This is a genomic window from Streptomyces sp. NPDC024687, assembly GCF_055559055.1.
The window spans coordinates 561053-617750 of the sequence record NZ_JBVHLJ010000003.1; the positions used below are offsets into that span (position 1 = coordinate 561053).

Annotated in this window: 51 protein-coding genes, 1 tRNA gene and 2 pseudogenes (2 of these 54 cut by a window edge); 35 read left to right on the top strand and 19 right to left on the bottom strand. The window is 71.6% G+C overall.

The window, feature by feature from the left end; all coding sequences use genetic code 11:
* A protein-coding gene (locus tag ACZ39I_RS14450; protein WP_467244762.1) for a lysozyme crosses the window boundary here: on the bottom strand, positions 1-213 show its 5' portion. The gene continues 621 nt to the left of window position 1, outside the view; the window shows 213 of its 834 coding nt (coding positions 1-213); it begins with the start codon at positions 211-213; its stop codon lies beyond the left edge, outside the window.
* A gap of 231 nt (positions 214-444) precedes the next feature.
* Here ACZ39I_RS14450 and ACZ39I_RS14455 point away from each other — a divergent pair, with 231 nt between their 5' ends.
* Positions 445-939, top strand: a complete 495-nt coding sequence (locus ACZ39I_RS14455) for a MarR family winged helix-turn-helix transcriptional regulator (protein ID WP_352390190.1) — start codon at positions 445-447, stop codon at positions 937-939.
* Positions 940-2083: 1144 nt separating this feature from the next.
* Here the strand turns inward: ACZ39I_RS14455 and ACZ39I_RS14460 are convergent.
* The gene (locus tag ACZ39I_RS14460) at positions 2084-2872 is read right to left on the bottom strand and encodes a hypothetical protein (RefSeq protein ID WP_467244763.1); all 789 of its coding nucleotides are present in this window, start codon (positions 2870-2872) and stop codon (positions 2084-2086) included.
* Positions 2873-3244: 372 nt separating this feature from the next.
* Here ACZ39I_RS14460 and ACZ39I_RS14465 point away from each other — a divergent pair, with 372 nt between their 5' ends.
* Genes ACZ39I_RS14465 through ACZ39I_RS14485 form a run of 5 tightly spaced genes read left to right on the top strand, consistent with a single transcriptional unit; the run spans position 3245 to position 8796 of the window.
* Positions 3245-5980: a sensor histidine kinase gene (locus tag ACZ39I_RS14465; protein WP_467244764.1), complete on the top strand. Its 2736-nt coding sequence runs from the start codon at positions 3245-3247 to the stop codon at positions 5978-5980.
* Positions 5977-6480, top strand: coding sequence for a roadblock/LC7 domain-containing protein (locus tag ACZ39I_RS14470; protein ID WP_467244765.1), 504 nt, complete (start codon positions 5977-5979; stop codon positions 6478-6480). Before ACZ39I_RS14465 ends, ACZ39I_RS14470 begins: the two co-directional genes overlap by 4 nt.
* The gene (locus ACZ39I_RS14475; RefSeq protein WP_352390186.1) at positions 6477-6890 is read left to right on the top strand and encodes a DUF742 domain-containing protein; all 414 of its coding nucleotides are present in this window, start codon (positions 6477-6479) and stop codon (positions 6888-6890) included. Before ACZ39I_RS14470 ends, ACZ39I_RS14475 begins: the two co-directional genes overlap by 4 nt.
* Complete coding sequence (locus ACZ39I_RS14480) at positions 6871-7527, top strand: GTP-binding protein (protein WP_393600620.1); 657 nt, start codon at positions 6871-6873, stop codon at positions 7525-7527. Before ACZ39I_RS14475 ends, ACZ39I_RS14480 begins: the two co-directional genes overlap by 20 nt.
* A gap of 15 nt (positions 7528-7542) precedes the next feature.
* Entirely contained in the window at positions 7543-8796 is a 1254-nt protein-coding gene (locus ACZ39I_RS14485) for a styrene monooxygenase/indole monooxygenase family protein (protein ID WP_467244766.1), read from the top strand.
* On the opposite strand, the gene ACZ39I_RS14490 is transcribed toward ACZ39I_RS14485, so the two are convergent.
* The 4 genes from ACZ39I_RS14490 to ACZ39I_RS14505 form a co-directional block, all read right to left on the bottom strand.
* The gene (locus ACZ39I_RS14490) at positions 8769-9839 is read right to left on the bottom strand and encodes a C40 family peptidase (protein WP_467244767.1); all 1071 of its coding nucleotides are present in this window, start codon (positions 9837-9839) and stop codon (positions 8769-8771) included. The genes ACZ39I_RS14485 and ACZ39I_RS14490 overlap by 28 nt on opposite strands.
* A gap of 100 nt (positions 9840-9939) precedes the next feature.
* Positions 9940-10257, bottom strand: coding sequence for a hypothetical protein (locus ACZ39I_RS14495; RefSeq protein WP_467244768.1), 318 nt, complete (start codon positions 10255-10257; stop codon positions 9940-9942).
* Complete coding sequence (locus tag ACZ39I_RS14500) at positions 10250-10897, bottom strand: TetR/AcrR family transcriptional regulator (protein ID WP_467244769.1); 648 nt, start codon at positions 10895-10897, stop codon at positions 10250-10252. Before ACZ39I_RS14500 ends, ACZ39I_RS14495 begins: the two co-directional genes overlap by 8 nt.
* Positions 10898-11045: 148 nt before the next feature.
* The gene (locus ACZ39I_RS14505) at positions 11046-11984 is read right to left on the bottom strand and encodes an AurF N-oxygenase family protein (protein ID WP_393600621.1); all 939 of its coding nucleotides are present in this window, start codon (positions 11982-11984) and stop codon (positions 11046-11048) included.
* A gap of 90 nt (positions 11985-12074) precedes the next feature.
* On the opposite strand from ACZ39I_RS14505, the gene ACZ39I_RS14510 reads away from it, so the two are divergent.
* Complete coding sequence (locus tag ACZ39I_RS14510; protein ID WP_467244770.1) at positions 12075-13187, top strand: ferritin-like domain-containing protein; 1113 nt, start codon at positions 12075-12077, stop codon at positions 13185-13187.
* A 253-nt stretch (positions 13188-13440) separates the two neighbouring features.
* Here ACZ39I_RS14510 and ACZ39I_RS14515 read toward each other — a convergent pair whose 3' ends face one another.
* From ACZ39I_RS14515 to ACZ39I_RS14545, 7 genes are all read right to left on the bottom strand, one after another.
* Positions 13441-13950 (bottom strand): DUF3291 domain-containing protein, encoded by a 510-nt coding sequence (locus tag ACZ39I_RS14515; protein WP_467244771.1) that lies wholly within the window; start codon positions 13948-13950, stop codon positions 13441-13443.
* Positions 13951-13995: 45 nt separating this feature from the next.
* Positions 13996-15459: a peptidoglycan D,D-transpeptidase FtsI family protein gene (locus ACZ39I_RS14520; RefSeq protein WP_467245116.1), complete on the bottom strand. Its 1464-nt coding sequence runs from the start codon at positions 15457-15459 to the stop codon at positions 13996-13998.
* 17 nt (positions 15460-15476) lie between these two features.
* Positions 15477-16838, bottom strand: a complete 1362-nt coding sequence (locus ACZ39I_RS14525) for an FtsW/RodA/SpoVE family cell cycle protein (protein WP_467244772.1) — start codon at positions 16836-16838, stop codon at positions 15477-15479.
* A 52-nt stretch (positions 16839-16890) separates the two neighbouring features.
* Positions 16891-17379, bottom strand: coding sequence for an SH3 domain-containing protein (locus ACZ39I_RS14530; RefSeq protein ID WP_467244773.1), 489 nt, complete (start codon positions 17377-17379; stop codon positions 16891-16893).
* 115 nt (positions 17380-17494) lie between these two features.
* Positions 17495-18730 carry an ATP-binding protein gene (locus ACZ39I_RS14535; RefSeq protein ID WP_467244774.1) on the bottom strand — a complete coding sequence of 412 codons (1236 nt, stop codon included), beginning with the start codon at positions 18728-18730 and terminating at the stop codon, positions 17495-17497.
* A complete protein-coding gene (locus ACZ39I_RS14540; protein WP_451473353.1) occupies positions 18727-19458 on the bottom strand; it encodes a hypothetical protein in 732 nt (243 codons plus the stop codon). Before ACZ39I_RS14540 ends, ACZ39I_RS14535 begins: the two co-directional genes overlap by 4 nt.
* 93 nt (positions 19459-19551) lie before the next feature.
* The gene (locus ACZ39I_RS14545; RefSeq protein WP_467244775.1) at positions 19552-20058 is read right to left on the bottom strand and encodes a protein-tyrosine phosphatase family protein; all 507 of its coding nucleotides are present in this window, start codon (positions 20056-20058) and stop codon (positions 19552-19554) included.
* Between the two features lie 98 nt (positions 20059-20156).
* Here ACZ39I_RS14545 and ACZ39I_RS14550 point away from each other — a divergent pair, with 98 nt between their 5' ends.
* Positions 20157-20960 carry a nuclease-related domain-containing protein gene (locus ACZ39I_RS14550; protein WP_467244776.1) on the top strand — a complete coding sequence of 268 codons (804 nt, stop codon included), beginning with the start codon at positions 20157-20159 and terminating at the stop codon, positions 20958-20960.
* Positions 20961-21259: 299 nt separating this feature from the next.
* Here ACZ39I_RS14550 and ligD read toward each other — a convergent pair whose 3' ends face one another.
* Positions 21260-22141, bottom strand: coding sequence for a non-homologous end-joining DNA ligase (ligD, locus tag ACZ39I_RS14555; RefSeq protein WP_451473350.1), 882 nt, complete (start codon positions 22139-22141; stop codon positions 21260-21262).
* A 62-nt stretch (positions 22142-22203) separates the two neighbouring features.
* Between ligD and ku the strand changes: the two genes are divergently transcribed.
* Complete coding sequence (gene ku / locus ACZ39I_RS14560) at positions 22204-23208, top strand: non-homologous end joining protein Ku (protein ID WP_467244777.1); 1005 nt, start codon at positions 22204-22206, stop codon at positions 23206-23208.
* Between the two features lie 51 nt (positions 23209-23259).
* On the opposite strand, the gene ACZ39I_RS14565 is transcribed toward ku, so the two are convergent.
* From ACZ39I_RS14565 to ACZ39I_RS14575, 3 genes are all read right to left on the bottom strand, one after another.
* Positions 23260-23760 carry a peptidylprolyl isomerase gene (locus tag ACZ39I_RS14565; protein ID WP_403660462.1) on the bottom strand — a complete coding sequence of 167 codons (501 nt, stop codon included), beginning with the start codon at positions 23758-23760 and terminating at the stop codon, positions 23260-23262.
* 172 nt (positions 23761-23932) lie between these two features.
* Entirely contained in the window at positions 23933-24982 is a 1050-nt protein-coding gene (locus ACZ39I_RS14570) for an acyltransferase family protein (RefSeq protein WP_467244778.1), read from the bottom strand.
* Between the two features lie 82 nt (positions 24983-25064).
* On the bottom strand, positions 25065-26312 hold the full coding sequence (locus ACZ39I_RS14575) for an MFS transporter (protein WP_467244779.1): 1248 nt from the start codon (positions 26310-26312) through the stop codon (positions 25065-25067).
* Positions 26313-26861: 549 nt separating this feature from the next.
* Here ACZ39I_RS14575 and ACZ39I_RS14580 point away from each other — a divergent pair.
* The 11 genes and pseudogenes from ACZ39I_RS14580 to ACZ39I_RS14630 all read left to right on the top strand — a co-directional run bounded on the left by ACZ39I_RS14580 (position 26862) and on the right by ACZ39I_RS14630 (position 38358).
* Positions 26862-27857 (top strand): NAD-dependent epimerase/dehydratase family protein, encoded by a 996-nt coding sequence (locus tag ACZ39I_RS14580; protein ID WP_467244780.1) that lies wholly within the window; start codon positions 26862-26864, stop codon positions 27855-27857.
* Positions 27858-27904: 47 nt separating this feature from the next.
* Complete coding sequence (locus tag ACZ39I_RS14585) at positions 27905-29539, top strand: carbamoyltransferase family protein (protein ID WP_467244781.1); 1635 nt, start codon at positions 27905-27907, stop codon at positions 29537-29539.
* Positions 29536-30546 carry a glycosyltransferase family 2 protein gene (locus ACZ39I_RS14590; RefSeq protein ID WP_467244782.1) on the top strand — a complete coding sequence of 337 codons (1011 nt, stop codon included), beginning with the start codon at positions 29536-29538 and terminating at the stop codon, positions 30544-30546. The genes ACZ39I_RS14585 and ACZ39I_RS14590 overlap by 4 nt, the downstream gene beginning before the upstream one ends.
* 35 nt (positions 30547-30581) lie before the next feature.
* Positions 30582-31034 (top strand): annotated as a pseudogene (locus ACZ39I_RS14595) (D-glycero-alpha-D-manno-heptose-1,7-bisphosphate 7-phosphatase); the annotation flags it as partial.
* A 159-nt stretch (positions 31035-31193) separates the two neighbouring features.
* Entirely contained in the window at positions 31194-32105 is a 912-nt protein-coding gene (locus tag ACZ39I_RS14600) for a glycosyltransferase family 9 protein (RefSeq protein WP_467245117.1), read from the top strand.
* Positions 32102-33064: a glycosyltransferase gene (locus ACZ39I_RS14605; RefSeq protein WP_467244783.1), complete on the top strand. Its 963-nt coding sequence runs from the start codon at positions 32102-32104 to the stop codon at positions 33062-33064. Before ACZ39I_RS14600 ends, ACZ39I_RS14605 begins: the two co-directional genes overlap by 4 nt.
* The gene (locus tag ACZ39I_RS14610; protein ID WP_467244784.1) at positions 33061-34296 is read left to right on the top strand and encodes a glycosyltransferase; all 1236 of its coding nucleotides are present in this window, start codon (positions 33061-33063) and stop codon (positions 34294-34296) included. The genes ACZ39I_RS14605 and ACZ39I_RS14610 overlap by 4 nt, the downstream gene beginning before the upstream one ends.
* On the top strand, positions 34293-34916 hold the full coding sequence (locus tag ACZ39I_RS14615) for a D-sedoheptulose-7-phosphate isomerase (protein WP_467244785.1): 624 nt from the start codon (positions 34293-34295) through the stop codon (positions 34914-34916). The genes ACZ39I_RS14610 and ACZ39I_RS14615 overlap by 4 nt, the downstream gene beginning before the upstream one ends.
* Entirely contained in the window at positions 34913-36397 is a 1485-nt protein-coding gene (rfaE2, locus tag ACZ39I_RS14620; RefSeq protein WP_467244786.1) for a D-glycero-beta-D-manno-heptose 1-phosphate adenylyltransferase, read from the top strand. The genes ACZ39I_RS14615 and rfaE2 overlap by 4 nt, the downstream gene beginning before the upstream one ends.
* A complete protein-coding gene (locus tag ACZ39I_RS14625; RefSeq protein ID WP_467244787.1) occupies positions 36394-37413 on the top strand; it encodes a glycosyltransferase family 9 protein in 1020 nt (339 codons plus the stop codon). Before rfaE2 ends, ACZ39I_RS14625 begins: the two co-directional genes overlap by 4 nt.
* 127 nt (positions 37414-37540) lie before the next feature.
* Positions 37541-38358 (top strand): annotated as a pseudogene (locus ACZ39I_RS14630) (glycosyltransferase family 2 protein).
* A 25-nt stretch (positions 38359-38383) separates the two neighbouring features.
* Here the strand turns inward: ACZ39I_RS14630 and ACZ39I_RS14635 are convergent.
* Complete coding sequence (locus ACZ39I_RS14635) at positions 38384-39274, bottom strand: SDR family oxidoreductase (RefSeq protein ID WP_467244788.1); 891 nt, start codon at positions 39272-39274, stop codon at positions 38384-38386.
* A 433-nt stretch (positions 39275-39707) separates the two neighbouring features.
* On the opposite strand from ACZ39I_RS14635, the gene ACZ39I_RS14640 reads away from it, so the two are divergent.
* From ACZ39I_RS14640 to ACZ39I_RS14650, 3 genes are all read left to right on the top strand, one after another.
* Positions 39708-40145, top strand: a complete 438-nt coding sequence (locus ACZ39I_RS14640; protein WP_467244789.1) for a glutaredoxin domain-containing protein — start codon at positions 39708-39710, stop codon at positions 40143-40145.
* A 107-nt stretch (positions 40146-40252) separates the two neighbouring features.
* On the top strand, positions 40253-41191 hold the full coding sequence (locus ACZ39I_RS14645) for a MerR family transcriptional regulator (RefSeq protein ID WP_467244790.1): 939 nt from the start codon (positions 40253-40255) through the stop codon (positions 41189-41191).
* A 287-nt stretch (positions 41192-41478) separates the two neighbouring features.
* Positions 41479-41901 (top strand): hypothetical protein, encoded by a 423-nt coding sequence (locus tag ACZ39I_RS14650; protein ID WP_467244791.1) that lies wholly within the window; start codon positions 41479-41481, stop codon positions 41899-41901.
* A gap of 194 nt (positions 41902-42095) precedes the next feature.
* On the opposite strand, the gene ACZ39I_RS14655 is transcribed toward ACZ39I_RS14650, so the two are convergent.
* A tRNA-Arg gene (locus ACZ39I_RS14655) sits at positions 42096-42167 on the bottom strand.
* Between the two features lie 197 nt (positions 42168-42364).
* On the opposite strand from ACZ39I_RS14655, the gene ACZ39I_RS14660 reads away from it, so the two are divergent.
* From ACZ39I_RS14660 to prmC, 12 genes are all read left to right on the top strand, one after another.
* Positions 42365-42805, top strand: coding sequence for a response regulator (locus tag ACZ39I_RS14660; protein WP_467244792.1), 441 nt, complete (start codon positions 42365-42367; stop codon positions 42803-42805).
* A gap of 147 nt (positions 42806-42952) precedes the next feature.
* Complete coding sequence (nrtL, locus tag ACZ39I_RS14665) at positions 42953-44074, top strand: ArgS-related anticodon-binding protein NrtL (RefSeq protein WP_467244793.1); 1122 nt, start codon at positions 42953-42955, stop codon at positions 44072-44074.
* A gap of 25 nt (positions 44075-44099) precedes the next feature.
* Positions 44100-45491 (top strand): diaminopimelate decarboxylase, encoded by a 1392-nt coding sequence (gene lysA / locus ACZ39I_RS14670; RefSeq protein WP_467244794.1) that lies wholly within the window; start codon positions 44100-44102, stop codon positions 45489-45491.
* A gap of 147 nt (positions 45492-45638) precedes the next feature.
* A complete protein-coding gene (locus ACZ39I_RS14675) occupies positions 45639-46931 on the top strand; it encodes a homoserine dehydrogenase (RefSeq protein WP_352391214.1) in 1293 nt (430 codons plus the stop codon).
* Positions 46932-46937: 6 nt separating this feature from the next.
* Positions 46938-47996 carry a threonine synthase gene (gene thrC, locus ACZ39I_RS14680; protein ID WP_280862558.1) on the top strand — a complete coding sequence of 353 codons (1059 nt, stop codon included), beginning with the start codon at positions 46938-46940 and terminating at the stop codon, positions 47994-47996.
* A 239-nt stretch (positions 47997-48235) separates the two neighbouring features.
* Entirely contained in the window at positions 48236-49165 is a 930-nt protein-coding gene (gene thrB / locus ACZ39I_RS14685; protein ID WP_467244795.1) for a homoserine kinase, read from the top strand.
* A gap of 408 nt (positions 49166-49573) precedes the next feature.
* Complete coding sequence (gene rho, locus ACZ39I_RS14690; protein ID WP_467244796.1) at positions 49574-51634, top strand: transcription termination factor Rho; 2061 nt, start codon at positions 49574-49576, stop codon at positions 51632-51634.
* Between the two features lie 141 nt (positions 51635-51775).
* Positions 51776-53575, top strand: a complete 1800-nt coding sequence (locus ACZ39I_RS14695; protein ID WP_467244797.1) for a trypsin-like serine protease — start codon at positions 51776-51778, stop codon at positions 53573-53575.
* A 207-nt stretch (positions 53576-53782) separates the two neighbouring features.
* Positions 53783-54889 carry an LCP family protein gene (locus ACZ39I_RS14700; RefSeq protein ID WP_467244798.1) on the top strand — a complete coding sequence of 369 codons (1107 nt, stop codon included), beginning with the start codon at positions 53783-53785 and terminating at the stop codon, positions 54887-54889.
* Positions 54890-55052: 163 nt separating this feature from the next.
* Positions 55053-55271, top strand: coding sequence for a 50S ribosomal protein L31 (gene rpmE, locus ACZ39I_RS14705; RefSeq protein WP_037721438.1), 219 nt, complete (start codon positions 55053-55055; stop codon positions 55269-55271).
* A 103-nt stretch (positions 55272-55374) separates the two neighbouring features.
* The gene (gene prfA / locus ACZ39I_RS14710; RefSeq protein WP_393600720.1) at positions 55375-56451 is read left to right on the top strand and encodes a peptide chain release factor 1; all 1077 of its coding nucleotides are present in this window, start codon (positions 55375-55377) and stop codon (positions 56449-56451) included.
* Between the two features lie 39 nt (positions 56452-56490).
* On the top strand, positions 56491-56698 hold the start of the coding sequence (gene prmC, locus ACZ39I_RS14715) for a peptide chain release factor N(5)-glutamine methyltransferase (protein ID WP_007384714.1). It continues 638 nt past the right edge of the window; 208 of the gene's 846 nt are visible here — the first part of the coding sequence; the start codon lies at positions 56491-56493; the stop codon falls past the right edge of the window.

Consider the following 56698-nt stretch of genomic DNA (forward strand, 5'->3'; position numbering starts at 1 on the left):
GGTGGCACGAGTGTCGGCGGGCAGACCGTCCTGGCCGTCGTGCGCTACGACGCCCATGCCCATGTGGGCGTCGCCGCGGGCCGGGGTGGCGGTGGCGTCGGGGGCTTCCGCGGCCGGGGCGGGGGCCGCGAGGAGCAGGGAGAACGCGGTGAGCAGGAGACCTATGAGGAAGAGGCGTCGGGGACGTATCTGTTCGGGTCTGCGCACGGGCATGGCGTGCCTCCGGGGGCTCGATGACGCTCGGTGGGACATGACTGAGTGACCTCTGGGGATGACGTGGGCATGCCAGTCACCTCTCTGAAGACGCTCCGCACGAGGACGACGGGTCGGGAAGTGGGACCGGCGGCTGCCATTGGTCCAGCCCTGCGAAATACTTACGGGGCTGCGGTGATGTCGCAATCTGGCGGAACATTCACGGCCGGGAAATTCAAGGCAGGGGCTGACGTGCACGAAGAGGAAAACGGCGGCGGTGTCCCGGGCGGGGCCGACGTGGCGCCGAGCGGTGTGGACAAGCCCGGATTCCTGGCGCTGGAACGTGAGTTGACCGTCCTGCTGCGCCGCGCCCGGGCCAACCAGGGGGAGATGGCCCGCGAGGTCCACCCCGACCTGGAGTCGGCGGCTTACGGGCTGCTCGTCCGTCTGGATGAATGCGGCCGTCAGCGCGCCACCGAACTGGCCGCCTACATCGGAGTCGGCAAGGCCACGATGTCCCGTCAGCTGCGCGCCCTGGAGGACCTGGGCCTGGTCGCCCGCGCCCCGGACCCGGCGGACGGCCGGGCCTGGCTGGTCGACCTCACGCCGGAGGGCCGCTCCCGTGTCCAACGGGTCCGCGACGCACGCCGGGCCCGGTACGCGGGCCGCCTGGCGCACTGGGACTCGAGAGAGGTGACGGAACTGGCGCGACTGCTGCACCAGCTGAACCGGGGCATGGAGAAGTAGGCGGGGGTGGCGTTCGACCATGTGAGGTAGCGGGGCGTCCGTTGGTGGTGCCGTTGAGCAGGCCGTGCGGTGGTCTGCTCCGAGCGGGTGCCGTTGCCCTCCGCTGGTCTGGTCCGGCTGGGTGTCCGTGGTGGTGGTGCCGGGTGGGTGCCGTCGAGTGCGTGTGGTGGTCTCGTCCGGCCGGGTGTTCCGTCGAGGTGGTGCCCGGTTGGCACCGAGGGCGCCGCACGGCGGTCTGTTCCGCCGTGCCGGTCACCGGTCGACGCAGTCGAGGACGCCGTGCAGGGTCCGCTCCGACTCGGCGTCCGCGGTATCGCTGCCCAGCCGACGCACGCGCGTCCGCTCCGCCGGGCCGTGCCCCGGCCGCCAGGGTTCAAGGTGACCGGTTTCGGGCCGGTCGGCGACCGCCCGTGCGGGCCGACGGGTCGGGGCTTCTCACACCGCTCGGCGGGACGCAGTCCTGGGCCCGTGTCCTCGCCATCGTCCAGCGTTCGGGGTGCCCCCGCTCACGGGCCGGCCGGTGACCGCGCCGGTGCGGGCGACGCGGCTGGGGGTTGCCCACCGCTCCGCTGGACGCAGTCCTGTCCGTGCCGCCAGCCCCGTCGGGGCTCGGGGTGACCAGTTCGCGGGCTGGCGGCAACCGCCCGTACGGGTCGACGCGGCAGGGCTCTCCGTACTGCTCGCCGGGACGCAACCCTGGTCCCGCCTTCGCTCGCCCATGGCCCGGAGCTACCAGTGACTGCCCGTACCGACCGACGTGGCCGGGGTTCCCCCACCGCTCGCCGGGACGCACTCCTGGTTGTGCCCCCGACTTCTCAGGGACCGAGGCGCCGTGCGGGCCCGTGCGGTCACGGGTCCCGGGCTCTCCGTACCGCTCACCGGGACGCATCCCTGGTCCTGCCTCCGATTGCCCAGGGCCCGGAGCTACCAGTGACTGCCCGTACCGACCGACGTGGCCGGGGTTCCCGCACCCCCCCGGCGGGACGCAACCGTGGCCGTGTTTCCGCCATCCAGGGCTCGGGCTCACCCGTAACCGCCCGTACCGACCGAGACGGCCGGGCTTGTCGTGTCGCTCGGCGGGACGCAGTCCTGGCCGTGCCCCCCGACCTTCCAGGGCGGGCCGGTGCGGACACCGTTCCCGGGCTCAGAGTTCCGCGTACACCACCGTCGCGTCGTCGTGGGTCTTGCTGCGGCCCAGGTGCGTCCGGGGCTTCGCGTCCGCCCGCTCCAGCTCCCGGACGCGGTCCACCAGGGACTGTGCCCCCTCCTTACGGACGAAGGTGAAGCAGTCGCCCCAGCCGCCCTCGTGGAACTTCTCCACCCACCGCGCCGCCCCGTCCGTCAGCGCCAGCAGGGTGCGTACCGAGGACCGCGGCAGCACCCCCGTCACCGCGCGCCCCGACACCGACGGATCCGCCGCCGCCGTGAAGAAGCCGCCCTCCTTGTTGCGCAGGTGGGCGTCGATCAGCGCGTCCGTGGCCAGGGAGGCGCGGGGGAGACGGGAGAGACGGTCGTCCAGCACCGCGGTGACCCTGCCGTCCGGCGCCTCCACCAGCAGTGCCGAGTCCGACAGGACCAGGTACTCGACCGACTCCGGGGACCATCGCGCCATCACCACCGTCGCCTGCGGCGTACGCGGGTGAGAAAGGTCACAACCTTCACCATGTGTTTCCGCTGTGCGCGCGATGGCGCGGGACAGCACCTCGGCCGGCGGAACATCCATGAGCGAAACGGCCAGTTCGGTCAGCGCCCCGCCGAGCCGGGCCGTGAACCAGGGGACGGAATGCAGACAGCCGGTCGGACCGGCGGGCGGCGTGACACCGTCAAGGGCGATCAGTACGCCGCCCCGTCCGGACGCGGGGAGCGCGACGCTCGCGAAGTCCTCGTTGGGCCGCTGGACATCGCCGGGTTCCGAGACAAGTTCCGTACGCATTCGGCCAGTCTGCACGAGCCCTTCACAAGCTTCGCCAAAGCGTGGCAACGAACCCGGAATTGACGCAGTCGCGCAGGTCAGCCGCCAGGTTTGAGGTGGAATGGCTGCCGCCGGGCACGCGTGGTGGCGAATCCTGCCATCGGTCTTCGCCGGCGTCCAACCGGCCCGCCGCCCCGGGTCCGTGCGTGTGCCGCGGGAACTTGCCCGCCAACTCCCCTCCGGGGTTCACTCCTTCGGGTGGCGGCTCAGGCGATGGGCGACCACCGCCCACCGGCGCTGGGAGGGTCGGGAACCGTACCCCGGTGTGCACACCAGTTGACGGAGCGTCACCCCGGGCCCATGGGTATCACGAGTTCAGGAATGCGAGCAGCGGTGCAGAAGACGCGGCCTCGTCGCACAGGCAAGCAGACGGCCTCCGGCAACGGCGCGGAGCACACATCCGCCACGCCGGGCGCCCCCGGGACTCCTGTCGGCAAGGGCCGCCCCACCCACGTCCGCACCCGGCTGATTCTCGCCGCCGCCGTCGTGGCCGCCGCGATCGCCGGAGCCGGCGCCCCCTCCGTCGTCACCGCCTCCGGGGAACTGCACGACTCCCAGGACCTGGTGACGCTCGCCGAGCAGACCCAGGACGCCCTCGACCTCGCCCACGCGCTCGCCGACGAACGCGACGAGGTCACCCCCTACATCGCGGCCGGACGGCCCAGGACGAAGGCGCCCGGCGAGCAGTCGAGCGCCCGCGTCGACCGCCAGGCCGAGGAACTGCGCGCCGACAGCGACCTGTCCACGACCCTGCGCGCCGACCTCGACGACATCGCCGCCGTACGACGCTCCGCGCTCACCGGCAGGACCACCGCGCTCGAGACGCACAACGCCTACTCCGCCGCCATCACCGAACTGCACCGCCTCGCCGAGGAACTGGCCGAGAAGATGCCGGCCCGCGCCGGCTCCGGCGCCTACTCCCTCGCCGAGCTGGACTCCGCCGTACAGCAGGCCGCCGCCACCCGCGGACTGCTGCTCGCGGCGCTCGGCGTGCCGACGTCGACCGAGAGCGACTACGACCCGATCACCGGCCTGACCACCACCAGGAAGGTCTCCTCGGCCGCCGACGCCAAGCAGCGTGACGCGCTCAGCGCCGCCGCCCAGCAGGCCCGGCTGCGCTCCGACGCGGCCCTCGCCGACTTCCGGGAGTCCGCGCCCGCCGCCGCCAAGGCGAGCTACGACTCCACGGTCACCGGCCCCGAGGTCAACTCGGCCGACAAGTACCTCGCCGCCCTCACCGACCAGCCCACCCTCACCGACGGCGAACTCGACACGAGTGCCGGCAAGGTCGACGCCGCCCTGTCCGCCCGCGTCGACCTCATGCGCGGCGCCGAGTCCGCGCTCTTCGACCGCCGGGTCAAGGCGCTGGAGCAACTGCGCGACGACGACGTCACCGCGTTGGAGCTGCGGGTCGCGGTCCTCGGCGCCCTGATGCTGCTGGCCGTCGGTATCACCACCGCCATGGCCCGCACCCTCACCCGGCCCCTGTCCGTGCTGCGCCGCGGCTCCGCCCGGCTCGCCGGGGCCGAGGACCCCACGAGCGAGGAAGCGGTCTCCTTCACCGGCCGCAACGACGAGTTCGCCCAGGTCGTCCGCTCCGTCAACACCCTGCACGCGCACGCCGTCGCGCTCGCCGAGCGGATCGCCACCCTGGAATCCGACCGCAAGCACCTGGTCGGCCAGCGCCAGAAGATGGCGGACGCCCGCGAGCAGCTGAAGGAGGAACTCGCCGAATCCTCCGCCCAGTTGGAGCGGCTGCGCACCACCATCGGCGCCACCTTCGTCAGCCTGGCGCTGCGCACCCTCGGCCTCGTCGAGCGGCAACTGGCCGTCATCGAGAGCCTGGAGGAGCGCGAGCAGGACCCGGAGCGCCTGGCGACCCTCTTCAAGCTCGACCACTTCGCCACGGTCATGCGCCGCCACAGCGAGAACCTCCTCGTCCTGGCCGGCACGGAACACGTGCAGCAGAGCGCCGGGCCGGTCCCGCTCGTCGACGTGGTCCGCGCCGCCGTCAGCGAGATCGAGCGCTACGAGCGCGTCCGCATCGCCGCCCTGCCGCCGCACGCCCACGTGGCCGGCTTCGCCGCGGACGACCTCTCGCACCTGCTGGCCGAACTGATGGAGAACGCCACCTCGTTCTCCCCGCCCGACCTGCCCGTCGAGGTCTCCGGCTGGCTCCTGGAGAGCGGCGAGGTCATGCTCTCCGTGCAGGACGAGGGCATCGGCATGACCGCCGAGCGGATGACCACCCTCAACTCCCGCCTCGCCGACTTCGATCCCGAGGCCGCCTACGAGTCGCGCGAAGAGGGCGACGAGGGGCTGGGCCTCGGCCTGTACGTGGTGGCCCGCCTGGCCCACCGGCACGGCGTCCGCGTGCAGTTGCGCGAGCAGAAGCAGGGGGGTGTGGCCGCGGTGGTGGTCCTCCCCAAGCCGCTGCTCACCGCCGCGCCCGCGTCCGCCGTACCGGCCTCCGGCACCGGACCGGTCACCGGCGCGACCCACTCCTTCTCCCTCCCCGGCGCGGACGCGGAGGCCAACTCCAACGTCCTCAGCGGCCGTTCGGAGGGCGGCGACCCCCTGGTGGCGCTGGCCGAGAACGCCGTACGCGACGCAGAGGCGGAAGCGGAGCCGGAGTCGAAGCCGGAGTTGGAGTCCCCCGCCGAGACGACGATGGAACTCCTGGCCCCGGTACCGGCACAGGGAGAGCCGCACCCCGTACCGGAAGAGCCGTCGGCACCGGAACCCGCGGCCGCCGCAGTCGAGACCGAGACCGAACACACCCGCGCCGACGAAGAGCCCCTCACCGACAAGGGCCTCCCCAAGCGCACCCCCAGGATCACCGCACCCACCACCCCGGCCCCGCGCCGGCGCAACGCGTCCGTGGACGCCGACGCACTCCGCCGCAGGCTCGGCGGCTTCCACCGGGGGGCGGAAGCCGGCCACCGCGACGTGGCGGCGGAGATCAAGGAACAGACCGGCGAGACCCAGCTGCCGGCCGCAGAACACCGCACACAACGCACCGCATCCGAAGAAGCCACGGGGGGCACAGCCGAGGAGGCAAGCAGTTGACCGCGCCCAGTACCTTCGGACTGAGTCGTGAAGCCCGCAATCTCCACTTCCTGCTGACCAACCTCGTCGAGGAGGTCCCCGGCGTCCAGTCCGTCGCCGTGGTCTCCTCCGACGGCCTGCTCCTGCTCTCCTCCGACGCCGAGCGCAACGCGGAGGCACGCGAGGGGCGGGACGGCAAACCCTCCGGCCCGCGAGGCTCCTCCGCCGACCTCGCGACCATCGTCTCCGGCATCGGCAGCCTCACCCTCGGCGCCGCGAAGCTCATGGACTTCGGCGCCACGAAACACACCATGATCGCGATGGACGAGGGCAGTCTGTTCGTGATGTCGATCAGCGACGGCTCGCTGCTCGGTGTGCACGGCTCCGCGGACTGCGACATGAGCGTCGTGGCGTACCACATGGCCCTGTTCGTCGGCCGTGCCGGACACGTCCTGACCCCCGAACTCCGCAGCGAGCTACGGCAGTCGCTGGAGCACGACGCGACAGGGAGCGCCCGATGACGAACAGGCCCGAGCTCCCGGTCCGCGGCGGCGACCGCAAGGCCGCCCGGGTCCGCCCGTACTCGCTCACCGGCGGCCGGACCCGCTTCGGCCACGTCCTCCTCGTGGAGACGTTCGTGGCGAGCACAGCGGCCCTCGAAGCCGCCGAGGAGCGCAAGGAGCTCACCAACGGCGGGCTGCGGTCGGTCATGCCGGAGCTGCGGGCCATCGTCGAACTGTGCCGCCGGATGCGCACGGTGGCCGAGATCGCCGCGCTGCTGAAGATGCCGCTCGGCGTGGTCCGGGTGCTCCTCAGCGACCTCGCGGACCAGGGAAAGATCCGTGTGTACGGCACCGGGACCGGTCACGGTACGGGCCGTCCCGACCGCGCTCTGCTGGAAAGGGTGCTGAGTGGACTCCGTCGTCTCTGACGCCGCCGCCTCCCAGGCGTTCGGCGTCACCCCGTTCGTCGATGTCGAGACCGACGACAACCTCAGGTCCTGGCAGACGGACCGCACCCGCGCCCCCATCGCCACGAAGATAGTCGTGGCCGGCGGCTTCGGCGTCGGCAAGACCACCCTCGTCGGCACCGTCTCGGAGATCGAGCCCCTCCAGACGGAGGCGCTGATGACCGAGGCCAGCGAGCAGGTCGACGACCTCACCGGCACCCCGGAGAAGGTCACCACCACCGTGGCCATGGACTACGGCCGCATCACGCTCGACGACGACCTGGTCCTGTACCTGTTCGGCACGCCGGGCCAGGAGCGGTTCTGGTTCATGTGGGACGACCTGGTGCGCGGCGCGATCGGCGCGGTGGTCCTAGCGGACACCAGGCGGTTGAAGGACTGCTTCCCGGCGCTGGACTACTTCGACGGCTGTGGGATGCCCTACGTCGTCGCGGTAAACCACTTCGACGGCAGCGATCGCTTCGAACCGGAGGACGTGCGGGAGGCCTTGACCATCCCCGCCCACATACCTGTCATGATCATGGACGCGCGGCGGAAGATCTCGGTGATCGAGACGCTCCTGTCCCTGGTCGGCCACGCACTGGACGTCACCCCCGAGTAGGAGAACAGCACCCGCATGCGGAAGATACTCGTCGTCGGAGCCGGCCAGTCCGGCCTCCAGCTCGCCCTCGGCCTCCAGTCGCACGGGTACGAGGTCACCCTGATGTCCAACCGGACGGCGGACGAGATCCGCGCCGGCCGGGTCATGTCGACGCAGTGCATGTTCCACACGGCACTCCAGCACGAGCGCGATCTCCAGCTGAACTTCTGGGAGTCCCAGGCCCCGAAGATCGAAGGACTCGGCGTCTCGGTGGCGGCTCCCGGCTCGTTCGACCCGGGGCCCTCGCAGCGCGCGATCGACTGGCTGGGACACCTCGACGGGTACGCGCAGTCGGTCGACCAGCGGGTGAAGATGGCCGGCTGGATGGAGACGTTCGCGCAGCGCGGCGGCCAGCTCGTCATCCACGGCGCCGCGGTCGGCGACCTCGACTACTTCTCCCGTACGTACGACCTCGTGCTGGTCTCGGCCGGCAAGGGCGAGCTGGTCTCCATGTTCGCGAGGGACCCGGAGCGCTCCCCGTACCGCGAGCCGCAGCGCGCGCTCGCCGTCTCCTACGTCCACGGCCTGGGCCCGCGCCCGGAGCACCCGAACACCGAGGCCGTGCGCTGCAACCTGGTCCCCGGTGTCGGCGAACTGTTCGTCATGCCGACTCTCACCACCTCCGGGCGTGCCGACATCCTCTTCTGGGAGGGCATACCCGGCGGCCCGCTCGACGTCTTCAACGGCGTGAAGGACCCGGCGGAACACCTCTCCCTGACCCTGGAACTCATGGAGACGTTCCTGCCCTGGGAGTACGCGCGTGCCACGAACGTCGAACTCACGGACGCCGGTGGCACGCTGGCCGGCCGCTACGCGCCCACCGTGCGCAATCCGATAGGCCGCCTGCCCGGTGGGGGACTGGTCCTGGGCGTGGCCGACGTCGTCGTCGCCAACGACCCGATCACCGGGCAGGGCTCCAACTCCGCGTCCAAGTGCGCGGCCGCCTATCTCGCGTCGATCCTCGACCAGGGGGAGAAGGAGTTCGACGAGGAGTGGATGCGGGCGACGTTCGAGCGGTACTGGGCCACCGCCCAGCACGTTACCAAGTGGACGAACGCGATGCTCGCGCCGCCGCCGGAGCACATCCTGAACCTGATCGGCGCGGCCGGACAGCTGCAGCCGGTCGCCGACCGCTTCGCCAACGCCTTCAACGACCCGGCCGACTTCGAGAACTTCTTCTACGAGCCGGAGAAGACGCAGGCCTACCTCGCCTCGATGGCGGGTGCCTGACCGGCGCCGTCCGGACGTACGGCCCCGAGCAGCGGGTGGGACGCGAGCGGGGACAGCTTGATCTTCTCGCCCGTCCTCGGGGCCTCGATGACCTCGCCGCGGCCCACGTACAGCGCCACATGCGTGGCCCCGGGGAAGTAGAGGACCAGGTCGCCCGGCCGCAGGTCCTTCAGCGGAACCCTCGGCAGCCGGGCCCACTGCTCCTGGCTGGTCCTCGGGATCCGGGTGCCGGCATGCGCCCAGGCCCGCGAGGTCAGCCCCGAGCAGTCGTACGTCCGCGGACCCTCGGCGCCCCATTGGTACGGCTTCCCGAGCTGGCGCCGGGCGTAATCCAGGGCCTTGTCGCCCTTGCGGGTCGGCCCGCGGTTGTCGTCGCCGAGGGCGCCCGAGGTGGTCAGCTCCTGCTGCACCTTCTCGATCCCCTTCTCCTCGAACTCGGCCAGCCGGGTCAGCTGTTCGGCGGTGAGGGAGGCGAGGAGATCCTCCACGCCGGCGAGCTTGCCCCGCACGGCGTCCCGCTCCTTCTTCTGCCGGTTGGCGAGCGTGAGCTGGTCGTCGAGCGCCTTGCGCGCCTTGCGGGCCAGTTCGTCGGCGCGGTGCTCGGTGCCGGACAGGCGGCCCACCGTCTCGGCCCGGTCCCGCGCCAACCGGCCGATGACATGGCCCTGTTCGAGAGCGTGCTGGGGGTCGCGGGCGAGCAGGAGACGGACGTACGGCGAGATACCGGTGCTGTTCTGGTACTGCTGGCGGGCCAGCCGCCCCGCGGCACCCCGGCTGTCGTGCAGCGAGAGCCGGGCCTTGGAGAGGGCCGCGTCCAGCCGGCTCACCTCGGCGCGCTTCGCCTTCAGCTTCTCCTCGGTGGCGTTGTAGGACTCGGTCGCCTCCTCGGCCTCCCGGTACAGCCGCTGAAGGTCCGTCAGCAGCTCGGCGACGGAACGCTCACGCGGTTCCGGCTCCGGTACGGCCGTCGCGGGCGCCGGTGCGAGGGCGGTGCCGGCCGCCACCGCCGCCGTACACACCAGACGCAGAAGCCTTCCTGACATGCCATCACCTCCGTGCGGAGCAGCCCCTCTGTTCCGCACGGTGAGCATCAGACGGGGTCGGCGTCCTCGCGCGCCGGGTGGGCGGTTCGGCGCAACCTCGTCACCCGTCGGTGTCAGCCGGCTTGTCGGGCCGGTGTTTGTCGGGCTTGGACCACGGCCACTTCAGCCGGTCGTCCGCCTTGCCCTCCGGGTCGTACGCGTACTTCCACCCCTTCGGGATCCCCAGCCTGCTGTGACCCCTGGGCACCCGGCGGTAGACCAGCACGGTGGCCGGGCCGCCGGTCGCGTCGGGGACGGGGATGCGGTACGTCTTCGGCGGATGACCGGTCGGCCCCAGCAGCACGGGCAGTACCCGGCCGTCCATGGGGCCGCCCTCGAAGGGGGTGTCTTCGCTCTTCACGGCACCAGTGTCAGGCATCCATCGCGAGGGCCGTGACCAGCGCGGCGGTCTGCGGATCGCGGTTCGCGGTCACGGAGAGCACGGCGACGAACTGCTCGACCAACCAGTCGCGCAGTTCCCCGACGGGGGGCTGCTTGCTCTCGTCGAGCCAGATCAGGGAGGCCGCCTCCACCGCGGTGATCCACATCCGCACGGTCATGCGCAGCCGCAGACCGGGCTCGGTGACGCCGAGGTGGCTGAGGATGTTCTCGGCGGCGGCCCGTCGTACGCCGTCCACGATGGCCGTGGTCCGGGACGTCTCGACGACACTGCCGCCCTGCAGCAGGGCGCTGAAGCCGGCGTCGTGCTCGTCGACGAAGGCGAGGTAGCGGTCCAGGGCACGGGAGAGGCGGACGAGGAGGGGGCCGTCCAGGGGTTCGGCGAAGCACTGCTCCAGTTCGTCGGCGGCGGACCGGAGCGCGGCCTCGTACAACTGCTGCTTGCCGCCGGGGAAGTACCGGTAGACGAGCGGACGGGAGACTCCGGCCGCCTCGGCCACGTCGTCGAGGGAGACCTCCTCGGGGGCGCGGTGCGCGAAGAGGGTCAGGGCGGCTTCGAGAAGCTGGCTCCGGCGCTCCTCGACACTCAGCCGACGGTAAGCGGGAGCGGATGGGGTCATGCCTCGAAGGGTAGTCGGCCGTCTGCGGGTCCGTCGGGGCTGGTCGCGCCCCGCGGCGGAGCAGCATGTCGATACGGCCCCGCGCCCCTGGGTGGGTGCGGTCAGACCTCGCTGGCGCGACCAGCCCCCACCGGCCCGCACCCGACCATCAAGCCAGCAGCCCCGACGACCTCCACAGCCGACGCCCCACACCCCGCAGCACCCCGATGTCGTCCAGGAAGTCCGTCAACCGCTTCGCACCGGTCTGCATGACCTCCCGCCGATGCCCGCTCGCCTTCACCTGCGCGAGAGCCTCCCGCTGGTCCAGGCCGACGTTCGTGTACACCTCCGGATTCACGAACGCCACGGAGAACACGCGCGCGAACTCCCCGGACGTGACCCGCGTGAACTCCTGCGACCACCGCGGAGCGGAGACCATCTGCCGCCGCAGCTCCTCCCGGGCGTAGCGCACATGCCGGGCCTCCTCCACCACGTGGATCCGCGTTACCCCCCTGACCAGCGGCTGCACCCGCTCGTCCGGGAACGTCAGCCGCTGCATCCAGTCGAGGATCTCCTCACCGAGCAGCGTCGCCGTGAAGGACCCCGGGGTCGTGGAGATCGTCTTGAACAGCCGCCCGAGCTGCTGGTGGGCCCGGCTCACCGGATACCAGGGCGTCCCGCCCCGGGTGATCAGCCGCGCGAACATCTTGGAGTGCCGGCACTCGTCCTCGATCTCGGTGAGCGCGTACCGCACATGCGCGCTCGTGGCCGCCTTGTCGTAGATATGACGGCACAGCAGCTGCATGAGGATGATCTCGAACCAGATCCCCAGCGAGGCCAGCGCCGCGGCCTCGTGCTGGGAGAGCAGGATCCGCTGCTCCTCGCTCATCCGCTTCCACATCGGGGTGCCGTAGAGCGAGACCAGTTCCGGCGGCCAGAACCACAGGCCCTCCTCGAAGGGCGCGTCCCAGTCCAGTTCCTCGTCCGGGTCGAAGGAGTGCTTCGCGGAGGAGTCGAGCAGCCGCTCGGCGACCTGCTCCCGGTCCTTGAGCAGGCCGAGGGCGTCGCGCAGCCCTTCGAGCGCGTCGACTTCTGTCAGACTCGTCATGGCTCTTATGAGACTGCCTGTCAGCAAGACCGTCAATCCCTTGCGCACGACTTGTTGACCCGGCGTCTACGAAGGGGCAGCCTGCGGAACATGCCGACTTTCGACCTGTACACCACGGACCCCGGGGACCCCCACTGGCAGGTACCGGCGACGGGCAAGGCCCGTTTCAGCTGGGAGTACGACGACGGCCGCGACCGCCTCCTCGCCCTCTACCAGAAGGGCAAGGACAAACAGTGGGACGGACAGAAGCGCATCGACTGGGACCTCGAAGTCGATCCCCACGACCCCCTCGGCACCCCCGACGAGGCCATCTCCGTCTACGGCACCAAGTACTGGGCGAAGTTCACCGACCAGGACAAGGGAGAGCTCCGCAAGCACCTCGCCTCCTGGCAGTTCAGCCAGTTCCTGCACGGTGAGCAGGGCGCGATGGTGTGCGCCGCGCGGATCGTGGAGTCCGTGCCCGACCTCGACGCCAAGCTGTACTCGGCGACCCAGGTGATGGACGAGGCGCGGCACGCGGAGATCTACGGCCGTTTCCTCCACGAGAAGATCGGGATGCTGTACCCGATCAACGACAACCTCCAGTCCCTGCTGGGCGACACGCTGAGCGACTCGCGCTGGGACATGCCCTACCTCGGCATGCAGGTCCTCATCGAGGGCCTCGCGCTGGCCGCCTTCGGCATGATCCGCGACACCACCGACAAGCCCCTCCCCAAGCAGATCCTCGCCTACGTCATGCAGGACGAGGCCCGGCACGTGGCCTTCGGCCGGATGGCCCTGCGCGACTACTACAAGCAGCTCTCCGACGCCGAACTGCGCGAACGCGAGGAGTTCGTCATCGAGGGCTGCTACCTGATGCGCGACCGCCTGCGCGGAGTCGAGGTCCTGGAGAACTTCGGCATCCCGAAGGCGGAGGCCGAGGAGTACGCCGAACGGTCCGAATTCCTCGCGCTCTTCCGTCAGTTGCTCTTCTCCCGGATCGTCCCCTGCGTCAAGGACATCGGCCTGTGGGGCAAGCGCCTCCAGCAGGCCTACGTCGACATGGGCGTCTTCGAGATGGGCAATTCCAACCTCGACCTCCTCATGGCCCAGGACGAGGAGATCGCCGAGAAACTGGACGCGGAGCGCTTCGCGGCGGAGGAGCGGGAGCGGGTCGCGGAGGTGAGTGAAGCGATCGAGGAGGGGGCCGCTCACATGGAGTGACGTACTGACGAGTCCACGCCTGCGCCGTCGGCCCGTACGGACAGCCGCAGCCGCAGCCCGTCGGCTACGGCTCGGGCTCGTGTTCGGTGTTGCGGCATCACGATCACCTGCGAGGTCAGGACCCGGACCGACAGAGGTGTGAAGGTGACGCTCCCGCTCTGTGGCTGGCGACCACGGACGACCCCTCGGACGTGGACCTCGACAAGCCGGCCGCGACCATCCTCCGGATCCGCTCGGAGATGCGGAAGCCGGTCTAGACCGAGCAGCCCAGGTCGTCCGGGATCTCCAGGGCCGTCACCGGCTGCGCCCCCTGCGGCGGGTGCAGCGTCCGGAGTGTGAAGGCGTACGGTGTCGGGCCGTTGGCGCGCAGGTGCAGCAGCCGGGACTCGGCCTCGGCGACCGTGGGACGGTGGCCGACCGGGACCCACCACAGGGCCACCATCGCCTCCTGGACCCGCTCGAAGAACTCCCTGCGGCGGGCGAGCATCTCACGGTGCCGGCCCTGGTACATGTACGCCGTCAGCGCGTCGGCGTCCCGCCACACCGACATGTTGATGATCAACCACTTGTCGCCGAAGACGGCGATGTCCGTCGCGTCGCCGGACTCGTCCTCCAGCCGCCAGACAAAGCCGTCGGCGGCGTCCGCGTCGGCGTTCACGGGGTCGAGGTTGTCGACGAAGTCCTTCAACTGCGCGGAGTCCAGCGGGGCTTTGAGACGGCCGATGTTCACCTGGGCGAGTTGGTATGCGGTGGCGTCAATCATGGACCGAACGGTAGGTCGGTCCATCAGCGGGCTTCAACCCCCGTCTCACTCCTTGGAGTTGAGCACCGCCTCCATCACCGCCCGCGCGATCGGTGCCGCCACCCCGCCCCCGGTGATGTCCCCCCGGTCCGCCGACGCGTCCTCCACCACCACCGCCACCGCGACCTTGGGCTCCATGTCCCGCTCGCCCTGCGCCCACGCCACGAACCAGGCGTACGGCACCCCGGCGTTGCCGATGCCGTGCTGGGCGGTGCCGGTCTTGCCGCCGACGATCGCGCCGGGAATGGCCGCGTTGGTGCCGGTGCCCTCGGTCACCACCTGGGTCATGAGCTCCTTCAGCACCGCGGCCGTCGCCGGATACATCGCCTGCCGCAGCGGACGGGGGCCCGCCGTGTCCACGATGCTGCCGCCGGCCGTGGTGGTCCGCTCCACGAGGTAGGGCGTGCGGATCTGCCCGCCGTTGGCGACGGCCGCCGAGACCATCGCCATCTGGAGCGGGGTCGCGCGGGTGTTGTACTGGCCGATCGACGACAGGGCCAGCTGTGCCCGGTCGACGGACGGGTCGAAGGTGCTGCGGACCACCGAGAAGGGGATGCGCAGGGAGTTGTCGTTGAAGCCGAAGGCGCGTGCGGTGGCCGTCATGTGACGCACCCCCACGTCCACCCCGAGCTTCGCGAACACCGTGTTGCACGACCACCGGAACGCCTCCCGCAGGGACAGGTCCTCGCAGCCGTCGGACTCGTTGCTGAGCGAGGTGGTGGTGCCGGGCAGGGTGTACGGCGCCGGCGAGTCGGTCGACGCGTCCACGTCCGTCACCACACCCGCGTCCAGCGCGGCCGCCGCGGTGACCACCTTGAACGTCGAACCCGGCGGATAGGTCTGCCGTACCGCCCGGTTGAGCATCGGCTTGTCCGGATTGCTGTTGAGCCACGTCCAGGACCGGCCCACCCGGGGGTCGTTGCCCGACAGCACCCCCGGGTCGTACGACGGCGAGGACACCAGCGCCAGGATGCGTCCCGTCGCCGGGTCCAGGGCGGCCACCGCGCCCTTGCGCCCGGCGAGCCCGCGGAAGGCCGCCTCCTGCGCGGCCCCGTTCAGCGTCGTGACGACGTTCCCGCCCGGCGTGCGTCTCCTCGTGAAGTCGTTCCACAGCGGGAACGGCGTCAGCAGCGGGTCCGAGCCGGACAGGACCGCGTCCTCGGTGTGCTCCAGGAGGGTCGTGCCGTACTCCTGCGAGGCGAAGCCGGTGACCGGCGCGTACAACGGCCCGTTCGCGTAGGTCCGTTCGTAGCGCAGCTGCTCCCCGGTGTCCCGGGAGCCGGTGACCGGACGCCCGCCGACCAGGATGTCGCCGCGTTCCCGGCCGTAACGGGCGATGTTCTCGCGGCGGTTGGCGGGGTTCGCGTCGTGCGCGCCGGCCTGGAAGAGCTGGACGCGGGTCGCGTTGACGAGGAGTGCCATGAGCAGCAGGGCGCAGAAGCGGGCGGCGTGCCGGATGTAGCGGCTCATGCCGGGGGCCGGCGTTGTCACGGGGTCTCCTTCCCGTCGTACTGGCGGCGGGCCGAGTCGCTCACCCGGATCAGCAGGGCGACGATCGCCCAGTTGGTGACGACCGACGAGCCGCCCTGTGCGAGGAACGGCATCGCCATGCCGGTGAGCGGGATCAGTCCGCCGACCCCGCCCGCGATCACGAACACCTGGAGCGCGACGATCGAGGCGAGGCCGGTCGCCAGGAGCCGTCCGAAGGGGTCGCGCAGGGCGAGGCCGACCCGGTAGCCGCGCTCCACGAGAAGGGCGTACAGCAGGAAGATCGCGGACAGGCCGGCCAGGCCCAACTCCTCGCCGGCCGTCGCCAGAATGAAGTCGGACTTCACGGCGAAGCCGATCAGCACGGAGTGGCCGAGCCCGAGCCCGGTGCCGAGGACCCCGCCCGCCGCGAAGGCGAATAGGGACTGCGCGACCTGGTTCGGCCCCTGGCCCGCCGCGATCGACGCGAACGGATGCAGCCAGTCCTGCACCCTGCTGTGCACATGCGGTTCCAGCCAGCCCACGGCGAAGGCGCCGACGGTGGCCAGCAGCAGGCCGAGCGCGATCCAGCCGGTGAGTCCGGTGGCGACGTACAGCAGAACGACGAACAGCCCGAAGAACAGCAGCGAGGTGCCGAGGTCCCGCTCCAGGACCAGGACCCCGACGCTGATCAGCCAGATGGCGAGCACCGGGCCCAGCACCCGGCCGGTGGGCAGCTGAAGCCCCCAGAACCGCCTCCCCGCGAACGCCAGCGCATTCCGGTTGGCGGCGAGGTACGCGGCGAAGAACACCGCGAGGAGCACCTTCGCGAACTCGCCCGGCTGGATGGAGAACCCGGCGACCCTGATCCAGATGCGGGCACCGTTCACGGCGGGGAACAGGATCGGGAGGATCAGCAGGGCGAGCGCGGCGGCGACGCAGACGTAGGCGTACCGCTGGAGCACGCGGTGGTCGCGCAGTATCAGGACGACCACGATGAACAGGGCCACCCCGACCGTGGACCACACGAGCTGGGTCGGGGCCGCGCGGTCGCCGGGTGTCTCCAGGTCGAGGCGGTAGATCAGCACCAGGCCCAGGCCGTTGAGCAGCACGCCGATGGGCAGCAGGAGCGGATCGGCGTACGGCGCTCTCAGGCGCACCGCCAGATGGGCGAGGAGCGCGAGCACACCGAGCCCGGCGCCGTAACCGGCGGCGCCGGGCGGGACGGTGCCGTTCCTGGCGAGGCCGACAGCGCAGTAGCCGTACACCGACAGCAGGACGGCGAGGACGATGAGGGCCAGTTCGATGCCACGGCGCCGGGGCAGGCGTACCGCGCGAGCGGAGGGGTCCGCGGGGGCCACGGTGGTTCCGGCCTTGGTCATGTCCGGAACTTACCCAAATAGGGCGTGATGTCTGCCTAGCTTGACCGGGATGTCAGCACCAGCGTGGCGTCGGGCCGATGGTCCTGATGTACCGGGCCGGGCCCCAGGCCCAGGTGCCGTCCGTGAGGAGGTACCACTGGGGGTTGCCCTGGACGCTCTGGCCCCTGGTCCGGCAGAAGATGGAGACGACCTCCCCCCGGTCGGCCCAACGGATGATCTGCCCGCCCCGGTTCGGCGCACTGCGCAACGCCAGCGAACTGGCCGTCACGACACCCCTGGCGAGGCGGGAGTTCTGGCCTTGGCCCTGGCTCTGGCCCTGGTTCTGCCCCTGCCCCTGGCCCTGCGCCTGGCCTACGCCCTGGCTCTGGCCTTGGCCCTGCGCCTGGCCCTGACTCTGCCCCTGGCCCTGGTTCTGTTGGGTTCCCGTGTCGCTGTTCGGGTCGGTGCCCCAGTCGTCGTCGGCGACGGCCGGCGTGGTGAGGGCGGTGACGGCGAGGGCGCCGGCGGCGACGGCTATGGAGAAGCGGGAGCGCAGGGACATGGGGGGCCTCCGTGACGGGGGTGTCGAACCTGACTAATCGCCACGTTAGGAGCGCCGCGCCCGGGCCGCCTTTCAAGCTGGGCCATAGGAGCTGCCGTTCGGGGGCGCCGATCGGCTACCGCAACGCCAACGTGGCGACCGCCCCACCGTCGTCCGCGTTCGCGAACGAGATCCGGGCCCCGAGAACCTCCGCCTGCCCCACGGCGATGGTCAGCCCCAACCCGTGGCCCCGTGCCCCGCCCTCCGTACGGAACCGCTGCGGACCGTGCTCGACGAGGTACTCCGGAAACCCGTCCCCGTGGTCGCGGACGGTCACCACGGTCCCGTCCACCGTCAGCGTCACCGGCCCCCGGCCGTGCCGATGCGCGTTGGCCACCAGGTTCCCCAGCACCCGCTCCAGCCGCCGCCGGTCCGTCTCCACGGCGACATCCCGCAGGACGACCACCTCGGTGTCGGTCCCCGACGCCCGCACCACCCGCTGGGCCACCGTGGCCAGACGTTCCGTGTCCAGCTCCACCGTCTCCCGGCCTGTGTCCAGCCGGGAGATCTCCAGCAGGTCCTCCGTCAGCGTCCGCAGCGCGGCCACCCGGTCCCGCACCAGCTCGGTCGGCCGCCCCGGCGGCAACAACTCGGCCGCCGCGTGCAGCCCCGTCAACGGCGTCCGCAACTCATGGGCCACATCCGCGGTGAACCGCTGCTCGCTCAGCAGCTTGCCCTGCAGCGACCCCGCCATGGAGTCCAGCGCGGCGGCCACCGCGGCCACCTCGTCCTGCGGCCGCGACGGATCCTTCGTCCGCGGATCGCCGACCCGCGCGTCGAGGTCGCCCGCGGTGATCCGCCGGGCCACCCGGGCGGTCTTGTGCAGCCGCTTCGTCACTCGGGTGACCGCGAACGCCCCCACCAGCAGCGTCGCCGCGATCGCCAGCGCCGACGACCACAGGATCGCCCGGTCCAGGCCCGCGATCGTCCGCGCACCCTGCGAATAGTCGACCTCCACGGCCAGCGCCCGGTTCCCGTCCACCGGTCCCGCCGCCCACATCGTGGGACGGCCGCGGTGCTCGGCGACCATCGTGCCGCGGTCCCCGGCCACCGCCAGCGTCCGCAGCGACCCCGGCAGGTCCGGTGGATCCACGCCCGCGTCCCACGTCAGCGCGTCCCCGGCCTCGTACGCCTCGGTCGCCTCCTTCAGCCGGCTCAGCGCCAGGCCGCGGGCCTCGCCGACGGTCTGGTTCGTCACCGAGACGTGCACGAGGACACCGAGCAGCGCGGCGAGGGCGCAGCACATCACCGTGATGAAGACGGCGGCCTTCACGGCCAGCGTGCCGGACCAGCGGGGCAGTGCGAGCCTCATCGCGAGCTCGCGGACGGGCCGGGCACCGGGCTCGGCGCGTCCCCGAGGGCACGGCTGCCGGTGCGGAGCATCTCGTCGTGCGTGAGGAGCATCGACTTCTGCTGCGGGTCCCAGGTCCACTGGAGCCGGTACTCGTATCCGGCCACCTCGGACGGCGAACGGATGATCACCGACCGACCGGCCAGCTCCACCCCGCTGACCGCGTCCTCCCAGTGCATGACCCGCACGAGCCGGTGCTTCTCCACGGTGTAGACGCGTACGGCGGTGACATTGCCGGGCAGTTGCCGAAAGCCCAGCGTCAGGTCCTCGCGCCCGTCACCGGTCAGGTCGCGGTAGTACGGCCGCAGAACCGGACACCTCTTCCCGGCCGCCCCCTTCTTCCCGCAGTCCGCCATCCGGCGGGCCGTCTCGACGTAGCCCCCGCCGGCGTAACTGCCGGCGTCTTCCTTGATCTCGGCGCGTACGAGCGCGACGGGGTCCACCGTGCGGATGTCGTCGCCGGGCACGGGGACGCCCGCCACGACCTCCGAGTCCACCTCGCCGATCTCGAAGGCGGGGCTGGAGGCGGGCGTCAGCTGCGGCCACAGCCGGTCGGGGCTGATCGCGGTCGGCGTGGAGCCCGCGCCCACCAGGTCGCCCGCGTCGCCACAGCCCGACGCGACCGCGAGCAGCAGGGCGACGGCGGTGACGGCGCGGGTCGTACGGGGTGCGCGGCGGGCGGGTGGCACTGTGCTCCTGGGATCGGGGCCGTCCGGGGTGTCGGCCCCGTACACATTATTCGTACGGACGTCCTTTTTGCCGTCCGGTGGGCCCGGGCCGCCCTACTCGGTCAGCTCCTCCAGCAGCCGGGCCGTCGGCAGGCCGGCCTGGAGGTACTCGACGAACAGTTCGTTGTGCAGTGCCCACGGTGAGCGCCGGCCCCGGATCAGCCGGATCGCCGCGTCGGCCGTGTGCCCCCTGCGGACCAGGGCGTGCGCGACGACCAGGCCCGCGCGGTTGTAGCCGTGGTAACAGCGGACGAGGACCTTCCGGCCCTCGTCCAGTGCGTCGCTCGCGGCCCGTGCCAGGCGCATCACGCCCGCGAGTTGGGTCCCGTCCAGCGAGCCGTCCGGAATGGGCCACACATGGTGCTCGACGCCGGGATCGGGACCGTGGCCCGGCAGCCGCAGCAGCGTCTGTACGAGCTCGAACTCGTCCCGTACGACAGCGAACTCCCGTCGCCCGGAAAGGCCCTGGAACTCATGTCCGCCCATCCACAGCCCGGGCACGATCTCGTCCCACGCTCTGTCCGGAGCCGGTACGTCGGGTTGCTTCCTGCGGGTCCGCAACAGCGCCTCCCCAAGTCGCTGCGACTCACCCCAAAGGTAACCGGCTTCTTGCCTGCGCAGCACCCCGCCTGTTCCCATGGTCGGTGGGGTGATGGTGCATGAGCGGACTGCGCGTCGTACCGACCTGGCGCCATGGTCAGGAGCGGCTCTACGTCTGCCTCACGGACGGCAGGAACATCGCCTGGTACGACCGTGAGGCGGCCCGGATCAATCTGCTGAGCGAGGACCGCAGAGAGGATGTGCTGGACGCTCTCGGGCCCTTCCTGACCGGCCGGGTGGCTGTCGGCCCGCCCCCGGTGCCGACGCCCGCCGAACTGGCCCGGCTCTCCCTCCACCCGGACGACGACCTCGCGCCGAACCGGCCCGGCGAGGCCCTCCAGATCGCCCTGGACCGGGATCCCGGCTCCCCGCACCTGCTCCGCCGCGACCCCCGTCGGCGCGCGCTGGAGGCGGAACAGGCCGTGGGGGAGGCGCTGGACCGCCTCGACGGCGTGGGCTGGCACGCGCTGCACTCCGTGCCGCTGCCCGGCGGTGACCGGGTCCACCATCTGGTGATCGGGCCGGGCGGGTTGTTCGCGGTGCACACGCTGTACGCCCGCAAGCAGCGGGTCACGGTCGCCGACCCGATGGTCGCCTTCGGCCGCCGCGACGGGCAGCCGCTGCTGCGCCGCGTCCGCGCGGACGCCGACCGGGCCTCCTACGCCCTGACGGCCGAGGTCCACCCGGTCCTCGCCCTCGTGGGCGCGTCCGATCTGGCGGTGACTCTCCCGCCCCGCGAGGTCCGCGTCCTGCGGGACACAGACCTGGAGGGCTTCGCCCGGCTGGGCGGCGTCCTCAAGCCGGCGGACGTGGAGGCGCTGCATGCGATGGCCCGCGACCGGCGTACGTGGACGCAGGTCTGAGGTCGGGTTCGGCTGCGGGGTCGGCGGGGGCGGGCGTTGTGCGCAGTTCCCCGCGCCCCTGAACGCCTGCGGCGGCCTGCGCGGCCCCGTCCTGGCGCAGGTGACTGCAACCCCCTAGGAGCGCGGGGAACTGCGCGACCAGCCCCACCGGCCCGCATCCGCCCGACAACCTGACCCGGCACCCCAATGGGCGCCCGGTTCAAGCCCAGCGCAGCGGCACCGCGGGGAACTGCGCGACCAGCCCCCACCGGCCGGTAGCCGCCCGACAACCTGACCCGGCACCCCGATAGGCGCCCCCCTCACGGCAACCGCGTCGCCCGGTCCCCGTCCAGGAGGGGGGCCAGGAGGTCGCCGTAGTCCTGGAGGCGGGACGGCATGTCCGGGGCCTGGAAGGTCAGTCCGTCGGGGGTGGTGCAGTCCTCCACCTCCGTCCAGGTGACCGGCGCCGACACCAGGGGGCGGGCCCGGGCCCGCAGGGTGTACGGCGTCGCCGTGGTCTTGCGGGCGGCGTTCTGGCTCCAGTCGACGAAGACCTTTCCCGGGCGCAGGTTCCGCGTCATCCGGTGCAGGGCCAGCCGCGGCATCGCCCGCTCCGCCTCCACGGCGAGCTGCTTGGCGTACTCCGACACCTCCTCGGACGACGCTCCCCGCACCGCCGCCAGCAGATGCAGCCCCTTGGAACCGGCGGTCTTCGGGTACGCCTCGATCCCGTCCGCCGCCAGCCGCTCCCTGAGCCACAGGCCCACCTCGCAGCACTCGACGATCGTCGCCGGCGCACCCGGGTCGAGGTCGAGGACGAGGCGGTCGGCCTCGTCGGGGGAGTCGACCAGCCACTGGTGGGTGTGGAACTCGGTGACCAGGTTGGCGGCCCACATCAGGCTCGGCAGGTCCTGGACCAGGACCATGCGGGCCGGACCCTCGGAGCGGGGCACCTCGGCCGTGGTGACCCAGTCGGGCGTACCCGGCGGAACGTTCTTGGCGAAGAAGACCTGCCCCTCGGGGCCGTCCGGATAGCGCAGGAAGGAGACGGCACGGTCACGCAGATGGGGGAGGAGGACGTCGGCCGCGGTGGCGTAGTAGTGCAGTACCTCGCCCTTGGTGAAGCCGGTGGCCGGATACAGCACCTTCTCCAGGTTGCTGAGCGCGAGCCGTCGCCCCTCCACCTCTGTGATCGGCGTCATACGATGAGAATCTCATGCATAGGTGAGCAGAACGGGTTAATTCGTCAGAAAGGGTGCTGCCGGTGAGATCCATTTGGAACGGTGCCATCTCGTTCGGCCTGGTCAGCATTCCGATCAAGCTGGTCAACGCCACCGAGAGCCACTCGATCTCCTTCCGCCAGATCCACACCGAGGACGGCGGCCGCGTCCGCTACCGCAAGGTCTGCGAGCTGGAGGACCGCGAGATCAGCCAGGCCGAGATCGGCAAGGGGTACGAGGACGCGGACGGCACGATCATCCCGATCACCGACGAGGACCTGGCCCATCTGCCGCTCCCGACGGCCAAGACCATCGAGATCGTCGCCTTCGTGCCGGCCGACCGGATCGACCCGCTCCAGATGGACGCGTCGTACTACCTCCAGGCGGGCGGCGCCCCCGCGGCCAAGCCGTACACCCTGCTCAGGGAGGCGCTGAAGCGCAGCAACAAGGTGGCCATCGCCAAGTACGCGCTGCGCGGGCGGGAACGGCTCGGGATGCTGCGGGTGGTGGAGGACGCCATCGCCCTGCACGGGCTGCTGTGGCCGGACGAGGTCCGCGCGCCCGAAGGACTCGCCCCCGACACCAAGGTCACCATCAGCGACAAGGAACTCGACCTCGCCGACGCCCTGATGGACACCCTCGGCGAGATCGACCTCGACGAACTGCACGACGAGTACCGCGAGGCACTGGAGGAGGTCGTCGCCGCGAAGGCCGCCGGCGAAGCACCCCCGGAGGCACCCGAGCGGGCGAAGGGCGGCAAGGTCCTCGACCTCATGGCCGCGCTGGAGAAGAGCGTGCGGGAGGCGAAGGAGTCGCGGGGCGAGGAGGCGGGGGAGGTGACACGGCTGCCGCAGCGGAAGTCGGCGCGGGCGGCGCCGAAGCAGACCGGTGGCAAGAAGTCCACGTCCGCCACGAAGAAGACGGCGGCCGCCAAGAAGACGACGGCCAAGTCGTCACAGGGCACGAAGAAGACCGCGGCGGCCAAGAAGGCGACGGGCACGAAGAAGACGGCGGCCAAGAAGACGACCGCCCGCAAACGGACCGCGTGACCTGCGCACCGCCGTAGGCATCGCGCAGGTCGCGTCAGTCTGCCGACGCGGTCAGTCGACGACCTTGGCGGACTCGATGATCACCGGCTGCGTCGGCACGTCACCGTGGCCGCGGCTGCTGCCGGTCCGTACGCCCTTGATCTGGTCGACGACGTCCTGGCCCTCGGCGACCTTGCCGAACACGGTGTAGCCCCAGCCGTTCGGATTCTTGGCCGTGAAGTTCAGGAACTCGTTGTCCGAGACGTTGATGAAGAACTGGGCGGTCGCCGAGTGCGGGTCGCTGGTGCGCGCCATCGCCACGGTGTACGCGGTGTTCTTCAGACCGTTGTCGGCCTCGTTCGGGACCGGCGCGAGCGTGGGCTTCTGGACCATGTCCGGGGTGAAGCCACCGCCCTGGACCATGAAGCCGTTGATCACCCGGTGGAAGATCGTGCCGTCGTAGTGCCCGTTGCCGACGTACTTCAGGAAGTTCTCGACGGTCTTGGGCGCCTCGGCGTCGGCGAGCTCGAGGACGATACGGCCGAAATTGGTGGTCAGCTCGACCCTGGACATGGGAATCGTCCCTTTCTGGTGGGGCATGACCGAAGCATCTTGTCACACGGCTGTGCGGGTGCCGGTGGCGTTCGGCCTTCCTCGCCTCCGGCCCGCGGCGGTGACACCGGGGCCGCGCCGGGCAGGGCGGCCACGATCCCGGCCGTGAGGGCGGCGGTCGCGTCGGTGGTCCTCAGGCACGGACCGCTCGCGTCGATTCCCGTCGGAAGGCCCACCGCAGCTCCGGTTCCACCACGTACCGCAGGGCACGGCGGACGGGTGGGGTGCACAGGGCCGTCACGGCGGTCGCGGCGAGCAGGGTGGCCGCCGCCGCACCCAGGGGGCCGTGGACCCAGGCGGGGCCGTACCAGCCCCAGGCCCGGGCGCCCTGGACGAGGAAGCCGTGCAGCAGATAGCCGTACAGCGTGCCCGCACCCAGTGCGGTGAACCAGGTCCGCCGCCCGGGCACCAGCGCGAGGAAGCACCCGACCAGGACCAGCGAACACCCGAAGGCGGCCAGCGTCATCACCGGCCCGGACCAGGCGGGCGCGCCCAGCTCCTGGGCGCTGTCCCGGTGGTAGAGCCAGGCCGCGCTCATCCGCGGCACCACCCAGTACGCCGCCACGAGCGCGCCGGCGAACACCGGCCCGGCGAGCAGCCGTACCGCCCGTCGGCGGAGCAGCCGGAAGTGCTCGGGCTTCAGGGTCAGGCCCAGCACGAAGTACGGCAGGAACTGCAGGACGCGCTGAAGGTCGAGGTCGTCGCCGATGGAGGGCGTGAGGGTCGCGAGCATCGCCACGGCGAGGGCGACCGGCACCGGATGACGTACCCGCTGCCACAGGGGGGTGGTCAGCCGCCACACGAACAGCGCCACCAGGAACCACGTCAGGTACAGGGGATCCAGCAGACTCACCGGCCGGTCCGGCACCCGGTCCGTCCACCGTGTGAAGAACGTGTACGCCGTCTCGAAGACGACGTACGGCACGACGAGCCCGGTCACCAGCCGCCGCAGCCGCCCCGGACTCGCGTCGAAGTTCCGCGAGAAGTAGCCGGAGACGACGATGAACGCCGGCATGTGGAAGGCGTACACGAGCAGGTACAGCGCGGACACGCTCCGGCTCCCGGCCCGCAACGGCTCCCACGCGTGCCCGACCGCGACCAGCACGATCGCCAGGTACTTGGCGTTGTCGAAGAAGGAGTCCCGCTCGCGGGGGACGGGGGTGGCAAGGTGCTCGTCGTGCATCCCGGGCGCCTCACCACACCGGGAGGGGCTCAAACTCCGTACGTGTGTGCCGGCCGTGCCCCGTTCGAGCTCGTCGTTCACGTCAGGCGGCCGTGCTCAGCGCTTCCCGTCCCGTCACCTCGCCGCCCGGCTTCGTCGGCAGGGACACGGGCTCCAGGGCCCGGCGCCCCCGCACCAGGAAGCCCGCGCCGATCGCGCCGGCGATGAGCAGGCCACCGGTCACGAGAGCCCCGCGTGCCCCGGCCAGTTCCAGGAGCAGGCCCAGTGCGGGCGGGCCGCCCAGGCTCCACACCGTGCCGATGCTGTTCCACACGCCGAGGACGCGTCCGCGCAGGTGAGCGGGCGGGTCGGTCTGGAGGACGGCCGTGCCGGCGGTGTCGGAGACGGACTCCACCACGGCCATGGGCAGGACCAGCACCAGCAGGACGGCCAGCGACGGTGACAGCCCCGCCGTCAGTTGCAGCAGCGCACCCGCGGCGGCCAGCGTGCCCACCAGCCGGACGGAGGGCCGCCGCAGCCGGGCGCCGAGGAACGCGCCCAGGATGCCGCCGACGGCGAGGACCGCGGAGACCGTGCCGAACGCCCCCGCACCGCCCGCGAGCGGCCCGGTGACGAGCACGGCCAGGGTCAGCCCGTAGTTCCGGCCGAAGACCGAGCTGATCCCTGTGATGCCGGCGAGCGCGACCAGCCGGGGACGGGTCGCGAAGAAGCGCAGGCCTTCGCGCACGGTCGTGCCGGGCCCGGCCGCGACGGTCGCCTCCGGCCCCGCCGGAGGTGCCGCGCCGGGTGCGGGGCGCAGGAACGGCACGACCGCCGCGACGAACAGGAAGGACAGCCCGTTGGCCGCGTACGCGGCGGCCGTGCCGAGGAAGCCGACCGTCACACCGGCCAGGGCGGTCCCGACGAGCCGGCCGGCGCTGTGCACCATCGAACCGATGCCGATGGCGGAGGGGACGTCCTCGGCCGGGACGAGATCGTTGCCCAGCAGGGCGCACGCCGGTCCGTCGACAGTGGCGATGATGCCGGTCACCGCGGCCAGCACCAGCAGGGACGTCATGTCGAGCCGGCCCAGCGCCACGAGCACGGCCGTGACGAAGGCGACCGCCCCGAGGAGCGTCTGGCTGACGGCCGCCGTCAGCCTGCGCGACCAGCGGTCCACCGCCGCTCCGCCCAGCAGGCTCATGAACAGCGCGGGGCCGGCCTGGACGGACATCGACAGGCCCGTCGCGGCGGCGGACCCGGTGATCTGCAGAACCAGCAGGTTCTGCACCGTGAGCTGCATCCACGTGCCGGCGTTCGACACGAAGTTCGCGACGGACCACCAGCGCATGCTGCGGTGTCTCAGGGACCGCCAGGGCGAGCGGGAGGCAGCGGAAGGGCAGGCTGGGACAGGAACGGAAGACACAGTGCGGTACCCGAGAGGCGAAGTGGCAGGTCAGACAGGTAGGCGAAACCGAAGAACGCCGGGCTGCGCTGCGCGGTCATCCACCGAGTCGGTCACGGCGCGCACCATCGTGGCAGACGTGCCCGGTGAGTCCGCCGCGGTACGCCGTACGACCGTGCCCCCACGGGCTCAACGGCCGCTCGCCCCACGCGCATTTGCGGTGCCGAGTGCGGTTGCTCACAGGTATCGGTCGCGACGTGCTGCGGTCATGTGCACAATTAGGGATCAACGTGTGAAAACTACTCGCCCGGGAACCCAGCGTTCGTGCCGTCGGGAAAACGGCGGCCTCGGCCCGTATCGGCCCTGTTCCTGACACGTCTCCCATGTGTCCAGTCCGTTTCTGTCACTTTCGCTCTCTTCCCGTGAGCCCCTCGCGCCGCACCGGACCCGCGCGCGCCGCTCTCCGGCCCGGCGAGAGCGGCTGAAGGACGTCCCATGACTGATGCCTCCCCTCGTGTGCCCTGGCGCCGTGCCCTGGTGACCGGCGGTGCCGGCTTCCTAGGCAGCCATCTGTGCGAGCGCCTGCTGGATTCAGGTGTCGAAGTCGACTGCGCGGACAACCTGGTGTCCGGATCGCGCCGGAACATCGCCCACCTCGACGGCCGTGCCGGATTCGGGTTCGTCGAGTGCGACGTCTCCGTGCCCGAGTGCCTGCGGCACCTGCCCGGGCCGTACGACCTCGTCCTGCACTTCGCCTGTCCCGCCTCGCCCGCCGACTACCTGCGGCTGCCCCTGGAGACGCTCGACGCCGGCAGCCTGGGCACCCGCACCATGCTGGCCCTGGCCGAGCGCGACCGGGCCCGCTTCCTGCTCGCCTCGACGTCCGAGGTGTACGGCGACCCCCTGGTGCATCCGCAGCGCGAGGACTACTGGGGCAACGTCAACCCGGTGGGTCCGCGCAGTGTGTACGACGAGTCCAAGCGGTTCGCCGAGGCGCTGGTCACCGCCCATGTGGGGGCCAGGGGCGCCGACGCGGGCATCGTGCGCCTGTTCAACACCTACGGGCCCCGCATGCGCGCCCACGACGGCCGCGCCGTGCCGACGTTCGTCTGCCAGGCACTGGCCGACGAACCGCTGACGGTGGCGGGTGACGGCAGCCAGACGCGGTCCCTGTGCTACGTCGACGACACGGTCGACGGGATCCTGCTGGTGGCCGCGAGCCACTCGGTACGGCCCGTGAACATCGGCGGGACCGACGAGGTCACGGTCCGCGACATCGCCCGCCGGGTGGTGGAACTGGCGGGCTCCTCCTCACGCATCGAGTTCGTCGACCGCCCCGTCGACGACCCGCAGCGCCGCCGCCCGGACACCCGGCTGGCCCGTGAACTGCTGGGCTGGGCCCCCAAGGTGCCCTGGGAGGAAGGGATCAAGCAGACCATCGCCTACTTCGCGGCGGCGCGGCCGACGCGGGAGCCGGTCAGGCAGGTCTGAGCCCGCAGCCCCCGAAGTCGTCCACCCCGCCGCCCCGGAGGAACCGTATGCGTGTCCTGGGAATCAACGCCCTTTTCCACGACCCGGCCGCCGCCCTGGTCATGGACGGCAGGATCGTGGCAGCGGCGGAGGAGGAGCGCTTCAGCCGTCGTAAGCACGGCAAGCGGCCCGTCCCCTTCTCCGCGTGGGAACTGCCCGAACTGTCCGCCCGCTGGTGCCTGGAGCAGGCCGGTCTCACCCCGGCCGAACTGGATGCGGTCGCCTACTCCTACGACCCCGAACTCGCCCGCCCCGCAGACCAGTTGGGCCTGAACGACCCCTGGGACCACCTGCGTCAGGAGTACGCCCGCCGCGCCCCCGAGTTCCTGGCCGAGGCCCTTCCCGGACTCGACCCGGCCAAGGTGCGCTTCGTCCCGCACCACGTCGCCCACGCCGCCTCCGCCGGCCAGGCCTCCCCCTACCCGGACTGCGCGGTCCTCGTCCTGGACGGCCGCGGCGAATGCGGCTCCCACCTCGCGGGCCGCTACGCGAACCGCGAACTCGCCGTCCTGGGCACGCAGTCACTGCCCGACTCCCTGGGCCTGTTCTACGAGGAGCTCACCCAGCACCTCGGATTCCTGCGCAGCAGCGACGAGTTCAAGGTGATGGCCCTCGCGTCCTACGGCCGGCCGCGCTTCCTCGAGCAGCTGCGCGCGTACGTCCACCTGGAGGGCGACGGCGGCTTCCGGGCCCGTCCGGTGCCCTGGTCGTCGCTGGCCCCGCCCCGTGCGGCGGGTGACCCGTGGACGCAGGACCACGCCGACGCGGCGGCCAGCGCCCAGGCGTGTCTGGAGGAGGTCCTGCTCGGCCTGGTGCGCTGGCTGCACGAGCGCACCGGCGAGGAGACGCTGACCCTGGCGGGCGGTGTCGCCCTCAACTGCGTGGCCAACACCCGCCTGTACCGGGAAGGCCCCTTCCGCCGCATCTGGGTGCAGCCCGCGGCCGGGGACGCCGGCACGGCTCTCGGTGCCGCGCTCCACGTCGCCCACCAGAAGGAGACGGTGGAGGCCATGCCGACGGCCGCCCTGGGCCGTGGCTGGAGCGACGACGAGCTGCGCACCTGGCTGGAGACCGCCGCCGTCTCCTACGAGGAGCCCGCCGACATCGCCGACACCGTCGCCGACGAACTCGCCCGCGACGGCATCGTGGCCTGGTTCCAGGGCCGAAGCGAGTACGGCCCCCGGGCCCTCGGCCACCGGTCGCTGCTGGCCCACCCCGGCCACGCCGCGAACCTGGAACGCCTCAACGCGGTGAAGGGACGGGAGGAGTTCCGTCCGGTCGCCCCCATGGTGCTCGCGGACCGGGCGGCGGAACTCTTCGACGGGCCACTGCCCAGCCCCTACATGCTGTTCGTGCACGACATCGCCGCCGCGTGGCGCGACCGCATCCCGGCCGTGGTCCATGTGGACGGCACGGCCCGGATCCAGACCGTGGAGCGCGACACGGAGCCGCTGGTGGCCCGCATGATCGACGGCTTCGAACGCCGCACAGGGCTGCCCGTGGTGGTCAACACCAGCCTCAACACGGCCGGCCGGCCCATGGTCGACGACCCGCGGGACGCCCTGGAGTGCTTCGGGTCCGCGCCCGTGGACCTGCTGGCCCTCGGACCGTTCGCGATCCGGCGGAAGGGGATGTTCGCATGACGGACGCTCCGGGCTCCGCCGCTCCCGCGTACGCCGTCGTCCTGCCGACGATCGGACGTCCCTGTCTCGCCGACTGCCTGCGCGCGCTCGCCGCGGCCACCGGTCATCCGCCCACCGAGGTCGTCGTGGTCGACGACCGCCCGGACCCGGACGGGAAACTGCCGCTGGAGGCCGCGGGCGACCTGCGCGGGCGGGTGCGGACCCTGCGCAGCGGCGGACGAGGCCCCGCGGCCGCCCGCAACACCGGCTGGCGCACCGTCACCGCCCCCTGGACCGTCTTCCTCGACGACGACGTCCAAGTGCTGCCGGACTGGTCCCGCCGGCTCGCCGAGGACCTCGCGGCGGCCGACGCCGTCACGGGCGGGATCCAGGGCCGGCTGACCGTCCCGCTGCCCACGGACCGCCGGCCGACGGACTGGGAGCGCGGCACGGCCGGACTGGAACAGGCCGCGTGGGCCACGGCGGACATGGCGTACCGGACCGCCGCACTGGCGCAGGTCCACGGCTTCGACGAGCGGTTCCCCCGGGCCTTCCGTGAGGACGCCGACCTGGCGCTGCGGGTGCGGGACGCCGGCTGGACCCTGCGCCACGGCCGGCGCACCACCCGCCACCCGGTGCGCCCGGCCGACCGCTGGGTGTCGGTACGCGCCCAGCGCGGCAACGCGGACGACGCCCTGATGACCCGGCTGCACGGGCGGGACTGGTGGACACGCGCCCAGGCACCCCGGGGACGACTCACCCGGCACACACTGGTGACGGCCGGGGCGTTCGTCGCGGCCGGGTGCGCGCTGACCGGCAGACCACGGGCCGCCGGTGGAGCCGCAGCGCTGTGGGCGCTGGGCACGGCCGAGTTCGCCCTGGCCCGTATCGCACCGGGCCCGCGGACCGCCCACGAGATCGCCACCATGCTCGCCACCAGCGTGGTCATCCCGCCCCTCGCGGTCCGCCACTGGCTCGACGGCCTGATACGCCATCGACGCGCCGCCCAGCTGGGGAGCATGCCGTGAACCACCGGAGCCCACCCGCCACACGGCCCGCCGCGGTGCTCTTCGACCGCGACGGCACCCTCGTCGAGGACGTCCCCTACAACGGCGACCCCGACCAGGTGCGCCCCCTGCCCGGCGCGAGACAGGCCCTGGACCTGCTGCGTGCGGCGGGCATCGCGACCGGCGTGGTCAGCAACCAGTCGGGCATCGGCCGCGGACTGCTCACCCACACCGACGTACGGCGGGTCAACGCCCGGGCGGACGAGCTGCTCGGCGGCCTCGGCACCTGGGTGTACTGCCCGCACCTGCCCGAGGACGGCTGCGCGTGCCGCAAACCCCGGCCGGGTCTGGTGACCGAGGCGGCCCGGCGCCTGGGAGTGGCTCCGTCGGACTGCGTGGTGATCGGCGACATCGGGGCCGACGTCCTGGCCGCACAATCCGCGGGCGCCCGCGGCATCCTCGTACCCAATGCGGCGACCCGGCCCGAGGAGATCGGGACGGCTCCCCGGACCGCCCCCGACCTGCTCACGGCGGTCCACGGGCTCCTTGCGGAGGAGCCGCGTGACAAGTGCGGCAGGGCACTGGTCGTGCGGCTCGACAGCTTCGGTGACGTCCTGCTCGCCGGGCCCGCCGTCCGGGCGGTCGCCGCGCACTCCTCCCGGGTGACGATGCTGTGCGGCCCGCTCGGCGAACCCGCCGCACGGCTGCTGCCCGGCGTCGACGACGTGATCGTGTGGGCGGCCCCGTGGGAGGGCGTGAACGCGCCCTCCGTCGCCGAGGCGGACGTCGACGGAGTGGTGGAGCGCCTGAGGGCCGACGCGTTCGACACCGCACTGATCCTCACATCGTTCCACCAGAGCCCCCTGCCCACGGCCCTGCTGCTGCGGATGGCCGGCGTCGCGCGGATCGGCGCCGACAGCGCCGACCACCCCGGCCGCCTGCTCGACGTACGGCATCAGCGGCTGCCCGGCCGGCACGAGACCGAGGCCGCGCTCGACACCGCCGCCGCCCTGGGCTTCCCCCTGCCCCCGGGGGACGACGGCCGGCTGCGCGTCCTCCCGCCCCCGGACACCGTCGCGCTGACCGGCAACGGCCCCTACGTCGTCGTACACCCCGGGGCCAGCGCGCCCGCCCGCGCCTGGAGCCCCGAACGCTGCGCCGAGGCCGTGGCCCTGCTCGCCGACGCCGGTCACCGCGTCGTCGTCACCGGCGGCCCCGACGAGACGGACCTCACCCGACGGGTCAGCGGTGACCGGGCGGTGGACCTCGGCGGCGGGACGGTCCCGCAGACCCTGGCCGGCGTCCTGCGCACCGCCGACGTCGTGGTGTGCGGGAACACCGGCCCCGCCCATCTGGCCGCCGCTGTCGGCACGCCCGTCGTCTCCCTGTTCGCGCCCGTCGTCCCGGCCGGGCGGTGGGCGCCGTACGGCGTGCCCCATGTGCTCCTCGGCGACCAGAACGCGCCCTGCGCGGACAGCAGGGCCCGGCACTGCCCCGTGCCCGGTCATCCGTGCCTGGACGAGGTCACCGCCCAGGACGTGGTGCGCGCGGTGCAGAAACTCCTCAAGGAGAGCGCATGAACATCCTCGTCTGGCATGTGCACGGCTCGTGGCTGACGTCGTTCGTCCAGGGCCCCCACACCTTCCTGGTCCCGGTGACGCCCGATCGCGGCCCCGACGGACTGGGGCGGGCCCGAACCTGGCAGTGGCCGGCGAGCGTGCGCGAACTGAGCCCCGCCGAGCTGCGCGAGGCCGACATCGACCTGATGGTGCTGCAACGGCCGCACGAGCCCGAGCTGGCAGAGCGCTGGACCGGCCGCCGGCCCGGCACCGACGTACCCGCCGTCTACGTCGAGCACAACAGCCCGCACGGGACGCCCGTCGACACCCGCCACCCCCTCGCCGACCGGAGCGACATCCCGCTCGTCCACGTCACCCACTTCAACCGCCTGATGTGGGACAACGGCCGCGCCCCGACCGAGGTGATCGAGCACGGCATCATCGACCCCGGGTACCTGTGGACCGGCGAGGAGGCCCGCGCGGCCGTCGTCGTCAACGAGCCCGTGCGGCGCGGCCGGACCACGGGAACCGACCTGCTGCCACGCTTCGCGCGCTCGGTGCCGCTGGACGTCTTCGGCATGCGCACGGACGGACTCGCCGGCCACCTCGCACTGCCCGCAGACCGCTGCCGCACCCGGGACCTGCCCCAGGGCGAACTGCATCCGGCGATGGCCCGCTGCCGCCTGTACCTGCATCCCGTGCGGTGGACGTCGCTCGGACTGTCGCTGCTGGAGGCCATGTTCCTCGGGATGCCCGTGGTGGCGCTCGACACCACGGAGGTCAGGGAGGCCGTGCCCGAAGGGGCCGGAGTGGTCTCCAACCGGTTCGAGGTACTGGAGGAGGCCGTCCGCGGGTTCCTCGCGGACCGGGCGCACGCCCGGCGGACCGGGGAGGCAGCCCGGGCCGCGGCACAGGCCCGCTACGGAGAGCGGCGTTTCCGGGACGACTGGGAACGCCTGATCAAGGAGGTCACCCGATGAGCCCCAGGCAGCCCTCGGCCGGCCGCGTCGCCATGGTCTCCGAGCACGCCAGCCCGCTGGCCGAGCTCGGTGGCCCCGACGCGGGCGGCCAGAACGTCTACGTGGCCCAACTCGCCGCTCAGCTGGCCCGCCGCGGTCATGAGGTCGTCGTCTACACACGCCGTGACGACCCGCGGCTGCCGGAACGGGGCGTCACGTCCGACGGGGTGAAGGTCGTCCACGTGCCCGCCGGGCCGCCGGCCCCGATACCCAAGGACGAACTCCTGCCGTACATGGAGGAGTTCGGAGCCTGGCTGGCAGGTGAGTGGGCGACGGAGCCACCCGACGTGGTGCACGCCCACTTCTGGATGTCCGGCATGGCGGCGGTGGCCGGGGCGCGCGCCGTGGGCGTGCCCGTGGTGCAGACCTACCACGCGCTCGGCACCGTGAAGAAACGCCACCAGGGCGCCGCCGACACCAGTCCGCCCGATCGCGTCGCGATCGAGACGGCCGTGGGCAGGGAGTGCGGCGGCATCATCGCCACCTGCGAGGACGAGGTGCGCGAACTCGTCGCCATGGGGCTGCCCCGCAGACGCATCCACGTCGTGCCCTGCGGTGTGGACCCCGTGCAGTTCGCGCCGGTCACGGCGGCCCGCCGGGACCCGTCCGCGCGCCGGCGACTGCTCACCGTCGGCCGGCTCGTGCCCCGCAAGGGCTTCGACCGGGCGATCCGCGCCCTCGCGGACGTGCCGGACGCCGAACTCCTCGTCGCCGGGGGTCCCGAACCGGCCCTGCTCTTCGCCGAACCGGAGACGGAACGGCTGTGCGCGATCGCCGAGGAGTGCGGTGTCGCCGACCGCGTGACGCTGCTGGGCGGCGTGAGCCGTACCCGGATGCCCGCACTGATGTCCAGCGCGGACCTCGTGCTGTCCGTCCCCCGCTACGAGCCCTTCGGCATCGTCCCGGTCGAGGCCATGGCCTGCGGCACCCCCGTCGTCGCCACCGCCGTCGGCGGACAGCTCGACACCGTCGCCGACGGCGTCACGGGCGCCCTGGTCCCGCCCGACGACGACCACGACCTCGCCGGGACCGTCCGGGAGCTCCTCGACGACCCGCGCCGGCTCAGCCTCTACGGCGCCGCCGGACGACGCCGGGTCCTCGCCCGCTTCACCTGGGACCGCGTCGCCGACGGGGTGACCCGGGTCTACAGCGCCGTTTCCTCCGTTCCCTCGCTCTCGGGAGTCGTGCGATGACCCTCGCTGCCGACGCCGCACACTGCGACGACCTGATGAAGGCCCTCGAAGGGTTCCGCGAATACGCCGCCCCCGTCGTCCGGCGCTGGGGCTCCTCACTCGCCGAACGCCTCAGCACCGGCGCCCGCCTCCTCGTCGCGGGCAACGGCGGCAGCGCGGCCCAGGCCCAGCACCTGACCGCCGAGCTGGTCGGCCGCTACCGCGAGGACCGGCCGCCGTTCTCCGCGCTCTCGCTGCACGCCGACACCTCCTCGACCACCGCCATCGCCAACGACTACGGCGTGCAGGAGATCTTCGCCCGGCAGGTCGCCGCGCACGGCCGGACCGGGGACGTGCTGATGCTGCTGTCGACCAGCGGCGCCAGCGCCAACCTGCTCGTCGCCGCGAAGGAGGCCCACCGGCTGGGCATGACCGTCTGGGTCCTGACCGGTCCGGCGCCGAACCCGCTGGAAGGATCCGCGGACGAATCCCTGTGCGTGGACGCCGCGACGACCGCCACGGTCCAGGAACTGCACCTCGTGGCCGTCCACATGCTCTGCGAGTCCTTCGACCGCACCGTGGAACGACTGGTGACGGCTGACGGCCGACGAGCGGACAAGGCTTTGGAGGGCGGCGTATGAGCGCCCCGGCCCCGCTGCTCGTCGTCGGAGACGCGCTGCTCGACCACGATCTGTGCGGACGGGTCGAGCGACTGGCCCCCGACGCGCCCGTCCCGGTCGTCAGCTCGCTCCGGCGCATCGCGCGGCCGGGCGGAGCCGCGCTGGCGGCCTGCCTCGCCGCGGCCGACGGGCGGCAGGTCACCCTCGTCACCGCGCTCGGCGACGACGAGGCCAGCGAGTCCCTGTGCCGGCTGCTGGCCGACCGGGTGCGCCTGGTACGGCTGCCCCTGACCGGCACCCTGTCCAGCAAGACGCGGGTCCTCGCGGAGGACCGGCCGCTGCTGCGCCTGGACGACGGCGACGGGCGGGCCCGGGAGCGGACCGACGAGGCGTGCCGGGCGATCGCCCAGGCCGGCGCCGTACTCGTCGCCGACTACGGCCGCGGCACCGCCGACGTCCTGCGCGACGCGCTGGAGTCCGCGGCCGCACGGGTGCCCGTCGTCTGGGATCCGCATCCGCGCGGCAACCCGCCGGTGCCGGGCGTCCGGCTGGCCACGCCGTGCGCCGCCGAGGCGCGTGCCTTCGCCGGCCGTGTGCGCACCGGTGAGGCGCGTGGGTTCGCCGAGCGACCGGGCACCGGCGAGGAACCGCAGAACGGCAGCGCCCTGCACACCGCGGCCCGCCACGCCGACACGCTCGTACGCGCCTGGCGTGCGGCCTCCGTGGCCGTGACCCTGGGCGGGCGGGGCGCGCTGCTGTCCCACGGCGAGACTCCGCTGCTGGTGCCGTCGCCGGTCACGGCCGAGGGCGACGCCTGCGGCGCCGGGGACCGGTTCGCGGCGACCGCCGCCGGATTCCTCGCCGACGGCGAACTCACCGAGACCGCCGTACGGGCCGCCGTGCACGCCGCCACCCGGTACGTCGCCGAGGGCGGCGCCCGCGCGCTCGCCGTGGACACCGCCCCCGCCGCCCCGCCGCGACCCTCCGACGACCGGGAGCCGACGGACGACGCCCTGCGCACGGCGGCCCGGGTACGGGCCGCCGGCGGGACCGTCGTCGCGGCCGGCGGCTGCTTCGACCTGCTGCACGCCGGTCACGTCGCCCTGCTGCAGGCCGCCCGCCGTACCGGTGACTGCCTGGTGGTGTGCGTCAACTCGGACGCCTCCGTACGCCGGCGCAAGGGCAGCGGCCGGCCCCTGGTCCCGCTGGCGGACCGGGTGCGGGTGCTGCGCGCGCTGGAGTGCGTCGACGCGGTCGCCGTCTTCGACGAGGACACCCCGGAGCGGCTGCTCGGTGAGCTGCGCCCGCACATCTGGGCCAAGGGCGGCGACTACGCCCTGGCCCGGCTGCCGGAGGCGTCGCTCGTGGAGAGCTGGGGCGGCCAGGTCGTCCTGTTCCCCTACCTGGACGGCCGCTCCACCACCGGCATCGCCGAACGCGCGGCAGCGGCACCCCGGCCCGCCCGTCAGCCGGCGCGTACGAGCGGACGGAGGGGCCGGTGACCGCCCTACCCCTTCGCCCCCGCCTCCTGGTGCTGCGCGCGCTGGGACTGGGCGACCTGCTCGCCTCGGTGCCCGCGCTGCGCGGCATCCGCCGGGCCTTTCCCGGACACCACGTCGTCCTGGCGATCACCCCGGCGCTCGCCGAGGCAGCGCAGGCCACGGGAGCGGTGGACGAGATCCTCCCGGCCGAGGCCCCGGAACGGGCCGTACCCGCACTGGACCGGTGGACGGGCCCGCCTCCCGACATAGCGATCGACCTGCACGGCAACGGACCGGAGAGCCGCGACGCGCTGGCCGCCCTCGCCCCCCGCCGACTCCTGGCCCACGCCCAACCGGACCCGGCCCTGCCGCGGCCTCCGGTGTGGCGGCCGGACCAGCACGAACGCGAGCGCTGGTGCGGCTTCCTCGCCGCCTACGGCATCGCCGCGGACCCCGCCGACCTGCGGCTGCCACCGCCGGACGCGCCCTCCCCGGCGCCGGGAGCCGTGGTCGTCCATCCCGGCGCACAGTCCGCGTCCCGCCGCTGGCCCGCCGAGCGCTTCGCCGGCCTCGCACGGCGCCTGCGCGCCGCCGGTCACCCTGTCGTCCTCACCGGTGGCCCGGCCGAGGACGCCCTGGTCCTGGACGTCGCCGCACGCGCGAACCTGCCCGAGCGCGACGTCCTGCGCGGCGGCCTGCCGTTCGGCGAGCTCTCGGCGCTCGTCGCCCACGCCGCGCTCGTCGTCAGCGGCGACACCGGACTCGCGCACCTCGCCGTGGCCCACGCCACGCCCTCCGTGACGCTCTTCGGACCGGTGTCACCCCACCTGTGGGGCCCGCCCCGCACCGGGCACCACCTCGCCCTGTGGAAACCCGGACCGCCCGGCGATCCGCACGGCGACACCCCCGACCCCCAGCTGCTGCGGATCGACACCGAGGAGGCCACCACGGCGGCACTGTCCCTGTTGCGGTCCGCACGGAGCGGTGCGTCACCACGGAGGGGGGACGAGGTCCGTGTCCCCGCAGCCCCGCCCTGAGATGCCGCGGCCCGAGGAGCCCCGGCCCGAGGTCACGACCGGCCGCACCGGCGCGCGGGACAGCGGGGACAGCGGGGACAGTCGGGTCACCGTCGCGGTCATCACCCGTGACCGGCCCGCCGGCGTCATGCGGACCGTCGACGCCCTCACCGCCCTCCCCGAACGGCCCCCCGTCATCGTCGTCGACAACAGCTCCGACGACTCGACCCTCCAGGTGCTGCGCCACCACCATCCGTCGGCCGTCCGCGTCCTGAGGCCCGGCCGCAACACCGGCGCCCTCGGCCGCAACCTCGCGGTACGGCAGGCCGACACGCCCTATGTGGCGTTCAGCGACGACGACTCCTGGTGGACCCGGGGCTCGCTGCGGCGGGCGGCCGACCTGCTCGACCGGCATCCCCGGCTGGGCCTGCTGGCGGCCCGCACCCTCGTCGGGCCCGAACGGACCGAGAACCCCTCAACGCCGTCCTCGCCGCCTCACCGCTGCCGCGCGAGGCCGACCTGCCGGGCCGCCCGGTGCTCGGCTTCCTGGGCTGCGCCTGCGTGGTGCGCCGGGACGCCTACCTCGGTGCGGGCGGCTTCCATCCGCTGCTGTTCTTCGGCGGCGAGGAGACCCTGCTCGCCTACGACCTCATGGCCCGCGGCTGGGGTGTCACCTACGAACCGTCGCTGACGGCCCGTCATTGCCCCGAGCCGGGAGGCCGCGACGGGCGCGGCCACCTGCTGCGGCGCAACGAGGTGCTGACCCTGTGGCTGCGTCGTCCGCTGCCGGTCGCCCTGCGGGCCACCGCCCGCCTGATGGCCGCGGCGACCGCCGGCGACCCGCACGCCCGCCGCGCCCTGCGCGAAGTCGTCGTACGCCTTCCCGCCGCCTTGGCACGGCGCCGACCGCTGCCACCGCACGTGGAGGCCGCGAGCAGGCTGCTGGAGTGCCAAAAGCGCAGGTGACCGGCGCCACGGCGCGCCCCTGGGCTCACGGCAGCGGCGTGCCACCGGTCGCGTTGAGGATCTCCGCGGTGACGAAGCTCGCCTCCTGGGAGGCCAGGTAGACGTACGCCGGGGCCAGCTCGGCGGGCTGGGCGGGGCGTCCCAGCGGGCTCTGCTTGCCGAACTCGACGGTGTCGGGCATCGTCGCGGGAATCAGCGGCGTCCACACCGGGCCCGGCGCGACCGCGTTGACGCGGATGCCGCGCTCCGCGACCATCTGGGCCAGCCCCTGGGTGAAGGTCACGATCGCGCCCTTCGTCATCGCGTAGTCCAGCAGGTGCGGACTGGGCTTGTACGCCTGCACCGACGTGGAGTTGATGACGCTCGCACCCTTCGGCATGTGCGGCAGGGCGAACTTGGTCAGCCAGAACATCCCGTAGAGGTTGGTGCGCATGCCCCGGTCGAACTGCTCGGTGCTGATGGCCTCGATGCCGTCCGGCTGCGACATCTGGAACGCCGCGTTGTTCACCAGCACGTCGATGTGCCCGAACTCCGAGACGGCACGCTCGATCAACGCCCGGCAGTTGTCCTCCTCACGGATGTCACAGGAGACGGCGACCGCCTTGCGGCCGGCGTCCTCGACGAGCCGGGACGTCTCGCGCGCATCGTCCGCCTCCTCGGGCAGATGCGTGAACAGCACATCGGCACCCTCCCGGGCGAAGGCCAGCGCCACCGCCCGCCCGATGCCGGAGTCCCCGCCGGTGATGACGGTCTTACGGCCCTCCAGCCGCCCGCTGCCGCGGTACGACTCCTCGCCGTGATCCGGTGGCGGGTCCATCGGCCCGGTCCACCCCGGGTGCGACTGGTCCTGCGCCGGAAACTCCGGGGTCGGATGCTGCGTCGTGGGGTCCTGCTGGCTGTGCTGCGACTCGGTCACGGCGACCTCCTCAACACCGACGGGTTCGGACGAACGAGCGAGTTCCCGCACGACAGCACCCGAAAAGAGAGAAACCCGTCCGCTTCCGAACGACTTCTACCGGCGGCGCAAAGACCCCGGTCCGCAACGAGTGGACCAGTCACCCGCCGGTGACAGCCGCTCTCCACTTGCCCGCACGACGACAAGCCCGCCGTCTTTGACAGCGATTCGATCACCGGCGGCCAGAAAGAGCGGGTTCGCCAGCTCGAAGGCATACCCGTCGTCAGTCCTGAGGTCCTTCACCAGCACCAACCGTGAAGTCGACGTGGCCCCGTCAGCAATCAGGTACATGCCGAGATGGTCCCACGTGGCCCGAGATCACCTCGACCCTCTTCAGCGGCTGCCCCACGGCCCAAACCCTTGGAAATCAAGCCGATCGATAGCCTGCATCACCATGATGCGCGCTTGGATTCTGCCGATGCTGCTTGTGCTCAGCGGCTCAGCCGTCGCAGCTGGGCAGATCTTCATGGGGAGCCCCGGCACAGCCGCGGCACTCCTGCTGGCTTTCCTGGCGCTCGCCGGCGTCCACTCACCCCTGATCTTCCCGAGGTCCATCGGTGCGCAGGAGGCACAACGCCGCAGCGCGGTCGACGGCCGACCGGTCGTCTTCTGGCGACCTGGCTGCACGTACTGCATACGGCTGCGTATCCGCCTGGGCCGCAGCGCCCGCCAGTTGCACTGGGTCAACATCTGGCGCGACCCGGCAGGAGCCGCAGCGGTGAGAGCAGCCAACAACGGCAACGAGACCGTGCCGACTGTCATCGTGGCGAGCAAGCCACACACCAACCCCGATCCCGAATGGGTGCGCGAACAGCTCTCCCGCCCCGCTTGAACAGAGACCGCGCCAGGAATTGTCAAGACTTGTGGATGAGGAGTGGTTGCCTGCTGGCAGGCGAAGGGACTTGAGTCTCCAGTAGAGGGAGACACAAAGGTGGGGGCATGGACGGCGACACGCTCTACTCGATCGGCGAGCTCGCTCGGCGGACCGGTCTCACGGTCAAGACCATTCGGTTCTACTCCGATCGCGGAATCGTGGCGCCGACGGACCGCAGCCCGGCCGGCTACCGCCTCTACAGCATGGACGCCGTCGCACGCCTGGACCTCGTGCGGACCCTGCGCGAGCTGGGACTGGACCTTCCCACGATCCGCAAGGTCGTGGACCGCGAGCTCTCGCTTCCCGAGGTCGCGAGGGCGCACGCCGCAGCACTGGCAGTTGAGATCCGCGTCCTGGGTCTGCGGCGCGCGGTGCTGACGGCGGTGGCCGAGCGCGGGTCCACCCCTGAGGAGACAGAACTCATGCACCGGTTGGCCCAGCTTTCCGAGGACGAACGCCGACGTCTGATCGGCGATTTCCTCGACGCTGTCTTCGGCGGTCTTGACGCCGCTCCCGCATTCGCGGGGGCCATGCGCTCGATGACCCCCGAGCTGCCCGACAACCCTGAGACGGAACAAGTCCAGGCGTGGGTGGAGTTGGCCGAACTTTCCCTGGACCCGGATTTCCGCACCGTCGTGCGGCGGATGGTCGAGGACCAGGCAGCCGAGCAGGCCCACAGCGACACGATGGTTCCGCGCCAGGACATCGCCGCAGTCGTCCGTGACCAGGTCGGCCCGGCCCTGGCAGCCGGCATCGACCCGGCCTCGCCCCAGGCCGATCCGATCGTCGCGGCGTTCACGGTGCACTGCGCGCACCTCCTCGGCCGCCCCGACGACGTCGAGCTTCGCCGCCGGCTGGCGACTCGGCTGGAGAGCGTGAACGACCCCCGCAGGGAGCGGTACCTCCAACTGCTCGCAGTGGTCAACGGCTGGCCGGCCCCGGAGAGTCTGGCGCCGGTGTTCGACTGGTCCGTCCAGGCTCTGCGCGTCCGGACACAGCAATGACCGGTTCCCCGCTGCCCAGCCCCATCCTGCCCGCGGCACTTCGCCCCCCCCGTTCGCCTCCGTCCGTACGACCCCCGGCACTCGGCGCTGCCGACTTGGCTCAACTCCGGTGTCGACGCAACTGAGGTCGCCGAACGTGCGGGCAACAGCGTCGAGGTCCGGAGGCCGGCAGCGCCAGGAACGAAGAGCTGTTGCGCGAGTTTCGAATGATCAAGAGCGGTGCGCTGTCGGTGCCGTCTCCTACCCTGCGGTTAGGTCCGAGCAGTTCACATGGGGAGGGGACGACGATGGGCGGCAACGAGTGGAGCCACACCGGCCCGTATCAGCGGGACCTGACGGTCGCATTCCGGCAGGCTCAGGAAGAGACCCTGGTACAGGACAACCACGGTTTCGTAGGTCGATCCATCGACGAACTGTGGCGCGACCCGGAGTGGCAGGAGTACATCTTCACTGGCGGCACGGGCACGGTGTTGGACTTCCCCCTCATGATCGATGCCGCGGATACCGACGATGGTCCGTTCATGCGGCCGCTGACTGACGATGAAGTGCGCGCGTGGGCTCCCCAAGGCCGGCCCACATACGAGGAGTGGGACGACGCCCTCGATTCCGAGCGGCTGGCCTTCCCGGGCCGGGCCCAAGGAAACTGCACGGTTCTCTACCGTGACGGCCGACCCGAGAAGATCGGCTACTGGGGCGTCACGGCCGACTAGCGAACGGCCCCTCTGGACGGTGCGGTCTCTGGATGCGTCGGGGGGCCTTCGAAGTTCCCGAGGCTGACCAGGGACAACGCCTCAAGATCGTGTCCACAGATAGTCCACGGACCTGCGGCCTGACTGCACATACGCGAAGACCCCGGCCTCAGCGTTTCCGCTGGTGACGGGGTCTTTGGGCACCGTATGAAGGGTGCCCCCGGCAGGATTCGAACCTGCGCACACGGCTCCGGAGGCCGTTGCTCTATCCCCTGAGCTACGGGGGCGTGTCGGTGTCGAGCTGGTGGCTCGCGGCGACGGACAGAACACTACCAGCTCCCTCGGGGTGATCAGGAACGGGTTTGTCGGGGCCCACGGGAGCGTGGGTCCCCCGCACGGGGTGGAAGTGGGGAAAACCCGGACGCGGTGGCCGGTCCGCACCTACTCTCGAGTTGTGCCAGGCGCGTCGGGTCGGGTGCTTGTTGTGGACGACAACAAGGTCATCCGGCAGTTGATCAGGGTCAATCTCGAGCTGGAGGGTCTCGAGGTCGTGACCGCGGCCGATGGTGTCGAGTGTCTGGATGTGGTTCATCAGGTGCGTCCCGATGTCGTGACCCTCGATGTGGTCATGCCCCGGCTGGACGGACTGCGGACCGCCGCACAGCTGCGTTCCGACCCCCGGACGGCTCACCTTCCCCTCGCCATCGTCAGCGCCTGTACGCAGCACGAGGTCGACAGCGGTCTCGACGTCGGCGTCGACGCCTTCCTCGCCAAGCCCTTCGAGCCCGCCGAACTCGTGCGGCTCGTACGGCAGTTGGTGGAGAGGAGCCGGGAGGTGCGGGGCTCCGGGGAGGGTGACTCCCCTCTTGTAGGGGGTGTCCTCGGGGGCGGGGAGACCGAGCCCGCCGGTCACGCCGGCGGCTGAGCCCACACGAGCACCGGCTCGCAGTGACACCCACCTCTCCCCAAGTACACCGACATACCCGACGCCGGGCTCACTCGCCGTCCCACATGCCGGACCCCACCCAAACCCGCTGGTCTCCCCACCCCCCTCCTCCCATACGCTTGTCCCGTGACCCCCGTCGAGCTCTCCCGTACCGTGCTGCGCGCGGTGCGTCGCGCTGTCGACGACGGGGAGCTGGACGTCGTCGTGCCGGGGCAGGTCAAGGTCATGCCTCCCGGGGCCGGCGGCTGTGGTGACTACGCCACCAACGTGGCCCTCCAGCTCGCCCGGCCCGCCGGGCAGCCGGCCCTCGGCGTCGCCGAGATCCTCCGGCGGCGCCTCGCGCACAGCGACGGCATCCGCGACGTCGTCGTCACCGGGCCCGGGTTCCTCAACATCAGCCTTCGCGGGGACCAGGACGCCCTCGTACGGGAGATCCTCCGACTCGGAGAGCGGTACGGCCATGCCGACCGGCCCACTGGCCGGCTAGTGCACCTGCACGCGCCCCACGAAGTCCGCGCCGTCGTCGTGATGGACGCCGTCGCCCGCCTCCTGCGCTCTCAGGGCGCCCTCGTCCGCACCCACTGCGCCGCCCGCCCGGAGGCGGGGTGGACCGACCTCCTTGGCGCCGAAGTCCACACACACGGCACCCCGGGCGCTCCCCGCACCCCCGACGCGCCCGCCCCCCTCGACGTCGACGTACGACCCGTACCGGCCGACATCGACCCCCTCCCCCTCGGCCGCGACGCCGCCCGCTGGGCGCTCCTCCACCCGGCCCCCCACGACCGGCCCCGCATCACCGCCGACCACCTGGTCCAGCGCGAGAGCAACCCTCTCTTCCGGGTCCGTTACGCCCACGCCCGCACCCGGGCCCTCACCCGCAACGCCGCCGACCTGGGCTTCCACGCCGAGCCCGGCAACGCGAACCCACGGGGCGCAGAGCCGGCCGTACCAGAAGGCGCCGTACCGGAAACCGTCGTAAACGACACGACGACGCCCCTGCGGAACGCCCTCGCCGATCACCCCCGTGTCCTCCAGGCCGCCGCCGCCCACCACGCTCCCGACCGCCTGGCCCGGCATCTCGTCACCGTCGCCGATGCCGTGCTCCCCCTTCTCGCTGCCGTTCTTCCGCGCGGTGCGGAGAAACCCTCGGCCGCCCACCGTGCCCGGCTCGCGCTCGCCGAAGCCGCCGGGGCGGTGCTGGCCGGTGGCCTGTCCCTGCTCGGCATCGACGCACCCGAACACCTGTGACGCGCACAGAAAGCCATCCGAGAACATGAGCCGTTCCGCACATCCCGCCGGGCCCCGTCACGCCGACGTCCTCCCCGAGGGGCACTACTCCGCCCCGCCCTCCGACCTCAACACCCTCGACCCCAAGGTCTGGGCCCAGACGGTCGGCCGTGACAGCGACGGTGTCGTCACCGTCGGCGGCATCGACGTCAAGACCCTCGCCGAACAGCACGGCACCCCCGCCTACATCCTCGACGAAGCCGACTTCCGGGCGCGGGCGCGGGCGTGGCGCGGTGCCTTCGGGGCCGACGCCGACGTCTTCTACGCCGGCAAGGCGTTCCTGTCGCGAGCCGTCGTGCGCTGGCTGCACGAGGAAGGGCTCAACCTGGACGTGTGCTCCGGGGGTGAGCTCGCCACCGCCCTCTCCGCCGGCATGCCCGCCGACCGCATCGCCTTCCACGGCAACAACAAGTCCAGCGAAGAGATCACCAGGGCCATCGAGAGCGGCGTCGGACGCATCGTCCTCGACTCCTTCCAGGAGATCGTCCGCGTCGCCCACATCGCGCAGGGACTCGGCAAGCGACAGCGCGTCCAGATCCGGGTCACCGTCGGCGTCGAGGCGCACACCCACGAGTTCATCGCCACCGCCCACGAGGACCAGAAGTTCGGCATCCCGCTCGCCGGCGGACAGGCCGCCGAGGCCGTGCGGCGGGCGCTGCAGCTCGACGGGCTGGAGCTCATCGGCATCCACTCCCACATCGGGTCGCAGATCTTCGACATGTCCGGCTTCGAGGTCGCGGCCCATCGAGTGGTCGGGCTGCTCAAGGACGTCCGTGACGAGCACGGTGTCGAGCTGCCCGAGATCGACCTCGGCGGCGGGCTGGGGATCGCGTACACCAGCGACGACGACCCCCGCGAGCCGCACGAGATCGCCAAGGCGCTCACCGAGATCGTGACGAGGGAGTGCGAGTCCGCCAGGCTGCGCACCCCGAGGATCTCCGTCGAGCCGGGACGCGCCATCGTCGGGCCGACCGCCTTCACGCTCTACGAGGTCGGGACGATCAAGCCCCTCGACGGGCTGCGCACCTACGTCTCCGTCGACGGCGGGATGTCGGACAACATCCGTACCGCGCTGTACGACGCCGAGTACACCGTCGCCCTCGTGTCCAGGACCAGTGACGCCGAGCCCATGCTCGCCCGGGTCGTCGGCAAGCACTGCGAGAGCGGGGACATCGTGGTCAAGGACGCGTTCCTGCCGGCCGACCTGGCACCGGGTGACCTCATCGCCGTACCGGCGACGGGCGCCTACTGCCGGTCCATGGCGAGCAACTACAACCACGTGCTGCGCCCGCCGGTCGTCGCCGTCAGCGACGGCGAGTCCCGGGTCATCGTCCGCCGCGAGACGGAGGAGGACCTTCTGCGGCTCGACGTCGGATGAGCCCCTATAGAGAAAGAACGGAAGATCTACGGTCTTCCACCCCCGTGCAAATGAAATAGATGTCTCATCATCCGGACCAGGGGCAGAAACTCCCGTCCGGTGAGTGAGACTGGGTCCACCGTAGACGGTATGAGGAAACGAGGTCGGATGATGCGTACGCGTCCGCTGAAGGTGGCGCTGCTGGGCTGTGGAGTGGTCGGCTCAGAGGTGGCGCGCATCATGACGACGCACGCCGACGACCTCGCCGCCCGCATCGGCGCCCCCGTGGAGCTCGCGGGGGTCGCCGTGCGGCGGCCCTCCAAGGTGCGTGAGGGCATCGCGCAGGAACTCGTCACCACCGACGCCACCGCCCTCGTCAAACGCGGGGACATCGACGTGGTGGTCGAGGTCATCGGGGGCATCGAGCCCGCGCGTTCCCTCATCACCGCCGCCTTCGAGCACGGCGCCTCCGTCGTCTCCGCCAACAAGGCCCTCCTCGCCCAGGACGGTGCCGCCCTGCACGCGGCGGCCGGACAGCACGGCAAGGACCTCTACTACGAGGCCGCCGTCGCCGGTGCCATCCCGCTGATCCGTCCGCTGCGCGAGTCCCTCGCCGGTGACAAGGTCAACCGGGTGCTCGGCATCGTCAACGGGACCACGAACTTCATCCTCGACAAGATGGACAGCACCGGGGCCGGCTATCAGGAGGCCCTCGACGAGGCCACCGCCCTCGGGTACGCGGAAGCCGACCCGACCGCCGACGTCGAGGGGTTCGACGCCGCCGCCAAGGCCGCCATCCTCGCCGGGATCGCCTTCCACACGCGCGTGCGCCTCGACGACGTCTACCGCGAGGGCATGACCGAGGTCACCGCCTCCGACTTCGCCTCCGCGAAGAACATGGGCTGCACCATCAAGCTCCTCGCCATCTGCGAGCGGGCCGAGGACGGGCAGTCCGTCACCGCGCGCGTGCACCCCGCGATGATCCCGCTCACGCATCCGCTGGCCTCGGTGCGGGGCGCGTACAACGCCGTGTTCGTGGAGTCGGACGCCTCCGGGCAGCTGATGTTCTACGGCCCGGGCGCGGGCGGCGCCCCCACCGCCTCCGCCGTCCTCGGCGACCTCGTCGCCGTCTGCCGCAACCGGCTCAGCGGCACGACCGGACCCGGTGAGTCCGCGTACGCCGCCCTGACCGTCTCGGGCATGGGCGAGGTCGTCACGCGCTACCACATCAGCCTGGACGTGGCCGACAAACCGGGTGTTCTCGCCCAGGTCGCCACCGTGTTCGCCGAGCACGGGGTGTCCATCGATACCGTTCGGCAGCAGGGGAAGGACGGCGAGGCATCTCTCGTCGTCGTCACGCACCGCGCGTCCGACGCCGCCCTGAACGGGACCGTCGAGGCGTTGCGCAAGCTCGACACCGTGCGGGGTGTCGCCAGCATCATGCGGGTTGAAGGAGAGTAACGAGCAATGACCCACCAGTGGCGCGGAATCATCGAGGAGTACCGGGACCGGCTGCCCGTCTCCGACACCACGCCGGTCGTGACGCTCCGCGAGGGCGGCACGCCCCTCGTGCCCGCGCAGGTGCTCTCCGAGCGCACCGGGTGCGAGGTCCACCTCAAGGTGGAGGGCGCCAACCCCACCGGGTCCTTCAAGGACCGGGGCATGACCATGGCCATCACGCGGGCCAAGGAGGAGGGCGCGAAGGCGGTCATCTGCGCCTCCACCGGCAACACCTCGGCGAGCGCCGCCGCCTACGCCGTACGCGCGGGCATGGTCTCCGCCGTGCTGGTGCCGCGCGGCAAGATCGCGCTCGGCAAGATGGGGCAGGCCCTCATCCACGGCGCGAAGATCCTCCAGGTCGACGGAAACTTCGACGACTGCCTCACCCTGGCCCGCGCGCTGAGTGACAACTACCCGGTGGCGCTGGTCAATTCGGTCAACCCGGTGCGCATCGAGGGCCAGAAGACCGCCGCCTTCGAGATCGTCGACATGCTCGGCGACGCGCCCGACATCCACGTCCTGCCCGTGGGCAACGCCGGCAACATCACCGCGTACTGGAAGGGCTACAAGGAGTACGCCGCCGACGGGGTGGCCGCCAAGACACCCCGGATGTGGGGCTTCCAGGCCTCCGGCAGTGCCCCGATCGTGCGCGGCGAGGTCGTCAAGGACCCCTCGACCATCGCCACCGCCATCCGCATCGGCAACCCCGCCTCCTGGCAGTACGCCCTCGCGGCGAAGGAGGAGTCCGGCGGGTTCATCGACGAGGTGACGGACCGTGAGATCCTGCGCGCCTACCGGCTGTTGGCCGCCCAGGAGGGTGTCTTCGTGGAGCCCGCCTCCGCCGCCTCCGTGGCCGGTCTGCTGAAGGCCGCCGAGCAGGGCAAGGTCGACCCGGGCCAGCGCATCGTGTGCACGGTCACCGGCAACGGCCTCAAGGACCCCGACTGGGCCGTCGCGGGCGCCCCGCAGCCGGTCACCGTCCCGGTCGACGCGGCCACGGCGGCCGAGCGCCTCGGGCTCGCCTGAGCAGGGAATCCCCGCGAGGGGTGCACAGGGGGCTTACGACACGCATCGTGCGCCTCCTGTGCGCCCTATGTCGCCACAGAACCTTCCTTCGATAGGCTGTACCGAACCCGCCCGCTGCATATGCCCTCGCGTACAGCGGGGTGCCGTGTCGTCTCCGCGGCCCGCAGGGTCTTCGTACGTCATCGGATGTCATCGAATGTCATTCGACAATCACGCAGCTCAAGGAGAGTCATCGAGAGATGGCCGGTCCCGCCTTCCGTGCCGCCGCCGTCCGGGTGCGCGTCCCCGCCACCAGCGCCAACCTCGGCCCGGGCTTCGACGCCCTGGGCCTGTCGCTGGGGCTCTACGACGACGTCGTCGTCCGGGTGGCCGACTCAGGGCTGCACATCGACATCGCGGGGGAGGGGAGCGAGACGCTCCCGCGCGACGAGAACCACCTGCTCGTACGCTCCCTGCGCACCGCCTTCGATCTGCTGGGCGGCCAGCCGCGCGGCCTGGAGATCGTCTGCGCCAACCGCATCCCGCACGGCCGGGGCCTCGGCTCCTCCTCGGCCGCCATCTGCGCCGGAATCGTCGCCGCGCGCGCCGTGACCATAGGCGGCGAGGCCCGGCTCGACGACACCGCGCTCCTGGAGCTCGCCACCGAGATCGAGGGCCACCCCGACAACGTGGCGGCCTGTCTGCTCGGCGGTTTCACGCTCTCCTGGATGGAGGCCGGCGCCGCGCGGGCGATCAGGATGGAGCCCGCCGATTCCATCGTTCCGGTGGTTTTCGTGCCCGGAAAGCCCGTCCTGACCGAGACCGCGCGCGGACTGCTCCCGCGCACCGTGCCGCACGTCGACGCCGCCGCCAACGCCGGCCGTGCCGCGCTGCTCGTCGAGGCCCTCACCAGGCGCCCCGAGCTGCTGCTGCCGGCCACCGAGGACCGCCTCCACCAGGAGTACCGCGCTCCCGCCATGCCGGAGAGCGCCGCACTGGTGGAGCGGCTGCGGGCCGACGGAGTCCCGGCAGTCATCTCAGGGGCAGGGCCCACCGTGCTCGCGCTGGCCGACGCGGACAGCGCCGACAAGGTGGCCCATCTGGCGGGCGGGGGCTGGGCCGCCAACCGGCTGGACCTCGACGCCCGGGGGGCCTGTGTGCTCCCGCTCGCGGCCGCCAGTGACATCTGAGATCCGGCGTGTGCCGGATTTCGAGAGGGGGAATGTTTGTTGGATCCGGTAGTGTTAATCTCAAGTCTGCACCCGACCCCACCATGGCGAGGTGCTTCACGTCCCCGTCCGGGACAGACATTCTTCCGGGAGCCTCCCAAGCCGCACAGCGTTCCGTACGACGTACATGGGCAGTACCTCGTACGCGAGCACTGAGCGACTCGCCGGGCACGCTCCGGAACCGGTGTGACCAAGCCACGTGACACGGACACTCAGTGCCACGGCTCTCGGAAGCGCCGTCACCACATTCCTCCGCCGTTCCGGCGGACCACCGCCCCGGCACGGTCCACAAGGATGGGACCGCCGTCGGACAGCACAAACGGTCGCCGAGCCAGACAGGCCGACGTCCGCTCCAGGGAAGGACCCTTCGTGAGCGACACCACCGATCTGATGGGCGCACGTGTCGAGGAGACCGCTGCCGCGCCCTCCACGGACGCCTCCGCGCCTGCCACCGGTGCCGGCTCCCGGCGGCGCCGCGGTACCGGCCTCGACGGCATGGTGCTGGCCGAGCTGCAGCAGGTCGCCTCCGGCCTCGGTATCAAGGGCACCGGGCGTATGCGCAAGAGCCAGCTCATCGAGGTCATCAAGGAAGCGCAGGCCGGGGGAGGTGCCGCGGCTCCCAAGGCCGCATCCTCGCCCGCCGGCGACGCCACCGAGACCAAGCCGAAGCGCCGCGCCACCTCCAAGGCCCGCACCGGCGACGCCGCCGAGAAGAACGCGGCGGCGAAGGCCGAGGCCCCCGCCGAGAAGGCCGTGGCCCAGCAGCAGATCGAGATTCCCGGCCAGCCGGCCGCCGAGCGCGGGGCGGACGACGCTCCCGCCGAGCGCCGTCGCCGCCGTGCCACCGCCGAGGCGGGCGCCCCCGCGGGCAGCCCCGAGACTGTCGTGGCCGAGGCGAAGAGCGAGCCCAAGGCCGAGACGCCGGCGCAGCAGCAGCCGCAGGGCGACGCCGGTGACGGCGACAGCCGTGGCCGCCGCGACCGCCGTGACCGCGACCGAGGCCGTGACCGCGGTGAGCGGGGCGACCGCGCGGAGCGTGGCGACCGCGGGGAGCGTCGCAAGAGCGACGACCAGCCGAGCCAGGGCGGCGGTCAGCGCCAGCAGCAGAACCAGCAGCAGGGCAGTGGCCGTCCGGACCGCCAGGACCGGCAGCAGCGCGACAACGGCCCGCAGGACGACGACGACTTCGAGGGCGGCCGCCGCGGCCGCCGGGGCCGTTACCGGGACCGCCGTGGCCGCCGTGGCCGCGACGAGATGGGCGGCACCCCCGAGCCGCAGATCAACGAGGACGACGTCCTGATCCCGGTCGCCGGCATCCTGGACATCCTCGACAACTACGCCTTCATCCGTACGTCGGGCTACCTGCCCGGGCCGAACGACGTGTACGTCTCCCTCGCCCAGGTCCGCAAGAACGGCCTGCGCAAGGGCGATCACATCACCGGCGCGGTCCGTCAGCCCAAGGAAGGCGAGCGGCGCGAGAAGTTCAACGCGCTGGTGCGTCTCGACTCCGTCAACGGTATGGCGCCCGAACACGGCCGTGGCCGCCCGGAGTTCAACAAGCTGACGCCGCTGTACCCGCAGGACCGCCTCCGCCTGGAGACGGACCCCGGCATCCTCACCACCCGCATCATCGACCTCGTCGCGCCGATCGGTAAGGGCCAGCGTGGTTTGATCGTGGCCCCGCCGAAGACCGGCAAGACCATGATCATGCAGGCGATCGCCAACGCGATCACGCACAACAACCCCGAGTGCCACCTGATGGTCGTCCTGGTCGACGAGCGTCCGGAAGAGGTCACCGACATGCAGCGGTCGGTCAAGGGCGAGGTCATCTCCTCGACCTTCGACCGCCCGGCCGAGGACCACACCATGGTCGCCGAGCTCGCCATCGAGCGCGCCAAGCGGCTGGTGGAGCTGGGCCACGACGTGGTCGTCCTGCTCGACTCGATCACGCGACTGGGCCGTGCGTACAACCTCGCCGCGCCCGCCTCCGGCCGCATCCTGTCCGGTGGTGTCGACTCGACCGCCCTGTACCCGCCGAAGCGCTTCTTCGGTGCGGCCCGCAACATCGAGGACGGCGGCTCGCTGACCATCCTCGCCACCGCGCTGGTGGACACCGGGTCCCGCATGGACGAGGTCATCTTCGAGGAGTTCAAGGGCACCGGCAACGCCGAGCTCAAGCTCGACCGCAAGCTCGCCGACAAGCGCGTCTTCCCGGCGGTGGACGTCGACGCGTCCGGCACCCGTAAGGAAGAGCTGCTGCTCGGCAGCGACGAGCTCGCCATCACCTGGAAGCTGCGCCGGGTCCTGCACGCGCTCGACTCCCAGCAGGCGATCGAGCTGCTGCTCGACAAGATGAAGCAGACGAAGTCGAACGGCGAGTTCCTGCTGCAGATCCAGAAGACGACGCCGATGCCGGGCAACGGCGACTGAGGCAAAGCCTTCGAAAGGGCCGCCCCCTGTTTCAGGGGGCGGCCCTTTTCGGTGTGTCCTGCCGGGTTACGATCACGCTCTTCGGTCGAATTTTCGATCTCCGATCTTCTGATCCCTGGGGGGACTTGCATGGGCATATCCATGTCCGGAGGCGCTGGGCGCCACAGACGTCGGCTGCGGATCGCTCTGCCCGTCGCCGTGGCCGCCGCGCTGCTGGCCACGTCCGCGAATGCCGCCACCGTCGTGCCCGAGCCACACGCACCGGCCAAGGCCGCCGCCGCCACCGCGTCCACGCCGTCGCAGGCCGAGCTGAAGCAGCGGATCGCCCAGGCAGCCGCGGTCGTGGGCACCTCCCGCACCGCGACCCGGACGCCGACGAGCGGTGGCACGGTCGACTCCACCGTCTCGCCGATGATCATCGGCGGTACGACGACCACCATCAGCTCCGCCCCCTGGATGGCCCAGCTCTGGTACACCGACGACCAGGGCACCACGGACACCAGCGACGACACCGGGTTCTTCTGCGGCGGCGCCGTCGTCGCGCCGACGAAGATCCTCACCGCCGCGCACTGCGTCAAGGGCGCCGACTGGGCCAAGGGCGGCTTCGTGGTCACCGGGGCCACCCAGCTCCTCTCCGAGGACGGCGACCTGCACGGCGGTACCGCCACGGGCGTGCTGCGGCAGTGGTACCACCCGTCGTACAACGCGGACACCATCGACAACGACATCGCGGTCCTGACCCTGGCGAAGCCCGTCAAGGCCACCCCGATCCGTATGACGACGTCCACCGACACCGCCTCGTACGACCCCGCCACGGCCGGCGCCAAGGCCGCCAAGGTCTACGGCTGGGGCCGCACCAGCTCCACCAGCGACGCCGTCTCCCCGACGCTGAAGACGGCCACCCTGCCCATCAAGTCGGACGCGACCTGCGCCGCGGCCTACGGCTCCTGGTTCATCAAGGGGCACATGACCTGCGCCGGCCCGCCGGCCAGCGGCCGGGACTCCGGTACGACCGCCATCTGCAGCGGTGACTCCGGCGGCCCCCTCGTCGTCAACGGGCGGATCGTCGGCGTCGTCTCCTGGAACGTGACGGACTGCGTGGCCAAGGGCGCCTACAGCGTCTTCACCAAGGTCAGCAAGTACGTCGGCGCCGCCTACCCGCGCGTCGACGACACCAACCTCAGCTTCGACCACAAGGCCGACCTGTGGGTGCGCAACTCCTCCACCAAGGTCGGCTACGAGCTGGACTCCAAGGGCACCACCCTGGCCGCCCGGCAGTCCTGGGGCGACTGGAACGGCGTGAACCTGGTCCGGCAGACCGACCTCGACAGGGACGGCTACCAGGACCTGCTGTACCGCGTCTCCGCCACCGGTGACGTCTACTGGCTGCGGTTCCTCCCCGCCACCGGCGCCTGGGCCGACCCGAAGAAGGTCTTCACCGACTGGAAGACCCGCACCCGGATCCTCACCCCCGGCGATGTCACCGGCGACTACAAGCCCGACCTGCTCTCGGTGGACTCCGCGGGCGTCCTGTGGATCTACCCGGGCAAGGGCGACGGCAGCTTCGCGGCCCGGGTCAGGGTCGGCGGCGGCTGGAGCCAGTACAACCTGCTGCTCGGCCACGGCGACTTCACCGGCGACGGCAAGGCGGACGTCCTCGCCCGCAACAAGAGCACCGGCGATCTCTACCTGTACAAGGGCACCGGCAAGTCCGGCACCGGCGTCTTCGCGGCCCGGGTCAAGGTGCGCACCAACTGGAGCGGCTACAACGCCTTCGACGCCGTCGGTGACATCACCGGCGACGGCAGGGCCGACCTGGTGGCCCGCACCCCGGGCGGCACGCTCTATCTGTACAAGGGCACCGGCAAGGCCACCAGCGAGATCTTCGCCACAAGGACCACCGTGGGGACCGGCTTCCAGCAGTACGACATCTTTGGCTGAAACCACTGGTGAGCAGGGCTTGCCCTGATGCTTCAGTGACGCGCTGTGACCACCGCTCCACGTGGTGGTCACAGCGCGTTGTGCAACCCTTTCTCGAGTATCCCCGTCCGACCAGGCGGAGCGACCATGGTGCGGTACGGGTCTTTTGATGACCACGTCTGACCCTGAAAACAGGGGGTAACCGACCGGACGAGATTCGAGGAGCACATGTCAGCCGAGAGCGCGCCGATACCCGGAGAACCGGGCGGCAAGGGACGTCGCCGCACACCCCGCAGCAGGGGCCGCAAGGGCCTGCTGATCATGGCGTGGGTCGCCGCGGGGATCGTCGTGGTGGGCGGCACCGGGGCCGGCTACGTGTACTTCAAGCTCAACGGCAACATCAAGAGCGTCGACATCGACCAGGTCCTCGGCAGTGAGCGGCCCACGAAGGCCGACAACGGCTCCGAGAACATCCTCGTCCTGGGCTCCGACACCCGCTCCGGCTCCAACAGGAAGCTCGGCGGCGGCACCGACGACGGCAGCGCCCGCTCCGACACCGCGATGGTCATCCACGTGTACGAGGGCCACAGGAAGGCCACCGTGGTCTCCATCCCGCGCGACACCCTGATCGACCGCCCCCAGTGCACCGACACCGACGGCAAGGAGCACGACGCCGCGTCGGACGTCATGTTCAACTCCGCCTATACGACCGGTGGCGCGGCCTGTGCCGTCAAGACCGTCGAGGCCATGACCGACATCCGCATGGACCACTACCTGGAGGTCGACTTCAGCGGCTTCGAGAAGCTGGTCGACGAACTCGGCGGGGTCAAGGTCACCACGACCGCGAACATCAAGGACACCGACAGCCACCTGAACCTGAAGGCCGGCACCCACCAGCTCGACGGCGAGCAGGCCCTCGGTCTCGTCCGCACCCGGCACGGCGTCGGCGACGGCTCCGACCTCGGCCGGATCCAGCTCCAGCAGGCCTTCATCAAGGCGCTGGTCAAGCAGGTCAAGAGCGTCGGCGTGCTGACCAGCCCCAAGAAGCTCTACGACCTCGCCGACACCGCCACCAAGGCCGTCACCACCGACTCCGACCTCGGCTCGGTCAACTCCCTGGTCTCCTTCGCGAGCGGCCTCAAGCACATCAGCGACTCGAACATGACCATGGTCACCCTGCCGGTTCGCTACGACCCGGCGAACCCGAACCGGGTCCTCGTGCAGCAGACCAAGGCCAAGCAGATCTGGACGGCCCTGGAGAACGACCGGCCGATCCCGAAGTCGGCCACGGCAGGCACCGCGACGGGCCAGGCCAAGGGCGTCGTCACGTCGTAGGACCGCGTCTGCCGGGGGCGTCCGCCGCGGGCGGGGAATAGATCGCGGCGCCCCCTCGTTTTGGGGGATGCGGCCAGTGCTGGCAGACTGGTACGTCGGTCCCGGTTCACGCTCCCGCAGCCCGCGGCGGCGACCCGGCGCCCTCCCGAAACTAGGAGACACCTTGAAGCGCGACATCCACCCCGAGTACGTCGAGACGCAGGTCAGCTGCACCTGTGGCGCGTCGTTCACCACCCGTAGCACGATCCAGAGCGGCACCATCCGCGCCGAGGTCTGCTCCGAGTGCCACCCGTTCTACACGGGCAAGCAGAAGATCCTCGACACCGGTGGCCGTGTGGCCCGCTTCGAGGCCCGCTTCGGCAAGGCTGCTGCCAAGAAGTAGCGAGCCACCAGCGCCGGTCCACGCCGCACTCCTCGGAGTGCGCCGGGACCGGCGTTTTTGGTCGCCCGCCTTCCCCCTTCATCCGCAGTACAGGAGCCCAGAGATGTTCGAGGCCGTCGAGGAACTCGTCGGTGAGCACGCCGACCTGGAGAAGAAGCTCGCCGACCCGTCGGTCCACTCCGACCAGGCCAACGCGCGCAAGCTGAACAAGCGCTACGCCGAGCTCACCCCGATCGTCGCCACGTACCGCTCCTGGAAGCAGACCGGCGACGACATCGAGACCGCGCGCGAACTGGGCGCCGACGACCCGGAGTTCGCCGCCGAGGTCAAGGAGCTGGAGAAGGCCCGCGACGTGCTGACGGAGAAGCTGCGGCTTCTCCTCGTCCCGCGCGACCCCAGCGACGACAAGGACGTCATCCTCGAGATCAAGGCGGGCGCGGGCGGCGACGAGTCCGCGCTGTTCGCCGGCGACCTGCTGCGCATGTACCTGCGCTACGCCGAGCGCGTCGGCTGGAAGACCGAGATCATCGACGCCACCGAGTCCGAGCTGGGCGGCTACAAGGACGTCCAGGTCGCCGTGAAGACCAAGGGCGGAAACGGCGCCACCGAGCCCGGACAGGGCGTGTGGGCCCGGATGAAGTACGAGGGCGGCGTGCACCGCGTGCAGCGCGTCCCGGCCACCGAGTCCCAGGGCCGTATCCACACCTCCGCGGCCGGTGTGCTGGTCACCCCCGAGGCGGAGGAGGTCGAGGTCGAGATCAACCCCAACGACCTGCGCATCGACGTCTACCGCTCCTCCGGACCTGGCGGGCAGTCCGTCAACACGACCGACTCCGCGGTGCGCATCACGCACATTCCCACCGGAGTCGTCGCCTCCTGCCAGAACGAGAAGAGCCAGCTGCAGAACAAGGAGCAGGCCTTGCGTATCCTGCGCTCCAGGCTGCTCGCGGCGGCGCAGGAGGAGGCGGAGCGCAATGCCGCCGACGCCCGGCGCAGCCAGGTGCGCACCGTCGACCGCTCCGAGAAGATCCGTACGTACAACTACCCGGAGAACCGCATCTCGGACCACCGTGTCGGCTTCAAGTCGTACAACCTGGACCAGGTCCTGGACGGCGACCTCGACGCGGTGATCCAGGCCTGCGTCGACGCGGACTCGGCAGCGAAGCTGGCGGCCGCGTAAGAGGCGTACCCACGCACCAGTACGACACGGAGGACTTGCGTGAATCTGCTGCTCGCAGAGGTGGCCCAGGCCACCCAGCGGCTGGCCGACGCCGGCGTGCCCTCGCCGCGCAACGACGCGGAGGAGCTCGCCGCGTTCGTGCACGGCGTGAAGCGGGGCGAGCTGCACTCCGTGAAGGACGCCGACTTCGACGCCCGCTACTGGGAGACCATCGCGCGCCGTGAGCAGCGCGAGCCGCTCCAGCACA

Bases quoted from the DNA above. Each gene is read 5' to 3' on its own strand.
- ACZ39I_RS14460 (WP_467244763.1), bottom strand. From the start codon at position 2,872: ATGCGTACGGAACTTGTCTCGGAACCCGGCGATGTCCAGCGGCCCAAC.
- ACZ39I_RS14475 (WP_352390186.1), top strand. From the start codon at position 6,477: ATGACGAACAGGCCCGAGCTCCCGGTCCGCGGCGGCGACCGCAAGGCC.
- ACZ39I_RS14485 (WP_467244766.1), top strand. From the start codon at position 7,543: ATGCGGAAGATACTCGTCGTCGGAGCCGGCCAGTCCGGCCTCCAGCTC.
- ACZ39I_RS14490 (WP_467244767.1), bottom strand. From the start codon at position 9,839: ATGTCAGGAAGGCTTCTGCGTCTGGTGTGTACGGCGGCGGTGGCGGCC.
- ACZ39I_RS14495 (WP_467244768.1), bottom strand. From the start codon at position 10,257: ATGCCTGACACTGGTGCCGTGAAGAGCGAAGACACCCCCTTCGAGGGC.
- ACZ39I_RS14500 (WP_467244769.1), bottom strand. From the start codon at position 10,897: ATGACCCCATCCGCTCCCGCTTACCGTCGGCTGAGTGTCGAGGAGCGC.
- ACZ39I_RS14505 (WP_393600621.1), bottom strand. From the start codon at position 11,984: ATGACGAGTCTGACAGAAGTCGACGCGCTCGAAGGGCTGCGCGACGCC.
- ACZ39I_RS14510 (WP_467244770.1), top strand. From the start codon at position 12,075: ATGCCGACTTTCGACCTGTACACCACGGACCCCGGGGACCCCCACTGG.
- ACZ39I_RS14515 (WP_467244771.1), bottom strand. From the start codon at position 13,950: ATGATTGACGCCACCGCATACCAACTCGCCCAGGTGAACATCGGCCGT.
- ACZ39I_RS14520 (WP_467245116.1), bottom strand. From the start codon at position 15,459: ATGAGCCGCTACATCCGGCACGCCGCCCGCTTCTGCGCCCTGCTGCTC.
- ACZ39I_RS14525 (WP_467244772.1), bottom strand. From the start codon at position 16,838: ATGACCAAGGCCGGAACCACCGTGGCCCCCGCGGACCCCTCCGCTCGC.
- ACZ39I_RS14530 (WP_467244773.1), bottom strand. From the start codon at position 17,379: ATGTCCCTGCGCTCCCGCTTCTCCATAGCCGTCGCCGCCGGCGCCCTC.
- ACZ39I_RS14535 (WP_467244774.1), bottom strand. From the start codon at position 18,730: ATGAGGCTCGCACTGCCCCGCTGGTCCGGCACGCTGGCCGTGAAGGCC.
- ACZ39I_RS14550 (WP_467244776.1), top strand. From the start codon at position 20,157: ATGAGCGGACTGCGCGTCGTACCGACCTGGCGCCATGGTCAGGAGCGG.
- ligD (WP_451473350.1), bottom strand. From the start codon at position 22,141: ATGACGCCGATCACAGAGGTGGAGGGGCGACGGCTCGCGCTCAGCAAC.
- ACZ39I_RS14565 (WP_403660462.1), bottom strand. From the start codon at position 23,760: ATGTCCAGGGTCGAGCTGACCACCAATTTCGGCCGTATCGTCCTCGAG.
- ACZ39I_RS14570 (WP_467244778.1), bottom strand. From the start codon at position 24,982: ATGCACGACGAGCACCTTGCCACCCCCGTCCCCCGCGAGCGGGACTCC.
- ACZ39I_RS14575 (WP_467244779.1), bottom strand. From the start codon at position 26,312: ATGCGCTGGTGGTCCGTCGCGAACTTCGTGTCGAACGCCGGCACGTGG.
- ACZ39I_RS14580 (WP_467244780.1), top strand. From the start codon at position 26,862: ATGACTGATGCCTCCCCTCGTGTGCCCTGGCGCCGTGCCCTGGTGACC.
- ACZ39I_RS14585 (WP_467244781.1), top strand. From the start codon at position 27,905: ATGCGTGTCCTGGGAATCAACGCCCTTTTCCACGACCCGGCCGCCGCC.
- ACZ39I_RS14590 (WP_467244782.1), top strand. From the start codon at position 29,536: ATGACGGACGCTCCGGGCTCCGCCGCTCCCGCGTACGCCGTCGTCCTG.
- ACZ39I_RS14600 (WP_467245117.1), top strand. From the start codon at position 31,194: ATGCTGTGCGGCCCGCTCGGCGAACCCGCCGCACGGCTGCTGCCCGGC.
- ACZ39I_RS14605 (WP_467244783.1), top strand. From the start codon at position 32,102: ATGAACATCCTCGTCTGGCATGTGCACGGCTCGTGGCTGACGTCGTTC.
- ACZ39I_RS14610 (WP_467244784.1), top strand. From the start codon at position 33,061: ATGAGCCCCAGGCAGCCCTCGGCCGGCCGCGTCGCCATGGTCTCCGAG.
- ACZ39I_RS14615 (WP_467244785.1), top strand. From the start codon at position 34,293: ATGACCCTCGCTGCCGACGCCGCACACTGCGACGACCTGATGAAGGCC.
- rfaE2 (WP_467244786.1), top strand. From the start codon at position 34,913: ATGAGCGCCCCGGCCCCGCTGCTCGTCGTCGGAGACGCGCTGCTCGAC.
- ACZ39I_RS14640 (WP_467244789.1), top strand. From the start codon at position 39,708: ATGATGCGCGCTTGGATTCTGCCGATGCTGCTTGTGCTCAGCGGCTCA.
- ACZ39I_RS14645 (WP_467244790.1), top strand. From the start codon at position 40,253: ATGGACGGCGACACGCTCTACTCGATCGGCGAGCTCGCTCGGCGGACC.
- ACZ39I_RS14650 (WP_467244791.1), top strand. From the start codon at position 41,479: ATGGGCGGCAACGAGTGGAGCCACACCGGCCCGTATCAGCGGGACCTG.
- lysA (WP_467244794.1), top strand. From the start codon at position 44,100: ATGAGCCGTTCCGCACATCCCGCCGGGCCCCGTCACGCCGACGTCCTC.
- ACZ39I_RS14675 (WP_352391214.1), top strand. From the start codon at position 45,639: ATGATGCGTACGCGTCCGCTGAAGGTGGCGCTGCTGGGCTGTGGAGTG.
- thrC (WP_280862558.1), top strand. From the start codon at position 46,938: ATGACCCACCAGTGGCGCGGAATCATCGAGGAGTACCGGGACCGGCTG.
- thrB (WP_467244795.1), top strand. From the start codon at position 48,236: ATGGCCGGTCCCGCCTTCCGTGCCGCCGCCGTCCGGGTGCGCGTCCCC.
- ACZ39I_RS14695 (WP_467244797.1), top strand. From the start codon at position 51,776: ATGTCCGGAGGCGCTGGGCGCCACAGACGTCGGCTGCGGATCGCTCTG.
- ACZ39I_RS14700 (WP_467244798.1), top strand. From the start codon at position 53,783: ATGTCAGCCGAGAGCGCGCCGATACCCGGAGAACCGGGCGGCAAGGGA.
- prfA (WP_393600720.1), top strand. From the start codon at position 55,375: ATGTTCGAGGCCGTCGAGGAACTCGTCGGTGAGCACGCCGACCTGGAG.